The following is a 57,671-nucleotide window of genomic DNA, read 5'->3' as shown; positions in this document are numbered from 1 at the left end:
CGCTTCGTGTATACCAAAGCTCAAATACGAGACGTATTAGTTCATCCGTATAAATAAAAGAAAAGACAGCTAAGAACGGAAGACGGAGCACCATACCTGCAATCCAGGTGGCAGGAACACTGATGGTAAAGAGGCAGATGATTTCCAGCACAGTGCCGAAAACAGGGTCTCCTCCGGCGCGATAGCAGCTATTCATGATATAGTTGCAGGTACGGATAGTACCGGCAACAAGGAAGATCAAAATCATATATTTTGCATAAAACATTGCTTCTGTACCCAGTCCGAACAATCCGAGAAGCGGTTTGTTGAAAATGAACCCCACAGCACAAATGCAGAAGGTAATAGCCGGACACAGCATGGCAAAGCCTTTCATAGAGCGATAACCTTTCATATGATTCCCGGCACCGATTTCTTTTCCCACAACAACGGAGCTGGCATCCGCAAGTCCGCCGAAGAATGCGAAGACAAAGCCTTCTAGCACACGGAACGCAGCCATGGCAGCAATTGCTGTTTCTGATTGATGACCGATGACAATATTGATCAGCATCTGGCCGATTCCGTAGAACAGTTCATTGGTGATGATGGGCAGACATTTTTTCAGATAAATAGCGATAAAACCATCTCCCCAATCAAACATTTCACGAAGGCGAAGGCGGGCGGTTTTCTGATCCCGCAGGATAAAAATAAGAAGCAGGCTGAAATTTACAAGGCTGGAGGCCAATGTTCCAACAGCGGCACCGGCCGGACCTATCTTCGGCATACCGAAGCGCCCGTAGATCAAAGTCCAGTTCAGACAAAAATTTACAACCAGCCCAATAACTGAGCAGACCAGAGGCTTCTTAACCCGTTCCGTTGAGCGAAGCAGAAAGTTCATAAGCAGCACCAGTACGGTAACAGGGTAAGAAAATCCTACAATCCGAATGTAAGGAGTTCCCAACTGGATAATATTTTCTTTATCTGTATAAATCCGCAGTAAAAAGGCAGGATTCGTGACAGCCACTCCGCCGAAAGCGAGGGCAACCAGCAACATGCAAAGCAGCGAAATCCCAAATGTACGGTTGATGCCTTTGATATTTTTTGCACCCCAGTATTGTGAGAAGAACAGAAGCGCACCTCCGGCAAATCCAAAATAGCAGGAAAAGAACAGGGAAGTGATCTGGGAACAGATTCCAACAGCGGCAACTGCCAGTTCGCCTGCGCTTCCGATCATAATGGTGTCCACCATGCTTGCAGTGGTGGAAAGCAGATTTTGTAACGCAATGGGCAGAGCGATTGTGATTACGGCTTTGAAAAAAAGCTTCCATTCGAAATTTTGATTCTGTGTCATAACAGATGTCTCCGTAGATATCAGTATTTTTTGACTTAATCTCTATCCTATCATAGATTATGTTGCAAGGCTACTTCTTTTGGCGAATTTTAGAAAAAGGAAGATTCGGCACCTCGCCGAAGGCGAACTCGGGAGGCATTAACAAAAGTTTTTCAAATTTAATATTAAGGAATTGTCAGTCAGCAATTTTGAGGCTATAATATTTCTATTAAGTTTCTGGTGCCTATGGATTGCAAAAAGGACGGTTATCATACCTAGAGGATATATAATGACGCTGTATATTTGTATGTCAATTGCTGGCTCTATTCCTGTTATATTGTGCTTGATATTATGGGTAGTACAAAGAAATTCGTATAATTTTTACTTGGGAAAGAACCTTTTGTTGATTGGGATGATCTTTTATTTGAGTCCGTTCCAAGCTATAAAATTTATCTTACCGGAAGTGATTGTATCAACACTGAGCTTTACCGGAGATGAGAGTGTAGAGGGGACTTTTTATAATAGTGTGGCAGTGAAAAGTATTCTGAAGCCGGGAGATTCTATCTGGATACCTAAATGGGTGTCAGTATTATTGGCGGCATGGTTATGCTGCGTTATTACGTTTGCAATTTACCAGATTGTAAAGTACAGGATAGTTATTCGGAAGCTGTTGGCACAGTCGGAAAAGGTATGCGTAGATGTGAATGGAAAGACTGTGGAATTGTTGTTGAATAAGCACATTTATACGCCTTATACAGTCGGCTTTATCAAACAGTCTATCATCGTACCGGAGGGGAGTCTGGAACATCCTTGCTTTCCCATGGTTTATAAACATGAAGAACAGCACAAAATAAACCATGACAGTCTTATGAAATTGATCTGCATTATTATCATTTGTATTCATTGGATAAATCCGTTTGCAATACTGCTTTTTCTTCTCTATAAGATGACAGCCGAATACATATGTGATGCACAGGCTGTAAAGAATTGCACGGTCGAAGAGAAAAAGAGATATGCGAAGTTATTGGTCGAAGCATCCACGGCAGACGAGCCGTTGTCGATGATTTGGAGAAATAATTTGACTGGATTGCGGAAATTAATTAAAAGGAGGATAAATTATATGATGAAGGAAAAGAAAACAGGAATGCTGAAAAAGGGGATTGCTATTGCAGGAACTATAGTTACTATATTTGCCAGTGCGAGTACGATACTGGCGTATGAACCGTTACGGTCAACAAATGAAGATGCTGTAGAAATTACATATGAGGGTGAGTTTGCTACATTTTTAAATGAGAGCAACTCTGATGGCTATGATTTTAGTATTTCGGATTGTATATTTATATATGAAGATGGAACACAGGTTCCTGTTACGGACGAAGCTTCAACATATGCTTTATGTAATCATACTTTAGTAAATGGTTATTATAGTGTTCATATATCAAATAATACAGGTGGCTGCACAGTAAAAGAATATAAGGCAAAAAGATGTACGAAATGCGGCTATATTGAGGTTGGCAGTCTGTATGCGACCTATACGTATACAGTTTGTACACATAAATAAAATAGTAACATAAATGATAAGAGCTGGTGTTACAACTGGCTCTTTTATAACATACTGATATTTTCCGAGCAGACGTGGGTCCCGGGAAGGAGTTGTGTATATGGCGAAAAATTTTAATGTAACTGCTGACTGCAAGCCGAACGAGCATTATATGGTAAACTTAGATCAGAGATTGTCAGAAATAAAAAAGCTGATAGATGCCGGTAAGTATTTTACAATCAATAGAGCCCGACAGTATGGCAAAACAACAACACTGCGCGCATTAGGACGGTATTTGCAAAGCGATTACTATGTGGTTTCAATGGATTTCCAGACCTTTGGTGCGGGAGAGTTTCGGGATGAGAATACATTTACACTTTCGTTTGCAAGATCCTTTTTGCGACTGTTAAAAAGGAACCGTCTGTTATTGACGGAAGAACTAAAAAATGCGGTTGCCTGCCTTAATAAAATAGTGATGGATGAAAACCGCAACTTCAGACTGCAAAGACTTTTTGAGGTGCTAAGCGATATCTGCAGCGCTTCCGACAAGCAGATGGTTCTGATGATAGATGAGGTAGACAGCGCGGCAAATAATCAGGTATTTCTGGATTTCCTTGCACAGCTCCGTGCGTACTATATTGATCGTGATGTTCAGCCAACCTTCCAGTCTGTTATTCTGGCGGGGGTATATGACGTGAAAAATCTCAGAAGAAAGATACGCCCCAATGATAAGCATAAGGTAAATAGCCCATGGAATATTGCTGCGGATTTCAACATTGATATGAGCTTTTCAAAAGAAGAAATCGCAGCAATGCTTTTGGAATATGAGTCAGACTATCATACAGGTATGGATATCAGCAGGATATCTGAACTGCTTTACGATTATACCTCCGGATATCCGTTCCTTGTATCGAGATTGTGTAAGCTCATGGACGAGGAAATCAGCAAAGAGGATTATCTTGGATCAAAAAGCAGAGCATGGTCAAAGGAGGGATTTGACGAGGCGGTTAGGATGATTTTGGCTGAAAAAAATACACTGTTCGAATCCCTGATTGGAAAGCTGGACAGTTATCCTGAGTTGAATGCAATGCTTGAATCTTTGCTGTTCACGGGCAAAAGTATTGTGTATAATGCGGACAATTTGGCTATTGATAACGCTACGATGTTTGGCTTTATTAAAAATCAACATGGCGCAGTGGCAATTGCTAACCGAATTTTTGAGATGCGCCTTTACAACCTCTATCTTTCCAGTTCTGAGATGCAGAGCCAGGACATTTACAAAGCCTCGCTGCAGGATAGGGACCAGTTCATCGTTGATGGTCATTTGAATATGCGTAGGATTCTTGAGCGATTTGTAATCCATTTCAATGATCTGTATCAAGGCAGCGATGAGACGTTTGTGGAAGAGGCGGGAAGAAAATACTTCCTGCTGTACTTAAGACCGATTATAAACGGCACTGGAAATTATTATATTGAGTCAAGAACCAGAGAACTGCGGCGTACGGACGTAATCGTGGATTACCGGGGTGAACAGTATGTAATTGAAATGAAAATCTGGCATGGGGCTGAATACAACAACCGTGGTGAAAAACAGCTTGTCCAGTACTTGGAGGATTATCACCAGAACAAAGGGTATATGATTAGCTTTAATTTTAATAAGAAAAAGCAGAGCGGTGTTTACGAAATCATCGTAGGAGACAAAACTTTGATAGAGGCGGTTGTTTGAGCATAAGCCCAAATTGTATAAGAAAATGCGTATATATACTAAAAAACTATTACCGAATATGTTACTACTGCCAATTACGGCAATAAATGAGAACCATAATTTAGTAAACTAGTAGTACCATAAGTGGAGGTAATGGTATATGGAAGATCAACAAAAGATAGTGGCCAATCGAATAAATGAATTGTGCAAGAAACACGGGATCTCTTATTATGTATTGTCGTATAGGTCGGCTGTTCCGCTGACAACTCTGCTTCATATTGTAGACGGATCTACAAAAAATCCCGGCATCATAACCATCATTAAGATTTGTGAAGGATTAGGTATTTCGGTAAAAGACTTTTTTGATACGAAGGAGTTTGTCTACGTCCAGGATGAGGATGCAGAGGAATAATTCTGGATTATAAAGAAGCGGTTTTGTTTCAATAGGCGCGGTGCAGCGCCTGTATACGAGAGAAGGAATTCCCCATGGACAAGAGTAAAGATAAGGTGATCTCATGGCTGCAGATATCAGATTTACATATTTTTGAAAGCAGTGCAACGGCGATTTTTCATAGTGAGTTAAAGAAAATTTGTGGAGGTAAAACGGATTTTCTTCTAATCACGGGAGACCTGCATCAGTACGAAAAGAAGCCGAAATCAGGGATAGGACGCTATGAGAAAACAATCGAAGAGCTTGAAGAGGTAATGAAAAATCTCGGTCTGAGCAGTAAGAGAGATGTTTTTATGGTACCCGGAAACCATGACGCTGTAGACTTTCGTGGAAAGAAGAAATTGGTGGCGGAAATTGATGAGAAAGCCCAGCGTGATGGTAATTTTGACTGCTACAATGGAAAAGAAGCAAAGCTGGAAGCTTCATTTGAGGTATTTCAGGAATTCGTCCGGGAATTCTATGGGGCAGAGGATATTTATGGTGGAAAGGAAATTCATAATCATACCCAAATCTGGAATGATAAGATCGAAATTTTGCATTTGAATACAGCTTTTACCTGTAATGGCGATAATAAGCGAAAGGAAATCGTAAACCTGATAGAGCTTTCAAAGGTTAAGAGGCAGCGTCCGGATTTGCCGCTGATTACCATTGCCCATCACAGCTATTACAGAATCCATGAATGCCAGCGTCCGATCTTAAAAAGATTTTTAAGCGATTTAAATACAAAGGCTTATCTTTGCGGCGATGAGCACCGGGAGTCTAAGGAATCGCTGGAGCTGGAGGAGGGAAATGTTCCGGTTATTGTCTGCGGAAAGTCAGCAATAGACTCAGGGGATCATTGGTCAAATGTGGATGTTATTTTTTATCAATGGCATTATACAGAACCGCAGGGACCTGTGGAAGTTCAGTTATACCGATGGAATCCACTGCTGCCCGGACTGGAACCTTCCTATACATTGGGAACCAAAAAAGATGTAGAAAAAAGCATTCAGACAGGCGTTATTCGATGGCCGCGCTTTTACTTAAAAAAAGATGCAGCATTTGTCCAAATGTGCGGCGATGAAAGAAAAGAAGAAAAGCCATCCGGGAAAAGATTTAATTTGAAAAAGGCAGCACAGGATACCGCACAGCAGGTGAGAGAATCTCTTCTTTATCCGTGGCTAAAACGTGAGAGTGCATCGTTTTCCTTAATCTATGATAAATTGTATATGGAGCCTCAGATTAAGCATCTGAACCAGAATTGTACTATGCCGCTGAAAGACTTTTGGGGAATTTGTGAGAAGGAAAAAAACCAGAAAATTTGGGTACTGGGAGATGCTGGAGCAGGCAAGTCTGTTGTGCTGAAGAAATTGTTTCTGGATAAAATCAAGGCAGATGAGCAGACTTTTTTCTTAAATGCGCTGGAGCTTTTGGATGACAATAAGAATGATAAATCGAAGTATATTCAAAAGATTCTTGAAGGAAAAAGGAAATGTCCCAGGGATTTATGGCTGGTAATTGATGGAATTGATGAGGCCTTCGCCTCAGATGTAGGAGGGTTTCGGCTTTTTGTGAAGCAGGTGGAAAAGCTTCCGTGCAAGGTCTTTGTCGGATGTCGGTCCCAGTATTTTGAGGAGTTCGCAGAAGCCACCAGCTTTCATAGAATTGAGCTTCAGAAATGGTCAGAGACTCTTGCAAGTCATTATGTCGAAGAATATTTTGAGAAAATCGGGAAGAGTGAACTTGTTTCTGTTTATTCCGAATTATATAAAACGGAGGAGTATATTCGCTGTTTTGCCCAGAACCCCTTTCATCTGTCCTTGCTGCTTTATCTGATTGAAAATCCGGACAGTGATGGCATAAAACTGAATAATATTTATTCTCTTTATTCGGAATTTTTCAGGCAATGGATGTCCAGGGAACATAGTAGAAACACTGGGGCTAAGGACGAAGCGGAGACTATTTACAAAGAGCTATGGGGAATTGCCAGGAGGCTTTATGACCGCCAGGAAGTGGTAACGGAGGTATCAGATACTGCCATTCTTGGCTTATTGAATACCCAGCTTGTGGAGAATAACAGAAAATTAGTCCGTTCATTTTATCACAGAAGCTTTATGGAATTTCTTTTAGCACGAGCGGTGATTGAGGCAATGAAAAAATGTCCGGATGAGCTGGTACTGATTGCGAAAAGAAACAACCGTTCAGATGTGGATGCTTTTGTAAAAGCTGGTTTTGCTGTGGAATCCTATGTACAAAAGAATGCGATGGTCCAGAATATGATAGGAGCATACTGGAAATCCAAAAAGGAACCCGAAGCAATGACTGAGGATGAGCATTTTTATGTGGAGAATCAGATTGTCTATTATATGACAAGGATGAAAGGGATGAATGCAGAGCCTGTAGAAACGTTTATTAAAAGTATTTATAGTAATGAAAATCAGGCGATCATGCGTCAGGGCATTGCATATGGCGCGGCAAATTTAGGGATTTTTGATATTGCTCTGCAATTTGCAAGAGGTATGAACGCAGGAAGTGTGGAGGATCTTACAAACCGTTCCTGGACGCTCGTGTTCTATGGAGATATGCCAGATGAGGATCCGCTTCATTATGTTGATGACGGAACTGCACCCTGGAATCGCTCACGTGCCGCTCGTCTGCGAAGGCTGCAGGGTATCGGAAAGAAGGAGTGTGCGTTCCGTATGTTTGATTTACAGATCATGTACGGTTTCTTGGAGAGCAGGGGTTGGAAAGGGCTTTCTGAAGGTGAGCTTAAAATCATTGAAAGCTGTGAGACTGATATTGAGGGATATCCGGCTGAAGTGGTGGATTTTCTTGCTGGTGCAAAGGAAAAACTGGTAAGGGAATATAGAAGGCGATTGCACTATGTGTAGGAGGAAATGCAATGACGGAAGATAAGCTGAGAGAAGCGGTGTCGGATCAGACTGGAGGCTTCTTTTATGCCTGCACAGGCGTCAGCATAGCGGCGGTTATCATTTTGCTGGCAGCGCATGCCCTGAATATTTCGCTGGAGGGAATACCGGAGTTTTTATGGATCGCGCTGATTTATGTGAATCTGACACTGTTTTTGGGGCTGTTTGCAGCCGTTGTTTTTGGAAATGTAAAGAGGTCGGCAGCAGAGGGAACGGATTCCTGGATAAAATTTTTTGCGGGTCTTGCTGCTGCAGGGCTTTTTTGTCTCGCTGTTGCGGCTCTGGAGCCATTCGTATGGGAAGTGCACTTTGGAAAATGGAAGCGTTATCTTCTGTATTCCCTGTGTACGGTGTTCTGCATAGAATTTTGGGTCCTGACCAGAGCATGCCGGGGTTATGCCTATGACATGGAGTGGAATGACCGTGCCCTTTCAAAGGATGAATGCTATATCCCAAAGCTTTTGGATCGTTTTTATAAAGAAATGAATGAGGACACGGTGGTCTGCGAGCGGATTTGTCACGAACTGTATACCTATGCAGGAAGGGCGAGATTTTACAAGCGCAGTTACTATGTGGCTTCGGCGGTAACCATTGCATTTCCGGCAGTGGTGGTAGTTCTGAACAATCTGGAGGGCGACCAAAAGCTGGTGACCTCGGTGCTGTCTGCGGCCGTTACCATTGTTGCAGGTATGATGGGAACTATTAAGCTGAGAGAATCCTGGATACGCAACCGCGTAAGCTGCGAACACGTGAAAAGCGTTCTGTTTCAGTATATTACCAAAACAGGTACATACAGCAATGATAAGGATCCCATCCGGAAGGGGGCCTCGGACGATGAAAAACAGAAGATACGTACCAGTCTTCTGATTGAGAACCTGGAAAATATTTTTCAGACGGAATACGGGGAATGGAAAAGACTGCGGGAGCAGCAGAAGGAATAAAAAAGATAAATATGACCAACGTAGTTGGTGCGTGCTTTGTGGGTTTTTAACATAAATAATTGACAAATATACAATTGTATTGTACAATTTACATATCGGGTAAGCCACAGGGAGAACATAAAAGGTTACTTGGTTTACCTTAAACTATCTTAAGGAGGGTTTCTAATATGAAGAAAATGGCGGTATTAGGTCTTGCTGCGCTGATGGCATGCGGTATGGTTACGAGTGTATCCGCAGAAGAAGCGGTAAATTTGGATGTTATTGCTGCACAGTATGGCCAGAACACTGCAGACTGGTGGGCAAATTTTGTTGAGGAATTCAATGCTGACAACCCGGGCATCAACTTGAACGTGGAGGTTGTTTCCTGGAACGATATTTATACGGTAGTGAATACACGTATTGCCAATGGTCAGGCTCCTGACATTCTGAATATCGATGTATTTGCAGATTATCAGGCAGATGACCTGCTGCTTCCGGCACAGGATTACGTTTCCGAAGAAACCTATGCAAAGATGTATGAGTCTTTCCTGGAGCAGTCCGAGATCGATGGTACCGTATGGGCAATACCGGATCTGGCTTCCGCTCGTGCACTGTATTACAATGTTGACATTCTTGAGGCTGCAGGCGTAGAGGTTCCGACTACATGGGATGAACTGACTGCTGCATGCGAGGCGATCAAGGCTTATGATGACAGCATTTATCCGTGGGGCATTGATATGACCACAGACGAAGGACAGGCTGCTTTTGCATATTACACATGGAACAATGGCGGCGGTTTTGTAGATGAGAACGGCGACTGGGCGCTGAATTCTCCTGAGAACGTGGAAGCGATCGAGTATGCGATCGGTCTTGTAAACTCCGGCTATACCAATAGTGATCCGGCAAATGATACCCGTTATGACCTTCAGGATATGTTTGGCGCAGGACAGATCGCTATGGTTATTGCTCCGAACAGTCTTCCGACCTACGTTGCAGACGGTGGTTATGAAGTGAACTACGCTGTAGCATCCATCCCGTCCAATAATGGCGTTTCTGTATCCGCTGGCGTTATGGACCGCTTCATGTGCTTCGATAACGGCTATTCTGACGAGGAATTGGCAGCAGTTACCACATTCTTTGATTACTTCTATGATGATGCACGTTATTCTGATTGGGTACTGATGGAAGGCTTCCTGCCGGCAACTAAGGCAGGCGGCGAGGCTGTAGCAGCAGCTGACGAGAGCATGGCTGCATGGGTTGACATCGTAGGCTCCAGTAAATTCTATCCGACAGCTAAGGCTGAATGGGCAGATGTAAAACAGGGCGTTATCGATGCTGAGCAGCAGGCACTCCTTGGAGAAGATGTTCAGACACTTTTGGATGATCTGCAGGCAGAAATTGCAGGCTGATCCGGTAAAAACAGATTTGCCTATGCCCGCTGATTTCGCTGGGTAAATGTAAAAAAAATTGCGGGAGCAGGGTTCTAGTAGCTCTGCTCCTAATTCATACTGTTTGACATATTATTTTATTCCTCGGGGTGGTGAAGCAATGAAGAAGAAAAAGAAGAGAATTTTAAATTCCATCGAGCCATACATCTGGCTTCTGCCCAGTATGCTGCTTATGGCAGTTTTTATATTGATTCCAATTTTTGAGGTATTCAGAATCTCACTCAGCAAGGTTACCAGGGCAGGCATTATCAAAGAATTTGTAGGACTGGCTAATTTCCAGAAGGTTCTGGGTGGATCTGCTTTTGCGATGGTTCTGAAGAACACGTTGGTGTGGACGGTTGTGGTAGTGGGACTTTCTACCCTGATCGGTTTTATTCTTGCACTTGTGCTGAATAATCAGTTCCGGGGACGTAAGGTTGCCCGTGCGATCGTGGTGTTCCCGTGGGCGACATCCCTGATCATTCAGGCTGGTGTGTGGAAATTTATTATTGATACGGATTATGGTGCCCTGAATACGCTGCTCATGAGATTGGGTATCATTGATAAAGCGCTAAACCTGACACCAACCCCTGGTGCATATTTCGCATGGGAATGCTGGGTTGGTATTTTTGTTACTGTTCCGTTTGTTATGTTCTGTGTGCTTTCGGGATTGCAGAGTATTGACAATGCTTATTATGAGGCTGCAACGGTGGATGGAGCTACATATTGGCAGCGGCTGTTTAAGATTACGATTCCGCTGGTAAAGTCATCTCTGACGGTCAGCACAGTGCTGAATATTATTTATGTTTTTAACTCCTTCCCGATTATCTGGACAATTACAAAGGGTGATCCGGCAAACCGCACGGATACTCTTGTTACGTATCTGTATAAGCTGGCATTTTACAATGGAAAATCAGGTGAGGCTGCGGCTGTATCTGTGATAGGCTTCCTGATTCTCTGCGTGTGTGCCTCCGTTTATATGGTAGCATCACTGAGAAAGGAGGGCCGCGATGAGTAGACAGAAGGAAGAAATGATCATTAATAAGGCAAAGACACCGAAACAGAAGATATTAAGGGTCTGCCTGTATGTTTTTGTTATCCTCATGGCGCTGGTCATCCTCTATCCATATCTGGTTATGGTCAGCACTGCGCTGAAGAGCCGTGCAGAGATTTATGCGGCAAAGGGTACGGTCTTTCCTGTTACATGGCTGTGGAGCAATTTTACGGATATCTGGTCAAAGGCGCCGCTGCTGCGGTATTTTGTAAACTCTGTCATAGTTGCGGGAGGTTCTACGCTGATCGCGATTTTTTGCGGGATTCCGGCAGCTTACGCGCTGGCGCGTATGAAATTTAAAGGACAGAAATTCTTTCTGGGCTTAGTTATTGTCTCCCAGATGTTCTCACCGGTGGTCCTTCTGATCGGTATCTATCGTGTCATGTCTACGCTGCATATGACCGACAGTCTGCTGGGTTTGATCTTTATCAATGCTGCATTTAATCAGGCATTTGCCATCTGGCTTCTGCGGGGCACATTTGTCTCTATCTCTCCGGATATGGAACTGGCTGCCCGTATTGACGGATGCAACAAAGTGCAGGCTATGATCAAGGTGCTGCTGCCTATGACAGCTCCGGGAATCGTAACGACCCTGATCTTCATTTTTATCAATGCCTGGAACGAATACACCATAGCCCTTACCCTGATATCCACGGATTTGAACAAGCCGCTTACAGTGGGTATTACGATCTTTAATGGCTATAACATGATCGAGTGGCAGTATTTGTTTGTAGCATCGCTGTTTGCGACGATTCCTGTAGTCATCCTGTTTATGTGTATTGAGAAGCATCTTGTGAGCGGCCTGGCATCCGGCGGTGTGAAGGGTTAACAGGCACAATTGATTGGGAGCAGGCTGTGGAGCCTGAATGATAACATAAAAAAGTGTGCGCCAAGGCGCACACTTTTTTGCGTCATTTAATCCTACAAAAAGCGATGGACCATCTTATCGTAGGTTTTCCTGTACGGCTGGTACCGCATAGGCAGGTCCAGCCATGTCTTTTTATCCACAATACTTTTGTAGTGGGAAAAGGTACGGAAGCCTTCCCTGCCGTGATAAGAGCCCATGCCGCTTTCTCCGAAGCCGCCGAAGCCCATTTCACTGGTGGCAAGATGAATGATGGTATCGTTTATACATCCGCCGCCAAAGCCGCATTCGCTGGTTACCTTCTTTGCGGCAGATTTGTCATTGGTAAAAATATAAAGGGCAAGAGGATGGGCCATGGAGTTTAACTTTGCGATCACCTCATCCAGAGACTGATAGGTGAGGACGGGCATGACCGGGCCAAAAATCTCCTCCTGCATGATCGGATCATCAAAGGTTACATGATCCATAACGGTAGGCTCTATCTGTAAAGAATCGGCATTGCTTCCGCCGCCCCAGACAACCTTGTCCGGATCGATCAATCCGCAGATACGGCTGAAATGCTTCTGGTTAATGATTTTGCCGTAATTGGGATTGGTTAAGGGAGCTTTTCCGTACTGCTTTTTGATCTGCTTTTTAATCTGCTCGATCAGGGCATCCTTGATCTCACTGTCACAGTAAACATAATCGGGAGCAACACAGGTCTGACCGCAGTTTAAGTATTTCCCAAATACGATTCTCCTGGCAGCCAGCTTCAGGTCTGCGTTTTTGTCCACAATACAGGGACTTTTTCCGCCAAGTTCCAGAGTGACCGGAGTCAGATGCTTTGCTGCATGTCCCATCACCTCGCGGCCCACAGCCTGGCTTCCGGTAAAAAAGATATAGTCAAAATGTTCTTCCAAAAGGCAGGTATTCTCCTCGCGCCCGCCTGTAACGACGGCTGCAAATTCCTCCGGGAAGCATTCCCGTATGATCTCAGAGATGATCCGGCTGGTATTGGGGGAGTATGCGCTGGGTTTTAGCACCACTGTATTTCCCGCTGCAATGGCATCTACCACAGGGTCAAAGGAGAGCAGGAAGGGATAATTCCATGGACTCATCACCAGTACGACCCCGTAGGGCGAGGGCTTCACATAGCTTCTGGAGTGGAACTGCACCAGAGGCGTGCGTACGGTCTTTTCTTTGGAAAAAGCCTGAACGTGCTTCAGCATATAGGTGATCTCACTTAATACAAGACCTGTCTCACACATATAGCTTTCAAACGCGCTTTTACCCAGATCTGCCCGGAGGGCTTCCTGAATCTGTGCCTCATGGGACTGTATACAGCCCTCCAGCCGTTTCAGAGCCTTGATGCGGAAATCAACGTCAAGAGTGGTTCCTGTATAAAAGAATCTGCGCTGTTTTTCTACAAGCTGATTGATTGCTTCCTTATTCATAAAGAGTCTTCCTCCGTTTTTTCCATGAGCATATAATAAAACTGTTCCAGTTCTTCTGCATCCATGAGAACAGGTACGGGATACAGAGGGTTTGCTTCCTTGTCAGCATAGTGGGCAAGCTTGGGGATATCCTCCTCGCGAATTTCCGGGACTGTATCACCGATGCCAAAGCGTGCTTTCATATCCTTGATCGCCTGGATAAAGGACTGGGCGGCCTCCTCTACAGGAGTGTCTTTTTCGGCAACGCCGGCTTCCACGGCAAGTCTTGCCAGCTTTTTGTAAATGGTTTCTCCGTATGCCTCCAGTACAAAGGGCAGCAGGATGGCATTGGCAAGACCGTGGGGTACATTGTATTCACCGCCAAGGGAATGGGCGACTGCGTGAACATAGCCTACATAGGATTTGGTAAAAGCACAGCCTGCAAAATAAGAGGCACGCAGCATATTTTTTCTGGCTTCCTTGTTCGTTCCATCTGTGTAAGCCGTATCAAGATTTTCAAAAATCAGTCTGACAGCATCCAGGGCATTTTTGCGGGTTCCCGGGGTGGTGGAGTTTCCGATATAAGCCTCTACCGCATGGGTCAGTGCGTCCATACCTGTTGTAGCTGTGATAAAGGGAGGAAGGCTTAAGGTAACCTTTGGGTCCAGGACAGCGTATCTGGGGATCAGGGGAAAATCGTTGATCGCGTATTTATGCCGTGTCTCCGCGTCTGTGATAACAGCCGCCAGAGTGGTTTCGCTTCCCGTTCCGGCAGTGGTGGGAACGGCGATAAGCAGGGGAAGTTTTTTGTGCACCTTAAGGATGCCCTTCATTTTGGCAAGGGACTGGTGGGGCTTGGCGATTCTGGCGCCTACAGCCTTGGCGCAGTCCATACTGGAACCGCCGCCGAAGCCGATGATGGCCTGGCAGCCTTCGCTGTAATAAAGCTCCTCGGCCTCTGCTACGTTGGCAGTGGTGGGATTTGCTACGGTTTTATCGTAAATGGTGTAGGGAATTTCATTGTCCTGCAGGGCCTTTTCCAGGCGGGCAGTCAGACCAAGGCTTCGGATTCCTGCATCTGTAATGATCAGGACGTTTTCACATTTCTTTTTCTTTAGCACATCGGGAACAGACTTCAGGCTTCCGATGATTTCAGGGTTTCGGTAGGGCAGCAGCGGAAGAGCTGCTTTAAATGCTGTCTGAAAGACACGGCAATATATTTTTTTGAATTGATTCATGGCAGTGAGCCATCCTTTCCATAATAATTCCTGTATCTGTTCTACATTTTTCCAGATACGGACCACAATTATTATAATCACTGGAAAATGCAAAGTAAAGAAAAATATTTGATTTTAAAACTAAATTTCAGTCAGATACAGGAAGACCATTACGCAGAAGGATCTCACTGCCAAAAAGAACTGCTGTGTTTACAGGAATAAAACAGTCACATACAATGTAGCGGAAATTTCTTCCGACAGCGATGTGACTGTTTTTATATATGCAAATATGTCAGGGCATTTGGGACATCTCTGGATTTTCGATGTCCGCCTGTTCCGGATCGAATATGGTATATCCGTTTCGGCCTCTGCGTTTTGTCTGATACAATGCCTTGTCTGCAGATACATATAATTCGTTGTAGCTGTGACCATGCTGCGGTGAGATCGCTATACCGACGCTGATCGTAATATTATGGCAGGGAATGTCCGGGAAGTTGTGCTGGCGGACATGCTGGCACAGTCTTTCAGCCCGGTTAGCGGCAAAATACTCGGAGGTATTGTTTTTCGCCAGAATGCAGAATTCATCTCCGCCGATCCGTCCTACAATATCTGTTTCCCGGAATTCCCGGCGAAGCAGCAGGCCAAGCTCCCTGAGAATAACGTCACCGATCATATGTCCGTGTATATCGTTGATCTCCTTAAATTTGTCAATATCCAGCATGATAAATGTCTGAAATCCAACACACTGTTCATTGGAGAGCCATTCATTGATCTGATCCTCTGTACTCTGTTTGTTCAGGACATTGGTAAGAGCATCTGTTTGTCCGAATACAAGAAGCTCCTGCTGTTTTTTGCTGTTTGAGCGAAAAATCGTCAGCAAAAGAAGCAGCATCGCGATGAAAATGGAAGCAAAAAGGATAAATTCGTAATCTGAAATAAACTGGTAGGATTCCTGTGCAGCGGAAACCGGTACGACATAGCAGAGAAACCAGTTACTCAGATTCAGGGGCTGATAAGCCAGATAGCAGGTTACCTTGTCCTGGGTCAGCTTCATAACTCCTTTGTGGTGTGCCGCAAAATTATCGCGGAATTGGTTTGAGGAAGCTGATCCGATGAGCTTCGTGTTTTCGTAAAAATCGAGAAAGTTATCATAAGTTATAATGGGGGAATTACTGTCGGAAGTATCCCGGGAGATAATCTCACCGCTGGAACTTACGATCCAGGTGTATCCGGAGCCGTCATAAATGTCACTGAAAAGTAAATGGCTGAGCGAGGAAACATCGCAGGAACCGCCGAGTACACCTACCACCTCGTTGTTTCGAAAGACCGGAACGGCCAGAATAATGCGGGAAGCTCCGTCTACCTTGCTGATAACGGGATCGCTTATGGCACGGTGGCCGGCCATCGCTTCCTGAAAATATTTCCTGTTTGCCACGGAACGTTGTTGTCCATTACTGTATGTACTTGTCCCATCAGGGCTGATGATAGCGAGGATTTCCAGACTGCTTTTATCCGTAAAGGATTTCAGCAACTGCAAATTATCTTCAGAAAGGATATTTTGGTCTTCTGAAAAATATCTGGCAATGCCTTCAAGATACTCAAAATGGAGTGTAATAATATTTTCAAAATGCACACTTTGCCGTTCAACATTATTTATGATAATTGCTTCGGTGTTCCGCTCAACATCCTCTTGTACAAAATAAAAGAAGATCAGAAAACTGAATAAAGTAAAGGCCAGGAAGATACACAGGGATTTTAAATGGGTTTTCATACCTTCCTGATATGTCGATGTTTTTTTATTCATTGTCAAAACCTCAGTTTGAAAAGTTTTGTTCCTGTATACTTGCGTACAGTGTATGTTTATATTGTACCAAACCGCTAGCGCGGCGGCTAGCCCTAAGTACGTGAAATAACCACTTTTTTCATAAAAAAGTAACAGTTTTTGAATATATATTGTATTGTTGAGATACCCCTATCAAAAGCAATCAACTATACCAAAAACTGCTATGCTTAGTTTATCATGGATTTTTGCTTTCAACAACTACATATCTGAAAATTTTTATCGTCCGCCACTTACCGTGGAGATGGAAGTACGGAGGCTTTTGTAAGGATTGGGAACGAGTCAGTTGTCAAAGATTATAATAATGAGACTAAAAGTGAAGCTGAAAAATCCTAAGATAACACAGTCGGAGATAAAAGAAAAACTAAATCTCTCCAGAAGTAAAGTCCAGAGAACAATGAAAAAATTAGTAAATGAGGGAGTTATTGAGAATATAGGTTCTCATAGAAGCGGAAACTGGAAAGTGAATAAGCATCTGTAATTCTTTGATAACCGTGTAAGGAGTATATGGGAAGAAGTTTTCGCTTATCGACTAACGCCCCTTTCTGTGTTATGATAATAAAAGTATTATCATAAACAAAAGAAAGGGGCATTTTCGATGGGAGAGACATCAGAAAATAAACCAAATATATACAAAAAGCATATTTGCATCGGCATCCTCGCCCATGTAGATGCAGGAAAGACCACTCTCTCAGAGGGACTTTTATATCTCAGCGGAAAGATCCGAAAGCTGGGGCGTGTGGACCATAAGGATGCTTATTTAGATACATCGCCGCTGGAAAGAGAACGGGGAATTACGATTTTTTCCAAGCAGGCTATCATAAACCTGGGAGATACGGAAGTGACACTTCTGGATACGCCGGGACATGTGGACTTTTCCGCGGAGATGGAGCGGACACTTCAGGTATTGGATTACGCTATTCTGGTGATAAACGGGGCGGACGGCGTGCAGGGCCATACCATGACACTGTGGCGTCTGCTTGCCAGATATGAGATCCCGGTATTTTTGTTTGTAAATAAAATGGACCAGGATGGAACAGACCATGATGCGCTTCTGGCTGATCTGAAAAAAAGGCTGCATGAAAACTGTGTGGACTTCGATGAGAACCAGGAAGCCGGGGAATTTATGGAAAACCTGGCAATGTGTGATGAGGAGCTTCTGGAAAAATATCTGGAGACAGGAGAGCTGTCGGACGAGGAAATCACAAAACTGATTGCGGAGCGAAAGGTTTTTCCCTGCTATTTTGGCTCTGCCCTTAAGATGACCGGATTGGAAGAATTTATGAAAGGCGTCTCAGCTTACACCTGTTCGAAAAAGTACCCCGGACAGTTCGGCGCAAAGGTTTACAAAATAGCCAGAGATGACCAGGGAAACCGCCTGACCTACATGAAGATCACCGGAGGCACCCTGAGAGTAAAGGACATGCTTACCAATAAGAAGCCTGGTAAAAATGGTGAGATCCAAATGGGACATCCGGATGAGTTCTGGGAGGAAAAGGCAGACCAGCTTCGGGTCTATTCCGGGGCGAAATTTGAGCTTGTTAAGGAAGCAGTGGCGGGAACAGTCTGCGCGGTGACAGGTCTTACCAAAACCTATCCGGGAGAAGGGCTCGGGATCGAAACAGAATCGGAGCTTCCTGTTTTGGAGCCGGTTCTGAACTACCAGATTCAGCTTCCTCCTGACTGTGACGTGCACCAGATGCTGAAAAAATTAAAGGAGCTGGAGGAGGAAGAACCGCAGCTTCATATCGTATGGGATGAACAGCTTGGGGAAATCCATGCCATGCTGATGGGCGAGGTGCAGATTGAGATTCTGAAGCGCCTGATCTGGGAGCGCTTTCATGTGGCTGTTGAGTTCGGTACAGGAAATATTGTGTATAAGGAAACCATAGAGGCGCCTGTAGAAGGCGTGGGCCATTTTGAACCGCTGCGCCACTATGCGGAGGTGCATCTTCTGCTGGAACCGGGGGAGCGGGGAAGCGGGATGCAGTTTTTCACTGCCTGCAGCGAGGATGTTCTGGACCGGAACTGGCAGCGGCTGATCCTCACTCACCTGGAGGAAAAAGAGCACCGAGGCGTGCTCACCGGGTCGGCTGTCACGGATCTGCAGATCACACTGCTGACAGGCAGGGCACATTTGAAGCATACGGAGGGCGGTGATTTCCGGCAGGCGACTTACCGGGCTGTGCGCCAGGGATTAAAAAAGGCGAAAAGCATCCTGTTGGAGCCGTATTATGAATTTCGCCTTGAGGTTCCGTCAGACACAGTGGGACGCGCCATGGCAGATATCCAAAAAATGCAGGGAACCTTTTTGCCGCCGGAAATGGATGGAGAAATGACGATCCTGAAAGGTAGTGCGGCTGTGGCAGCTATGAGGGACTACCAGAATCAGGTGATTTCTTATACAAGAGGCCGAGGAAGGATGTTCTGTTCTCTGAAAGGCTATGAGCCGTGCAAAAACCAGGAGGAGGCTGTGGCAGCTATAGGATATGATTCAGAGCGGGATATGGAAAACCCGACTGGCTCCGTTTTCTGCCAGCATGGGGCAGGATTTGTGGTGCCATGGTATCAGGTGGAGGAATACATGCACATGGAAAGCGGCATGGACATCTCCGATGATCCGGAAGACGGGGAAGCGGAGGAGAGCATGGCTGCTTATAGAGACAGCAGCCGCCAGAGCTCCGTTTACGGAGGAAGCTATGAGGATGATAAGGAGCTTCAGGCGATCTTTGAGAGAACCTTCGGACCTGTGAAAAAGGAGAGAACTTCTTCTTATAAAAAGGTGATTTCCGCAGCGCCGGAAACCTCCCGGTACGTGCCGAAAAAAAAGACAGGGGAAGAATATCTTCTGGTAGATGGATATAATATCATCTTTGCATGGGAGGATCTGCGGGAGTTAGCGGAGGCAGATGTGAGAGCTGCACAGACAAAGCTGATGGATGTTTTAAGCAACTATCAGGGATATAAAGGCTGTACGCTGATTCTTGTGTTTGATGCCTATAAGGTGGAGGGGCACCGGGAAGAGGTATTTAAATATCACAATATTTACGTTGTATACACCAGAGAAGCGGAGACAGCAGATCAGTATATTGAGAAAACCGTACATAAAATCGGGCGGCAACACCAGGTGACGGTGGCCACCTCTGACGGGCTGGAGCAGATCATCATCATGGGGCAGGGTGCGAATCGTATTTCTGCTCTGGGCCTTAGAGAGGAAATCGAAGGAGCAAAAGTCCAGATTCGCCAGGTTTGGCATGAACGCCGGCAAAGCAGCAGGAATTATCTGTTCGACCATATTTCAGAGGAAATGGCGGATTATATGGAGGATATCCGGCTTGGAAAAAAGAAAACGGAAGACTGAAAATTTTCTGCCTGTCAGACATCCGTCAGATTGCACAATATTGATCCTATACGTCATTGCATAGTTTTCACAAAATTTTTGTAAAACCAAACATTTATTTTGAAAAGTTGTGCGAAAAGTGTTAAAATAGTTATAAGAATTACAGGTTGACGACTCCTTGTCCGGCACGTGATATCCGGCAAGGAGTTTTATAGTTGCTTTTTTGAGAAAGGATGTGGACGGGATGTTTGAAACCGGCGATTATGTTGTATACGGTCATACGGGAATATGCAGGGTGTTGGGAACTACTACGATGGATATGGATGGAGTTCCAAAGGATAGGTTATATTATGTGCTTCGCCCGGACGGTGAAACAGAGGGAAAGATTTTTATTCCTGTAGAGAATTGTAAGGTACAGATTCGTAAAACCATGTCCATGGAAGAAGTGGAGGAGCTGTTGGAGTCCATCCCGGAAATTGAAACGTTGGATATTGAGAACGATAAAATGCGGGAGGAAAAGTACAAGGAGTGCCTGAAAAGCTGTGAATGTAAAGAAATGATCCGGATCATCAAGACCATTTATCTGCGCAAGAAGGACAGGATTTCTAAGGGCAAAAAGGTTACAGCTACAGATGAGCGATATTTGAAAATGGCTGAGGAAAGCGTGTATTCCGAGCTTTCGATGCTGTTGGGTATACCAAAAGGAAAAATGGAAGGCTATATTTCCTCCAGGATTCGGGGACGGAAGTAAAAGTACCAATCAGAAATCATGCGGATCATGCCGGCATACTGGGATTTGACAAAAGGGAAGGCTTCTGCTATGGTATTGTACAGTATGATTAAGGAGATGTTCTGACATGAGAGAGAAGCTTACCAGAAAAGATGTGGAAAAGATAGAGCAGGAAATTGAGCACCGCAAGCTGGTGGTACGCAAGGAAGCGATCGAGGCGGTGAAGGAGGCAAGGGCGCAGGGCGATTTAAGCGAAAATTTCGAATACTATGCTGCCAAACGCCACAAAAACCAGAACGAGAGCCGTATCCGCTACCTGGAAAACATGCTGAAAACTGCAACCATTGTGTCCGAGAATTCCAAAACCGATGAGGTGGGAATGGACGACATTGTGGAGGTGTATTTTGAGGAAGAGGATGAGGTGGAAAAATACAAGCTTGTGACCTCCATCCGCGGAAACTCCATGGAAAACCGGATCAGCATCGAATCCCCCATAGGCAAGGCGCTGAAGGGTCATAAGGTGGGTGACCGTGTGGAAGTAAAGGTAAATGACAATTACAGCTATTTTCTTGTCATCCGTTCTATTGATAAGACTGGTTCTGAAGATGAGGATATCAGAGGATTTTAGAAAAGAATCCCGCGCTTGCGGGATTCTTTTTTTACACAAATTTTACATTCCCAGCCGCAAATTTTTACATAGCTAAACTAAAATAAGCTCATAATAATGCAAAGGAGAAAATCTATGGACTTTTTTAGCATACTTACCCTGGTGGGCGGCTTAGCTATGTTTTTATATGGAATGCAGGTCATGGGCGATGGCCTGGCAAAAGTTTCCGGCGGAAAGCTGGAAAAAATCCTGGAAAATCTTACCTCAAATCCGGTAAAGGCCGTGCTGCTGGGCGCTGGTGTCACTGCGGTGATCCAGTCGTCCTCAGCGACCACGGTTATGGTTGTGGGTTTTGTAAATTCCGGTATTATGAAGCTTTCCCAGGCAGTTGGGGTTATCATGGGCGCGAATATCGGTACCACAATTACCTCCTGGATCCTGAGCCTTTCAGGAATCGAAAGCAGTAATTTTTTTATCCAGTTGTTAAAGCCAACGTCGTTTTCGCCGGTACTGGCTCTGGTGGGTGTAGTTTTTATCCTGTTTCTGAAAGATTCGAAAAAGAAGGATATCGGCTCCATTCTCATAGGATTTGCGGTTCTGATGTACGGAATGGATACCATGAGTGCTGCGGTAAAGCCGTTGGCTGATGTTCCGGAGTTTACAAATATCCTGCTTAAATTTACAAATCCGGTTCTGGGAGTCCTGGCCGGACTGATCCTTACGGCTGTGATCCAGTCGTCCTCCGCCTCTGTGGGAATTCTGCAGGCCTTATGTATGACAGGGGCTGTGCGGTACAGTGCGGCACTGCCTATCATCATGGGACAAAACATCGGAACCTGCGTCACTGCGCTTATCTCCGCGGTAGGAGCCAGCAAAAATGCAAAGCGTGCCGCTATGGTCCATCTGTACTTTAATATTATCGGAACCGTGGTTTTTATGGCAGCCTTTTACCTGATTAATGCAGCCATCAATCTGCCGTTTATGAATGTGGCGGCAAATCCCGCGGGAATCGCTGTAATCCACAGTATTTTTAACATTACGGCAACACTGGTTCTGCTTCCTTTTTCCAAGGGGCTTGTAAAGCTTGCCTGTCTGACCATCCGGGACTCCGCAGAGGATTCGGCGGTATCGGAGGAAGATCAGGAATTTATGATCCTGGATCCACGTTTCCTGGAAAAACCGGGATTTGCCATGGAACAGAGCAGAAACGCAGCCAGAAAAATGGCGGAGGAGTCTCACAATGCCCTGGATATGGCATTCCGGCTGCTGGATGATTACAGCGATGAGGTGGCTGTGCGTGTGGAAGCGATTGAGGCAAAGGTGGACCGCTACGAGGATGAGCTTGGAACATATCTCATCAAGCTGAATCGCAAAGATCTGTCTGAAACAGACAGCCACAGCCTTTCGATCATGCTGCACTGTATCGGTGATTTTGAGCGGATATCCGATCATGCCCTGAGTATTATGAAGTCTGCCAGAGAGATGAACCAGAAAAAGGCTGTTTTTTCCGAAAAAGCAGTGGAAGAGCTTCATGTGCTGGAACAGGCGGTGGAGGATATTGTGGAAACTGCTTATCTGGTTTTTTCCAAGCAGGATGTTGCGCTTGCGGAAACCATTGAACCTCTGGAGGAGGTCATTGATGAATTGAGTAAGGAATTGAAACGGCGCCATGTAAAGCGTCTCCGTGCAGGTACCTGTACAATTGAGATGGGCTTTATTCTTTCTGATATTACGACAAGCCTGGAGAGGATCGCTGACCATTGCTCCAATATTGGCGTCTGTGTAACCCAGGTTCGTGAGGACCTGTATGATACCCACAGCCATCTGGATGATCTGAAAAATACACCGGATGAGAGATTTTATCATGACCTGGAAGCGGTGCGTACAAGATACGTTCTGCCGTAGAATGGCATACTTCAGGGCTTGTGAAAAAGAAAAAAACACAGTATACTGAGAAAAATACGGCAGTGTGGGAGATGAGACGATAGCCATGATTTATTGTGTTGAGGATGATAGAAATATCAGGGAGCTTCTTGTATATACGCTTGCAACCACAGGCTTTGAGGCAAGGGGACTTGCTGATGGAAAAGAACTGTGGGAGGCGCTGAAAAAAGAATTGCCGGATATGATCCTTCTGGATATTATGCTGCCAGGAGAAGACGGATATGCCATACTGGAAAAGATCAAACATTCCGCCGACACCAGAAACATTCCTGTTATTATGGTCACAGCGAAGGATGCGGAATATGACAAAGTAAAAGGACTTGAGAGCGGTGCGGATGACTATATTACCAAGCCCTTTGGAATGATGGAATTTGTGGCAAGAGTAAAAGCCGTTCTGCGCCGCAGCAGCTGCCAGAAGGAAGACCGGGAGATACATTGGGATAAACTGACCGTATCCGTGGGCAGACATGAAGTATTCTGGGAGGATACGCCTGTTGAGCTGACACGGAAGGAGTTTGAGCTTCTTTTATATCTGCTGGAAAACAAGGGACTGGTAATGACAAGACATCAGATCTTATGTCAGGTCTGGGGCTATGATTTTGACGGGGAGACAAGAACCGTTGACGTACATGTGAGAAGCCTGCGCCAGAAGCTTGGAGAGGGCGGCAATTTAATTGAAACCGTCCGGGGAGTAGGCTACCGGATCGGAAAGCAGAGGGGATGATATGAGGCATAAGATTCTGAACCATACAAGCTTTATGGTTGTGCTGACAGTGCTTTTAACCTTTGTTGCGGCAAGTCTGGTAATGTATAACAAATTTAACACATACATGAAACAGGGTGTCCGGGATGAAACGGAATACGTTCGGATCGGAGTGGAGGAATTTGGGGAAGGCTACCTGACGGAAAAGGTGGGAGACGCCACGGCCAGCCGTATCACTCTGACGGATGGAGAGGGAAATGTACTTTTTGACAGCAGCGCAGATGCTGACACGCTTTCCAACCACAGTGACCGCCCGGAATTCATTCAGGCAGTGAGAGAGGGATACGGGGAAAAGGTGAGATTTTCCGAAACACTTTCCAAGCAGACCTTTTACTATGCGGTGAAGCTGGAAAACGGAGATGTTCTCCGTGTGGCAAAGACAACGGACAGTGTGTTTCTTACTCTGATGTCAAGCTTTACTCTTTTAGGACTTTTGATGATCGTCATTCTTTTGTTGGAATTTGTGCTGGGGCAGCGCCAGACAGAAAAGCTGATCCAGCCTATCAATGACCTGGACCTGGAGCATCCCCTTGACAATATCTGTTATGAGGAGCTGCGGCCTTTGCTGAAAAGAGTGGATCAGCAGAACAGGCAGATTGCGCAGCAGGTGAAAGAGCTGAAGGCAGCAGAGTCTGCCCGACGGGAATTTACCGCCAATGTTTCCCATGAATTAAAGACACCCCTTATGTCAATTTCCGGATATGCAGAGCTGATGATGAATGGGATGGTGAAGCAGGAGGATATTTCCGATTTTTCCGGACGGATCTATCACGAGGCAAACCGCCTTACAAATCTTGTAGCAGATATCATCCAGCTTTCACGTATGGATGAAAACAGCGTTGATATGCCGTTTGAAGCGGTGGATATCTATGAGCTTGCAGAGGATGTGGTGAACAACCTGAAAAGCCATGCGGAAAAGAAGAAGGTGTTCTTGACGCTGTCAGGAGAAAGTGTCGTTGTACAGGGAGTGCGTCAGATCCTTTACGAAATGATCTATAACATTGCCGATAATGCGGTCCGGTATACGGAAGCCGGGGGAATGGTGAAAGTATCTGTAGGGAAAAGAGGCGGAAAGTCTTTTTACCGTGTGGAGGATACGGGGATCGGTATCCCGAAGGCTGAGCAGAATCGGATTTTTGAGAGGTTTTACCGTGTGGATAAAAGTCATTCGCGCCAGACAGGAGGTACAGGACTGGGCTTGTCTATTGTGAAGCATGGCGTACAGCTCCACAAGGCGAGAATATTCGTGGACAGTGAACCCGGAAAGGGAACAAGAATGGAAATATGGTTTTGAAAATAAAGCGGCGGCTCCATCAGGAGCCGCCTTTTGCAATTTGGATCAAAGTTCGGATAAAGCTTCCTCGTCTGCAATGATGACCACGTTTGGATGGAACTGCAGGATAGAAGCAGGGCACTGCGGGGTTACAGGACCGTTAATGGCTGCAGCCAACGCTTTTGCCTTGTTTTTGCCGTTTGCTACCAGAAGGATCATTTTTGCGCTCATGATGTTGCCGATACCCATGGAGTAAGCCTGTCTGGGCACGTCTGCCTCGCTTGCGAAAAATCTCTTATTTGCCTGGATGGTCTCATTTGTCAGATCTACACAATGGGTAAGCTGCTCAAAATGATCATCCGGCTCATTGAATCCGATGTGGCCGTTAGGTCCGATTCCAAGAAGCTGCAGGTCCACGGTTCCCATTTCTTTCAGAAGTGCGTTGTAGGCGTCGCAGCACTTTGCATTGTCAAGGTTGGTTCCGTCCGGCACATGAGTATTTGCCATGTCAATGTTTACCTTTTCAAAGAGATGATGGTTCATGAAATAGCGGTAGCTCTGGTCATTGCTTCCATCCAGGCCAACATACTCATCCAGATTTACGGATTTCACTTGGGAGAAATCAAGATCTCCCTTCTCATACATGGAAACCAGATTCTCATAAGTTCCCACCGGTGAGGAACCGGTAGCCAGTCCAAGAAGACAGTCCGGTTTCAGAGTGATCTGTGCAGCAATAATGTTCGCTGCTTTGCGGCTTAATTCGGCATAGTCTTTTGTTTTGATAAGTTTCATAATTTCCTCTCCTTTATATGTGAATTTTTGGTTCTACGGTTTGAAAGTGGTTTAAGGTTGGCGCTCTGAAAGTGCTTTAATGGAGGAAGCATATTCTGACGGCGTCATACCGGCAATCTTTTTAAACTGCCGGGAAAAATAATGGATCGAAGAATATCCCAGAAATTCGGAAATCTGTGTAAAGTTCATCTGGTTTTCCCGGATGAGCTGTTTGGAAAATTCAATCTTCATCTGGGAAAAAAGCTCAATGACTCCGCACCTGCTCTGTTCCCGAAAAAGCTTCTGGAGCTGGGAACGTCCGATGAGATTATCATGGCAGATATCCTCGATGGTAAGCGTTTCCCGAATATGTTCTTCCAGATAAAAAAGGATTTTATTGTAGGAAGCAGAATTTGTTTTTAGGTCCACAAATTTGCTGTTTGGCATGGAAAGCTGAGGCATCATATTTCTGCGGATCATATAAATAAGAATCTGCTCCAGATAAAGCCGGATGAGCTGCTGAGAACCGAAAAGACAGTCCTGGCGTTTTTCAAGTTTTTCCAGATAAGGGTCATCCAGGGGAGAAGCAATGCACCGTCTTGCCTCTGCGATCATCATCCCCATCAGATTACGCTCTGTATCGGATATATTTACAATACGGTTTTCAAAAAACTTCATACAAGGAGAATTACACGCGAATGACACCACCACAATATTGGGAGCAGTCTTTCCCACAGCTTTCAGGTCGTGAAATTCATTTGGCTTATGGAAAATAGCCTGTCCGCGGTTTAGAATATGGGAGCCGTTGTCCGTGCAGACTTCTGCCATTCCCTTGTCCACACACTGAAATTCCCAGAAATCGTGTCTTTCTCCAGGAAAATGAAAATCGTTGCGGTATTCAAAATAATGGACCGTGTAAATCGTCTCAATGCAGACATCCGTATCCAGATGGATACTAACGTAGGACATAGAGAAAATCTCCTTTCCTTTTGCATTCTTAATGCCTGGCTTAAGTATATCCTAATTTGAAGAAAAATTCCATAAGTTTACACATGATATTTCTATTTGTGCAAAAGAAATGAAGGATTGTGTAAATATTATTTATATGAAAATGCTAAAATTAATTGTATGAATACATATTGTAAAAAAGTAACAAATAGGTATCCTGTCAGGGTATCTCTTTTGTCATATTGTGCAAAAACGAGAAAGGGATGATGTATTATGAGCAAACCGGTTTTGGTGGTAATGGCGGCAGGTATGGGAAGCCGTTACGGTGGATTGAAGCAGATCGATCCAGTTGACAAGGAAGGTGAAATCATCATTGATTTTTCCATCTATGATGCTGTGAAGGCAGGATTTGAAAAAATCGTGTTCATTATTAAAAAAGAAAACGAAGGAGATTTCCGTGCTGCCATCGGAGACAGAATGGGAGACAAGGTGGAAGTGGTCTACGTATTCCAGGATTTGCACAATCTGCCGGAAGGATATGAGGTTCCGGAGGGACGTGTGAAGCCCTGGGGAACAGGACACGCGATCATGAGCTGCATCGGTGAGATCGATGGGCCTTTCGCTGTTATTAATGCGGATGATTATTATGGAAGAAATGCTTTTAAAATGGCATATGATTTTCTGTCAAACACTGATGATGAGGACGGTGTTTACCAGTACATGATGGTCGGCTATAAATTGGAAAATACCCTGACCGACAATGGACATGTGGCAAGAGGTGTCTGTGTGACAGATGAGGAAGGCTATCTGAAGGATATCAATGAGCGTACCCATATTGAAAAGAAAAACGGCGGAGCTGCTTATACGGAGGATGACGGAGAAACATGGGTAGAGCTTCCGGTGGACAGCACAGTTTCCATGAATATGTGGGGATTCGGCGCCAGCATTCTTGGTGAGCTGAAGGACAGATTTTCCCCATTCCTGGATGAAAACCTGGCAAAAAATCCATTGAAATGCGAGTATTTCCTGCCTTTTGTGGTAGATGAACTGCTGAAGGAAGAGAAAGCCACGGTAAAGGTTCTCAAATCCATGGACAAATGGTACGGTGTGACCTATAAGGAAGATAAACCTGTAGTGGTGGCCGCAATTCAGAAAATGAAGGACGAAGGACTGTATCCGCAGAAGCTATGGGAGGAAAAATAATTGGATAACAAGGAAGTTATGGAGGTTATCAGCAAATTTGATTTTCATGGGATTTTTGAGGAGTGCATTCCCTTTGGGAGCGGTCATATCAATGACACGTTCCGCCTGACTTTCCGCACGGATGCTGGAGTGAAACATTATATTCTCCAGAGAATGAATAAAAATGTCTTTACAAAGCCTGAGGAGCTGATGGAGAATGTCAGCAATGTTACGAAATGGCTGAAAAAGAAAATTTTGGAATATGGCGGGGATGTGGAGCGGGAGACGCTGAATCTGGTGAATGATAAGGACGGCAATCCCTATTATAAAGACCGCAGCGGAGAATACTGGAGAGTCTATCTCTTTATCGAAAATGCAACCTGCTTTGATCTGGTGGAAAGCGATAACGATTTTTATCAGAGCGCAGTAGCATTTGGACATTTCCAGAGACTGCTGGCAGACTATCCTGCGGAAACATTGCATGAGACTATCGTCGATTTTCACAATACCGTTGACCGCTTCCAAAAATTCCAGGAGGCTGTCAAAGCTGATGTGTGCGGACGCAGGGACAAGGTGCAGGAGGAGATTCAGTTTGTGCTGGACAGAGAAGGACTTGCCCATACTCTGTGTGATCTCCAGGCTGAAGGGAAGATTCCTCTGCGTGTTACCCACAATGATACAAAATTAAATAATATTATGATTGATGATCATACAGGTAAGGCTATTTGTGTGATCGATCTGGATACGGTTATGCCGGGCCTTTCCGTAAATGATTTCGGAGATTCTATCCGTTTTGGCGCAAGCACTGCCCAGGAGGATGAGCAGGACCTTTCCAAGGTTTCCTTAGACCTGCATCTTTACGAGACATATGTAAAGGGATTTATTGAGGGCTGCGGAGGCGCGCTTACAGACATAGAGCTGGAGATGCTGCCCATGGGCGCGATCCTCATGACCTTTGAGTGCGGAATTCGTTTCCTTACGGATTATCTGGAGGGCGATCACTATTTTAAGATCCACAGAGAAGATCATAATTTGGACCGGACACGTACACAGTTTAAACTGGTAAAGGAAATGGAAGAAAAACTTCCCCAGATGAAGGCTATTGTAGAAAAATACAAATAGTGATATGATGTGAGTGGTAATATCGATTGAGTATGTATATGATGTATAGGAGGAAGAAATTATGGCTATTTTAGTTACAGGCGGAGCTGGCTACATTGGAAGCCATACCGTAGTAGAGCTTCAGAATGCGGGATATGATGTTGTAGTTCTGGACAACTTAAGCAACGCCAGTGAAAAATCTCTGGACAGAGTATCTGCGATCACAGGCAAGCCGGTTAAATTTTATAAGGCTGACATTCTGGACAGAGAAGCCCTGAATGAGATCTTTGATAAAGAAGAAATTGATTCCTGTATCCATTTTGCCGGCTTAAAGGCAGTGGGAGAGTCCGTTGCAAAGCCATGGGAATACTATGAGAACAATATCGCAGGAACCCTGACACTTGTGGACGTTATGAGACAGCACGGTGTGAAGAATATTATCTTCTCCTCCTCTGCGACTGTATATGGTGATCCGGCACAGATCCCCATTACGGAGGAATGCCCGAAGGGACAGTGCACCAATCCGTATGGCTGGACCAAATCTATGCTGGAGCAGATCCTTTCCGACATCCAGAAGGCTGATCCGGAATGGAATGTAGTGCTGCTGCGTTACTTTAACCCCATCGGTGCCCATAAGAGCGGAACAATTGGAGAAAATCCAAATGGTATCCCGAACAATCTGATGCCGTACATCACCCAGGTCGCTGTAGGCAAGCTGAAAGAGCTGGGCGTATTCGGCAATGACTATGACACTCCGGACGGAACCGGTGTGAGAGATTATATCCATGTAGTAGACCTGGCAAAAGGACATGTAAAGGCACTTAAGAAAATTGAGGATAAGTCTGGTTTGAGCATTTACAACCTGGGAACAGGCAAAGGCTACAGTGTACTGGATATTGTTAAGAATTTCGAGGCCGCTACAGGCGTTAAGATTCCATATGTGATCAAGCCGCGCCGTCCAGGTGATATTGCAACCTGCTATTCTGATGCTGCAAAGGCTGAGAAAGAGCTTGGCTGGAAGGCTGAGAACGGAATCAAGGAAATGTGCGCAGATTCCTGGAGATGGCAGTCCAATAATCCGAATGGGTATGAGGATTGATTTATAATTGAAAAAGTCGCTTATCTTTTCCATAAGCGAAAGTTAAGAGGAGACGCTTTGTTTAAAAGCATCTCCTCTCAGTATTTTTGCGGATTTGAATCCATGCCCACTTTTTACTACCATTTATGGTACTAGTAGTACAGCTTATCCATATAACTTTTCTTTTGCTGCAGATTGCTGTGTACATAAATGTCCATTGTGATTTTAGCGGACGAATGTCCAAGAATTTCAGATAGAGCCTTGCTGTCAAAGCCAATCTCTGTACAGCGGGTTGCGAAAGCATGGCGCAGAGCATGTATATTGATTTTCGGAATATCGCATTGTTCCAAAAGAGTCTGAAACCGCCTTTGTATACATCGTGGCTCCATACATTTTGTGGTGCCGGTAAGCAGAAAATCTGCTGGGTGCGATTTCTGGCTTTCCAACCTTTCCAATAGGACCTCGGGAATAGGAATGCTTCTTATAGAAGATTGGGATTTTGGTGTACTGATCAGAAGGCGTGTCTTAGAAACCTCCTTTCCTTCCATGTACTCGAGATTCTTGACTCTCGAAATAGTACGCCGGATACTCATGATCTGTTTTTCAAAATCAAAATCTCCCCACTTTAGTCCGCTTAACTCTCCCACACGTATTCCCGTATATATACAAAGGAGAATTCCGCTGGAAAAAGGCGAGGAATCACAGGAAAGGGTGTCAATCAGTTTGTGGACATGAGCTTCTGATATGACTCGGAATCCCTGACTGGTAACTTTAGGATAGGTAAATTGAATGCTGCGCAGAGAGAGGTATCCCTTATTTTCCCCGTATTTTAGAATACTTTGAAGAAGAATGAGCAGGCTTTTTACTGTACGATTAGATAGTCCTGATTCCGTCTTGGAAATGGTAAAGCGCATGATCACATTCGTGTTAATCTGGGCTAATTTGCATTCCGAGAACCATGGTATGATATGTTTTTCAATAAGCGTATCATAACAGGCAAAGCTGCTCTCTTTTATGGTGTACCGTACCGCCATCTTCCATTCCGTGCAGAGGCTGTCCATTGTCATTCCAGGTGATATGGGTTCCGGAAGCTGCGCTTGCTGTAGTGCAAGTATTTTTTTCTTTTTCACCTCATCATATGTACGAGCGTAAACATATCCGTAGTGAATGCGCCCATTTTCCAGACGCCCTTTTTCATATCGTGCCTCCCAACGTCCATCGCTTCGCTTTCTAATATTTTCTCCTCTTTTTGCCATAATCTTTACACCTCTTTTTTAATTTATTATAATGAACGACCACATTTCTGACCACCAATAGTACGGAAAACGTAACGAATGACAATTTTAGCTTGCATAACTACAAGGTTTCGACTATAATAAGCCCATAGAGTTCTTCCGCAGAGGAGGACCATATGACAAAACGAAGAAAATTAAAAGAACTGACTATCAAGGACAATTTCATGTTTGGCGCCGTAATGATAGATGAGGCGCTTTGCAAAGAATTTCTGGAACTTGTGCTGGGATTTCCAATCGAAAAAGTGACGGTGGATAAGGAAAAGAGTATAATCTATCATCCCGAATACAAAGGGATCCGATTGGATATTACAGCGGCAGATGAAAAGCACACCCACTATAATATCGAGATGCAGGTAAAGAAAAAAAAGAATCTTGGAAAGAGAAGTCGGTATTATCACAGCCAGATTGATATGGAGCTTCTTCGTACTGGAAAAGATTATGGAGAACTGCCGGATTCGTATGTGATTTTTATCTGTGATTTCGACCCTTTTGGAAGAAAGAAGTATCGGTATACATACGAAACGATGTGTAAGGAAGATAAAGAAGCTTACCTGGATGAGGGAAGACATACGATATTTTTAAGTACCCAGGGAGAAAACGAAGAGGAAGTTCCGGAGGAACTGGTGAAGTTTCTGAGATATGTCAGATCAGGGTTGGATGGCAATACGGCTGATTTCGAAGATGATTTTGTGAAACGCCTTCAGGGGGCGGTAAGAAAAGTGAAGGAAAGCCGTGACATGGAGGAGCGTTATATGCTATTTGAAGAATTGATCAAAGAGGAGAGGGAAGAGGCAAAAGCAGAAGGAAAAGCAGAAGGAAAAGCAGAAGCCATTCTGGTGCTTTTATCAGAGCTTGGAGAAATTCCGGGGCAGATCCGGAAAAAAATCCTTGAGGAAAAGGATGTGTCTATTCTGGATGATTATTTGAAAAAAGCAGCCTGTGCGAAAGCCGTGGAAGAGTTTGAGCGGCTGATGGAGCAGGAATGAACTTTTTGTGATCCAACCATCTTAGTACCGGGTAGGGTTCTGCCTGTGTATCTTTTGGCATCACTAAGGTGCCAGTCTGTAAGAAAATAAGTATCTAAAAAATCCATGAAGAAAAAGCGGAGGAATTCTATGAATTCCAAAGATAAAAAATTTAGAATACAAAAGATAATCAATACTGACAGTTGAAATTTTATAAGAAACAATGTAAAGTAATGCTTAGATAAAGAGTTAGTGTATAAAATGACACTGATTAAATATGCGAAAGCATATAAAAAGGAAGAAGTCAAACGAGTGGCTTCTTCCTTTTCTTAATCGTTATTTTCCTATATATAATTCTCAGGCATTTTCCAAAGCCTGTGCCAGATCCGCGATGATATCATCTGCATTTTCGATTCCCACAGATAAACGAATCATTCCGGGAGAAACACCTGCCTCCAGAAGCTGTTCATCATTCATTTGGCGATGGGTGTGGCTTGCGGGATGCAGCACCATGGTAATGGAGGCTGCTACGTGAGTAGCGATCACAGCAAGCTTTAGGCTGTCCATAAAACGGACTGCGGCTTCGCGACCGCCGTTTAATTCAAAGGAAATCACGCCGCAGGTACCATTGGGCAGATACTTTTGTGCCAGAGAGTAATACTTGTCACCTTGCAGCCCTGCAAAATTGACGGAAGTAACTTTTTCATGCGAATTTAAAAATTCTGCCACCTTCTGGGCATTGTGACAATGGCGTTCCACACGGAGCGGAAGGGTTTCCAGGCCGAGATTTAAAAGGAAACAGTTCATCGGAGAAGGAATGGAGCCCAGATCGCGCATAAGCTGTGTGGTTGCTTTGGTAATGTAGGCTTTTTTTCCAAACTGTTTTGTATAGATTACGCCATGATAGGATTCATCAGGCTCCGTAAGACCATGGTATTTGTGACCGTAAGCATCCCAGTCAAAATTACCGCTGTCCACGATAGCACCGCCTACCTGTACGGCATGACCGTCCATGTATTTGGTGGTGGAATGGGTTACAATATCAGCGCCCCATTCAAAAGGACGACAGTTGATTGGCGTGGCAAAGGTATTATCCACGATCAGCGGAACACCGTGGGCATGGGCCACGGAAGCGAATTTTTCGATATCCAGAACAACCAGAGCCGGATTTGCAATGGTTTCTGCAAAAAGAACCTTGGTGTTGGGCTGGAAGGCGGCTGTGATTTCCTCAGCGCTGGCATCTGTATCCACAAAGGTGCAGTCGATGCCCAGTTTCTTCAGAGTAACGGAAAGAAGGTTAAAGGTTCCTCCATAAATTGTGGAAGCAGCAACCACATGATCACCTGCCTCGCAGATGTTAAATACAGCATAAAAGTTTGCAGCCTGTCCGGAAGAGGTGAGAACGGCAGCGACACCGCCTTCTAAATCTGCAATTTTGGCAGCAACAGCATCATTGGTAGGATTTTGGAGACGGGTATAGAAATATCCTTCTGCTTTTAAGTCAAAGAGAGCTCCCATTTCGTCAGTCGTATCATATTTAAATGTGGTACTCTGATAAATTGGAAGCGCACAGGGCTCACCCTTTGAGGGGGTGTAACCGGAATGAAGACATTTGGTTTCTGGTTTAAATTCGCTCATGGCTTTAGGTCCTTTCTTATAAAAATACCCAGGCATTCATTGACCGGCCTGGGGGAAATAGTATATCATTATAAATAATGCTTGGAGCATTCTGATATAATGCCTAGAGCCGGAATCGAACCAGCGACACGAGGATTTTCAGTCCTCTGCTCTACCAACTGAGCTATCTGGGCATAAATGACAAAATCTGTCACCTCAAAAATACTATCATATTTTCCGTTCTTTTGCAATAAAAAATCAAATAATTTCAGCTTGATTTTTACCTGATTTTTACTATATGCTTCTGCAATATTTTTGTGCTGCGGACAAATGTCTTTTGTGCGTTGACAGGTATAAGGAAATAGGTTATAATCAAAAAAGTCAGTCACGCATTTGCGTAATGATCAAAACTTTAGACAAACAAGGGAGGGTACGTAATGTATTCATTTGAAGAGATAGAAAAGGTTGATAAGGAGATTGCGGATCTGATCAAGGCCGAAGTGGCCCGTCAGAATTCGCACATTGAGCTGATCGCATCAGAAAACTGGGTGAGCAAGGCTGTAATGGCAGCCATGGGAAGCCCTCTTACGAATAAATATGCAGAGGGTTATCCGGGAAAAAGATTCTACGGCGGCTGCGTCTGCGTGGATGAGGTAGAAACCATTGCCATTGAGCGGGCAAAGAAGCTTTTCGGATGTGAATATGCCAATGTTCAGCCTCATTCCGGGGCACAGGCAAACATGGCAGTATTTTTTGCAATGCTGAAGCCTGGAGATACAGTGCTTGGAATGAACCTGAACCATGGCGGGCATCTCACACATGGAAGCCCCGCAAACCTGTCCGGCAGCTATTTCAATGCTGTTTCCTACGGAGTAAATGATGACGGTGTGATTGACTATGAGGAAGTTCTCCGCATCGCAAAAGAATGCAGACCAAAGCTTATCGTGGCAGGTGCCAGCGCATATGCCCGCACTATTGACTTCAAAAAATTCCGCGAAATCGCAGATGAGGTTGGCGCGTATTTGATGGTTGATATGGCTCACATCGCAGGTCTGGTGGCAACCGGACAGCATCCAAGTCCTATTCCCTATGCAGATGTAACGACGACCACCACTCACAAAACCCTTCGCGGACCGCGCGGCGGCCTGATTTTAAGCAGTGCAGAAACGGCAAAGAAATTTAACTTTAATAAAGCTGTTTTCCCGGGAATCCAGGGCGGCCCGTTGATGCATGTGATCGCATCCAAGGCAGTCTGCTTCAAAGAAGCGCTGGAGCCGGAATTCCAGGAATACGGACGCCTTATTGTTGAAAATGCAAAGGCGTTGTGCAATGGTCTGATGAGCAGGGGCGTAGATATTGTTTCCGGCGGAACTGACAATCACCTTATGCTGGTGGATCTGAGAAGCCTGAACATTACGGGAAAAGAGATGGAAAACCTTCTGGATGAGGTAAATATCACCTGTAATAAAAATGCCATTCCAAATGATCCGCAGTCACCGTTTGTAACAAGCGGCGTGCGTCTGGGAACTCCGGCGGTTACCTCCAGAGGTATGAAACCGGAAGATATGGATGTCATTGCCGAGGCAATCGCCATGACCTTAAAGAGCCGTGATAATCAGGAGCAGGCCAGGGCTCTTGTAAAAGGATTAACAGACAAATATCCTCTTTTAGGATAAGGATATACCCCAAAATAAAAGTTAAATGTGGAGGACCCAGCCTAACTTGTTTCGGCTGGGTCTTGTCATGCTCAAAACAAAGTGTTAAGATGAAATGTAAAAATAGCTGAGATAAAAAGATCTGAGAAAGCAGGTGAGAGCTTGGAAAAAATAATCATTGTAGGAGCCGGACCGGCCGGGATTTCGGCGGCTCTTTACGCTGCCAGGGCAAATATGGATCCGCTGGTAATTAACAATGGCGTGGGAGCACTGGAAAAGGCTGAGAAAATTGAAAACTACTATGGCCTCCCACATCCAATGTCAGGAAAGGAACTGTATGAAACGGGGCTTGCCCAGGCACGGGCACTCGGCGTGCGCATAATGGATGCCCAGGTGCTTGGAATGGGCGGTTTTGATACATTTGAGATAAAAACAACAGAAGGAACTCTTGAGGCGCAGTGTGTGATCCTGGCAACAGGCAGCAAGCGGAAGTCCCCGAAAATTCCGGGCATAAAGGAATTTGAGGGAAAGGGTGTGAGCTATTGTGCGGTATGTGACGCCTTTTTCTATCGCGGAAAGGAAGTGGCAGTTCTGGGAAACAGTGATTTTGCGCTTCATGAGGCCAGTGAGCTGTCCAACACCGCAGGCGCAGTAACCATATACACAAATGGAAAGGAACCGGAGTTTTCTAAAGAATCCCCCTATCCTGTCAACACAATGAAGATTCAGGCCATTGAAGGAGAAGAAAAGGTTGCCGGAATCCGCCTGGAAGCAGATGTGACCGCGCAGGAAGAAGGAAATGAGACAACCTCGTTTATGCCTGCAGACGGAGTGTTTGTGGCTCTGGGAACTGCCGGGAGCGCAGAGATGGCCAGACAGATGGGAGCGGAGTTGACTGAAAAAGGGCACATTAAGGTGGATGAATCCATGGAGAGCACCATACCGGGGCTTTTTGCAGCAGGCGACTGTACAGGCGGACTTTTGCAGGTGGCAAAGGCTGTCCACGACGGCGCGCAGGCGGGAATCAGTGCGATCCAGTATGTGCGGAAGCTGAATGGAGCTTCCTGAATCATGACCTTATGTATATAAATAGGAAATGATGCAAAAGATAACACTATAGTACAAATCGTTACACACTATGAAATGAAAAGGAGACAAACTTATGGCAAAAGTAATTACATCACAGAATTTTGAAGCAGAAGTATTAAAGTCCGATAAGCCGGTACTGGTAGATTTCTGGGCTACCTGGTGCGGACCATGCAGACGCCAGGCTCCGGTTATTGACGAGCTGGCAGAGGAAGGATATGCAGTAGGTAAGGTGGATGTAGACCAGGAGCCGGATCTGGCACAGCAGTATCAGGTTATGAGCATTCCGACTCTTCTGGTTTTCAAGGGAGGCAAGGAAGTAAACCGTATGGTAGGTCTGACACCGAAGAATACGTTAAAAGAACTTTTGGCTGAATGATCAAAGTGAATTATGAAGATATTGTTAGCGGCATGTAATGCCAAGTATATTCATTCCAATCTTGCGGTATACAGCCTGAGAGCCTATGCAGGGGAATATGCCCCAAATATTGTTCTGAAGGAATATACCATTAACCAGCAGAAGGACGATATCATGAAGGATATATATCTGGAAAAACCGGATGTGATATGCGTTTCCTGCTATATCTGGAACATTACGTTTGTTAAGGAACTGATGCAGGATTTGAGAAAAATCCTGCCGGGTGTTCCTATTTGGGCAGGGGGACCGGAGGTTTCCTTCGATGCGGAGGAGTTCCTCCGGGAAAATCCTGCCTTTACCGGCGTGATTGTGGGCGAAGGGGAGGAAACCTTCCTGGAGCTTGTGAAGTATTATGCAGACAAAGGACAGGCTGTAACGGAGTCAAAGAGTCCGTGCCACGATGCGGACGTATTTGAGAACATTCGCGGTCTTGCCTGGCGGAACGGTGGAGAAATCCGTCATAACGGCTGGCGGGAGGTGCTGGATTTGAGTTCGGTACCATTTGTCTACCAGGATCTGCAGGAGTTTAAAAACAGGATCATTTACTATGAGAGCAGCAGAGGATGCCCGTTTTCCTGTAGCTACTGCCTGTCTTCAGTTGATAAAAAGCTGCGGTTCCGGGATCTGGAGCTGGTAAAAAGGGAACTGCAGTTTTTCCTGGACAACAGGGTGCCACAGGTGAAATTTGTTGACAGAACCTTTAACTGCAGACATGACCACGCTATGGAAATCTGGAAATACATCGCGGAACATGACAATGGAGTTACCAATTTCCATTTTGAGATTTCCGCGGATCTTCTCCGGGAGGAGGAGCTTGCGCTGATGCAGACTATGCGTCCCGGCCTGATCCAGTTGGAGATTGGCGTACAGTCCACAAATCCGGACACGATCAGGGAAATCCGAAGGACCATGAATTTTGAACGGCTGAAAGAAATCGTGAACAGAATTCACAGCTTTGGCAATATCCATCAGCATCTGGATCTGATCGCCGGGCTTCCCTATGAGGATTACAACAGTTTCCGGAAATCCTTTGATGATGTTTACGCTCTGCGGCCGCAGCAGCTTCAACTGGGCTTTTTAAAGGTACTGAAAGGATCCTATATGAAAGAGATGGCCCCGGAATATGGAATCATACATAAGGAACAGGAACCATATGAGGTGCTGAGTACCCGATGGCTTTCCTACGAGGATGTCCTGAAGCTGAAAATGGTGGAAGACATGGTGGAGGTATATTATAACAGCGGGCAGTTTGAAAATACGTTGAAGTTGATGGAGCCGCTATTTGAGGATGCTTACGGAATGTATGAGGCATTGGGTCGATTTTACGAGAAAAGAGGTTATGATGTGATATCACATTCCAGAATGAGGCGGTATGAGATTCTTCTGGAATTTGTAAAGGAAAGTAAGCTTTGTGCGGAAGAGAATAAAGCCGAAAAATCCACCGGGGATTTCTGGGAAAAAGCAGCAGATTGTATGATTTACGACCTCTATCTGCGGGAAAACCTAAAGAGCCGCCCCGCGTTCGGGTTGGATCAAAAGCCTTGGGAAAAAGCTGTCTGGGAATACAGAAGGCGTGAAGGCGTCCCGAAAAACGCACGCATTGAAGTTTTCAGGGATGGGCGGGTTCTGCTTTTTGATTATGAAAACAGAGATCCTTTGACAAATAACGCAGCAGTAAAAGAAATATCGTTAAGATTGTTATATAAAATGTGAAAAGGAGAGAATAAGCTATGAATATGTTTGATCCGAGAAAAAGAAAACTGGTAACTGCTATTATTGCCATAATCCTTGTATTGGCAATGGTGGTGCCCACAGTTTTATCCTTGCTCCTGTAAAGGGGACATGGGATGAAGCTGGGACAAAAAGCAATGGAAGCACTTCAGGCTGAGATTACTGGAAGACTGCTTCCGGGAAATGAGCTGATTATGGTAAGCCCTGCAGCGCTCAAAGGAACTTCCGTGATTGCCGAAGAAAACGCTGAGAAATTAAAGGCGCATTTTTCGGAGGGTTTTCTCAGAGCTTCCAGGTCTCTTTACCGGGATTTTGGAGTGGGAGAGGAGCCGATGAAAAGCGCTGCATGGAAAATGGCGCAGGAGGCCGGGGCCACAGCGCTTTATGCAATAGGCGAGGGCGGTTTCCTGTGCGCACTTTGGAAAATGGCTGAGGCATCTCAGGTGGGGCTTGAGGCGGATTTTAGAAAAATTCCTATCCGGCAGGAAACCATTGAGATCTGTGAGGTTTTTGACCTGAATCCTTACCGTCTGCATGGCGGCGGGGCAATTCTTATGGGGATTTCCGCAGGGGAAGCTCTTGTTCAGGAATATAAAAGAATGGGGCTTATGGCTGCGGTCATCGGTCAGGCTAACAGCGGAAATGACCGTCTTCTTTACAGCGGGGAGAGCGCCAGGTATCTGGACCGGCCTGCGGAGGACGAGCTTTGGAAGGCAGTAACAAGATTTTAGGAGGAATTCTGACATGGTCAGATTAAACATTGTACTTCATGAGCCGGAAATTCCGGCCAATACGGGAAATATCGGACGCACCTGCGTGGCTACCGGAACCAGGCTGCATCTGATCGAACCGCTGGGCTTTTCCTTGAGCGAGAAGGCGCTGAAACGGGCAGGATTGGATTACTGGAAGGATTTGGATGTGACTACATATCTGGATTACGAGGAATTTTTGCAGAAGAATCCGGGTGCTAAAATCTATTATGCAACCACAAAAGCACCTCAGACATATGCGGATGTCCATTATGAGGAGGACTGCTATATCATGTTTGGAAAGGAAAGCGCCGGAATCCCGGAGGAGATTTTGCGGGATAACCAGGAGACATGTGTCAGGATTCCAATGATCGGAGATATCCGTTCCCTGAACCTGAGTAATTCTGCAGCCATCATCCTGTATGAGGCGCTGCGGCAGAATAACTTTGACCATATGAACCTGGAAGGGCATCTGCGCAAATATGACTGGAAGCCGAGGGCTTTTTAGAGCAAAAAGGTTTCTGGCGCACTTTGGCATAAGTGTGCGCCGGCAACCTCTTCGTAGTTCTATTTAGCCTTTTCTAATGTGAAGATAAACTCCGTACCGACCCCTTCTGTACTGATGACATTGATATTCTGATCATGAGCATTGATGATCTCTTTTACAATGGCAAGTCCTAACCCGGTGCCCTTGCGGTCTTTGCCGCGGGAGGCATCTGTCTTATAAAATCTTTCCCACACCTTGGATAAGCTTTCTTTGGGAATTCCGCAGCCTTTATCCTTTACGGACACAAACACCTTTCCATTTTTTTCCGTAGTTTCCAGAACAATGGAGGAAGCATCATCACTGAATTTGATGGCATTATCCAATAAATTGTACAGAACCTGCTGAATCTGCTCCAAATCTGCCATGACAAACAGCTCTCTGCCTGACAGGATCAGTTCCAGCCGGATTTTTCTGTCCGTACAGGTGCCCTCAAAGGTATTGGCGGTTGTTTTTATGGTTTCATTAATATCAAACCGCTCCATGTGCAGCAGCCTCTTTTTTACATCCAGTTCATTTAAGGTCAGAAGACTGTTAGTGAGCTTTTCAAGACGTTCTGATTCATAGGCAATGATTTTCAGGTATTTTTCCTGAAGCTCGGGCGGAATGGTTCCGTCCAGCATAGCCGTCACATATCCCTTAATAGAAGTAAGGGGGGATCGGAAATCGTGGGAAACATTGGAGATAAATTTCCTCTGGTATTCACCGTTCTGATTCATGATGCTTGTCATGTAATTTAATGTATTCGCCAGATATCCCAGCTCATTGTCCGCTTTCACAGGGATCCGGTAAGTAAGATTACCGTTGTCGTATTCCGAAGTGGCTTTGATAATGAGCTGAATGGGTTTATGGACTTTGTTTCTGTAAAAAAGCAGCAGCATAAAGGTCAGTGCATATACAAGGAAAAAAATGAAATGCATTACGGACAGGATCTGACTCCGCTGCTGATAAAGATTCTTCATCTGGTAATGAACAGCAATGTATCCTTTTGTGGTCATATCCGAGGTGATGGGGGCAATGACACTAAGCCTGGGAGTTTTGAAATATCCGTAAAAATCACCTGTCTGATAATAGCTGCCGCCCCATGCAGTCGGATCAAAGTTCTCAAGCAAAACAGGAGGAGCAGAGGCGTTTTTGTTTCCGGTATTCACAATAATTTCATTCTGGTTGTTGATAATCCAGATATCCGCATTCTGAAATGTGGATATTGCCATAAGCGTATCTTTTATGGCATCCAGATTGGAACTGGAGATATTGTGCTTCACCGTATTATAAGAAGCAATGCTGTTTGCCTCCTGATAAAGGGACTCACTGAGGGAATGCTCCAGCTTTTTTTCCACCAGATAGGAGCCGCCTGCCGTTACCAGAAAGAAGCAGACAACGCCGATCAGGAGATAGCAGATAAGAAGCTGCGAATAAATGGATTTTTTCATTCATTTTTCACCTCAAATTTATAACCGATGCCCCATACAGTGGCAATAGACCAGCGGGGGTGATCCTTGATCTTTTCACGGAGACGTTTGATATGTACGTCAACCGTGCGGGTGTCACCGATATATTCATAGCCCCAGATATGATCCAGAAGCTGTTCCCTTGTAAATACCTGATTGGGAGAGGCGGCTAAAAAGTATAAAAGCTCCAGCTCCTTGGGGGGCATGTCCACCTGCCGTCCCATATATGTGACAGAATAGTTTGTAAGATTTACGGTCAGATCCGGATAATTTACACACTTTTCATTGGGCTGGGCTGCAGGGGTTTTTACCTGGAAACGGCGGAGCACAGCGCGCACTCTGGCAACCAGCTCCTTGGAATCAAAGGGCTTGATGATATAATCGTCCGCGCCAAGCTCCAGGCCCAATACCTTATCAAAGGTTTCTCCTTTTGCGGAAAGCATAATGATGGGAACGTCCGAAGTGTGGCGGATTTCACGGCACACCTGGTAACCATCGATTCCCGGCAGCATCAGATCGAGAAGAAGCAGGTTGGGGCGGAAGGTTTGAAACTCCTTCAGCGCCTGTTCTCCGTCGTTTACGATTTTTGTTTCAAAGCATTCCTTCGTGAGATACAGGGAGATCAGCTCTGCAATGTTGTTGTCATCATCTACGATGAGAATTTTCTGTTTTGCAACCATAGATACCTCCTGCGCCGGTCAGCGGCGCCTGCTGTTTATTTTTTGAATTCCACAATGGTTACACCTGCATCGCCTTCGCCGAATTCTCCCAGTCGGAAAGAATCCACATGCTTCTGGCGTTTCAGATAATTATGCACACCCTTTCGGAGCGCACCGGTGCCCTTGCCGTGTACAATGCGTACACTCTTCAAATGGGCAATATAAGCGTCATCCAGATATTTGTCAAGCTCTGCGATCGCCTCATCCACGGTTTTTCCGAGGAGGTTGATCTCCGTGGAAACACTGGAGGATTTTGACATGCGGATTTTTCCTGCTCCGGTGCGTGAAAGACCGGGTGTATTGATGACAGGTTCGTCAATCAGCTCCAGATCGGAAATGTGGACCTTGGAGCGGATGATTCCCATCTGCACAAAGAGGAAGCCCTTGGAATCCGGGTGGCTGCTTACGGTACCCTTCAGGTTCATGCTTAGAACCTTGACAGTGTCTCCAAGAGAAAGGTCCTTTGCAGTCAGTTCTTTTTTGGGCTTTTTGGCAGCCGTATTCATGGACATGCTCTTTTCGGTCTGGTTCATGCGGGCGCGGAGCGCCTGGCGTTCTTTTTCCACGGCGGCCGTGTCTACATGGTCCTTTTGGAATTTGTGGAACAGTTTCATAGTCTGGTCAGCATATTCTTTTGTCTCTGCCAGAATGCGGTGCGCTTCTTCGTTTGCCTGACGGATAATGCGTTCCTTCCGTTCATCCAGCTTTTCCTGCTTTGATTCCAGACGGTTTTTAAGTGCTTCGATCTCACTTTTATAGCGTTCGATTTCCAGACGTTCATTTTCAATGGTAACGCGGCTGTTTTCCAGAGAGGTAAGAACATCCTCAAAGGATTCATCCTGCTCGCTGATCTGCTCTTTTGCCTTTTCGATGATAAAATCAGGAAGGCCTAGCTTGGAGGAGATGGCAAAGGCATTGCTTTTTCCAGGAACTCCGATCAGCAGACGGTAGGTGGGACGCAAGGTTTCTACGTTGAATTCGCAGCAGGCGTTTTCCACGCCAGGAGTGGAAAGAGCGTAAACCTTCAGCTCACTGTAATGGGTGGTAGCCATGGTGCGGATGCCCTGTTCATGGAGATAGGACAGGATGGAAATAGCCAGCGCCGCACCTTCGGTAGGGTCAGTTCCGGCGCCAAGCTCATCGAAAAGTACCAGGGAATTGCGGTCAGCGTCCTTTAAAAAGGACACCACATTTGTCATGTGTGAGGAGAAGGTACTTAAGGACTGCTCGATACTCTGTTCATCTCCGATATCTGCGTATACCTCGTGGAAGATAGAAAGCTCAGAGCGGTCAAAGGCAGGAATATGAAGGCCTGACTGCCCCATAAGGGTGAGAAGTCCCACTGTTTTGAGGGAAACGGTCTTACCTCCGGTATTGGGACCTGTCACGACTAAAAGGTCAAAGTCATCTCCAAGCCGTACATCGATGGGTACGGCTTTCTTTTTCGGAATAAGGGGATGGCGGGCCTGTTTCAGCCGGATCCGTCCCTCTTCATTCAATATAGGCTCGCTGCCGTTCATGTCCAAGGCAAGGGAGGCGCGGGCAAAAATGAAATCAAGCTGTACCATGATCTCAAGGTCTGTTCGGATGGCTTCCAGGTTCTCAGCTGTTTTCTGGCTTAAATCCGCGAGAATGGCCTCGATTTCCTTTTGCTCCTGAAGCTCCAGCTCACGGATATCGTTATTTAGCTTTACGATCGCCATAGGCTCAATGAAAAGTGTTGAGCCTGTGGAGGACTGGTCGTGGATCATGCCAGGAACCTGGCCTTTATATTCTGTTTTTACGGGGATACAGTAACGCCCGTTGCGCATGGTGATCACAGAGTCCTGAAGATAATTGCGGGCGCTTCCGTTTACCAGGGAGGCAAGCTGTGTGTGTATCCTATCGTTGGCAATCTTCATGCCGCGGCGTACACGCATCAGGCCGCTGCTGGCGTCATCGCTGATCTCATCCTGAGAGAGAATGCAGCGGCGGATCTCTGACGACAGTGGAGTCAGAGGCTCCAGGCTGGAAAACATGCCGTCCAGGGAATCGGGAAGGGAGTCGCCGCGCTCATTGCGGGAATATGCCTTGACCCGGTTGGTGTTTTCCAGAAGTCCTGCAACGGAAAGAAGCTCGGAAATGCCAAGAGAGCTTCCGATTTCCAGACGTTTCAGGGAACCGCGGATATCCTTAACGCTGCCGAATGAGATATTTCCCTTCTGGAACAGGCGGGTAAGGGCATCCTTGGTCTGTGTCTGCATGTGGCGGATTTCATAAATATCTGTGGATGGCAGCAGATTTCTGCACAACTCCTTTCCCATGGGGGAGGAGGCTTTTTCCACAAGCTGTTCAATGATTTTATAATATTCTAACGAGTTCAGTGCTTTCTGATTCATAATATCTCCTGACAAATACTCCGGGATCTGGCCGGAGCGTACTAAAAAAACTTGTTTGTACAGCTTCTATTGTACATGATAGAATCCGTATTGAAAAGGAAAAAGTGAAAGTTTATTCATAAAAAGTTCATAAGTTTTTGCTACAATACACACAAATTGTTGCGGCTCACACGGCCCTGCTCATCATAGGTCTGGACATTCATAACAATTCCGGGCTGATATACAGGCTGCGACAGGAGTTTCTAAAGGTTTACAGGTAATACACAGGAGAGCAGTACATTATGGGAAAGGACAGGGACAAAGGGCCGGATACGGGAGAAGATTATCAGTTCATGAAGGAGACGATCAAGAAAAAGCCGCTGGATACACGGCGGATTTTCTGTAAAGTGTTGGCAATCATCGGAGGAGGTCTGTTGTTTGGCATCAGTGCGGCAGTAGCTTTTTACGGGAGTTCAGTTCTTACGCTGCACTTTGGGGACAGAGAGGCGGGAAAAGAAGATATAAGGCTGATCACACCGGCGCCGGGAGAGTCTGATGTTTCCGGAGAAAGTACGTCCGGAACACATGAGCCGGAAGCCGCAGACAAAGAGGCGTCAGCAGAGAAAGAACCGTACACAGAATCTGATTCTTCAAAGGAGGAAAAGGAGGACACCTCCGGTACAGTTCCTGCTTCCGGGAAGCCCCTGGAAGAATATGAGGAAATTTACAAACAGGCACTGGAGGTTTCTAAGGAGCCGCGGAAAGCTCTGGTAACGGTCTCGGCTGTATCTGACCATCTGGATCTCCTGGACGATTCCATATTAAGTTATGGGGATACCGAGGGAATTATCTTTTGGGAGAGTGATTCTGATTTATATATTCTTACGGAGGGCGAAGAGATTGAGGATGCAGATAATCTGCAGGTTACCTTTTCTGATTACAATACTGCCCGCGGCATTTTGTGTAAGGCAGACAGCAGATTGGGGCTGGCTGTGGTCCGGGTACCGTTAGAAAGTGTGAGCAAAGAAACCAGAGAGTCTATTTCCATTGCCAAGCTGGGGAATTCCTACAGCCTGCAGCAGGCAAAGCCGGTAATTGCGATCGGAAGTCCCACCGGGGATAAGGACAGTGTTCTTTATGGTGTTGTGATCGCTGTTTCAAGAAAGCTTTCCGTGGCAGATGCGGAGTTTAATCTGATGACAACGGATATGCAGGGAAGCCCGCACGGAAGCGGTGTTCTTTTGGATATGGACGGAGCGGTGATCGGTGTGATCACAAAGCTGGGAGAGGGGGAGACAAATATTGTCCGCGCTCTTTCTGTAACACAGCTCAGGCCTCTCCTTGAATTAATGTCTAACGGAGGTGCCGTGAAGTATGTAGGAATTCAGGGCGTGAGTATTACGGAGGAGCAGGCAAAAGGCCTGGGAATCCCTCAGGGAATCTATGTGAATTATGTTGACAATGATTCTCCGGCTATGGAGGCCGGCATTCAGAACGGTGACATCATCACAGCCGTTGCCGGAAAAACAGTGAAAAATATGCAGTCCTATACCACCAGTCTCCAGCAGCAAAATGCCGGAGCGAAAGTAAAGCTTACCGTTGCCCGCCAAAATGGGGAGGATGGCTTTGCGGATATGGAATTTGAAGTAAAGATAGAAGAGAGATAGGAAGGAAAAAGAGAAATGCGTTTTTTAAATGAGCTACATGAGGGAGACAGGGTAAGCGGTATTTACCTTTGCAAACAGAAACAGGCTGCAGTGACAAAAAACGGAAAGCCTTATGAGAGCATTATCCTTCAGGACAAGACCGGAATGATGGACGGCAAAATATGGGACCCAAATTCATTGGGGATTGATGATTTTGACGCCCTGGATTATATTGAGATCATGGGGGATGTGACCAGCTTTGCGGGAGCCATGCAGTTAAATATCAAGCGGGTGCGTAAGGCAGCAGAGGATGAATACAACCCGGCGGATTATCTGCCCGTAAGCGAAAACAGCACGGATGATATGTACCGTCAGCTTTTGGCAATGATCAATAGTGTAAAGAATCCACATCTTTCAGGTCTGCTTAAGAAGCTGTTTGTGGAGGATAAGGAATTTTTGAAATCCTTTGAGGAGCATTCGGCAGCAAAAACCGTGCACCATGGCTTTATCGGAGGACTGATGGAACATACCTTAAGTGTAACACGTCTGTGTGACTACATGGCTGGCGCTTATCCGCTGCTGAAAAGGGATCTGCTGATCACGGCGGCCCTGCTTCACGACGTGGGAAAGACAAAAGAGCTTTCTCCTTTTCCATTAAATGATTATACAGATGCAGGACAGCTTCTGGGACATATTGTGATCGGAGCGCAGATGATTCATGATCTGGCAAAGGAAATTCCGGATTTCCCCCAGGATTTGGAGAATCAACTGGTGCATTGTATCCTGGCACATCACGGTGAGCTGGAGTATGGCTCTCCAAAGAAACCTGCGCTGGCTGAAGCTGTGGCACTGAATCTGGCGGACAATACAGATGCCAGGATGGAAACCCTTACGGAAATTTTTGCGGCAGACAAGGGCAAAAAGGAATGGTTGGGCTTTAACAGGATTTTTGAATCCAACTTAAGAAGGACAGGAGACATGTAATCTTTATGGAATATCGTAAAAATGATTTGGTTACGTTAGAGATTGAAGATTGCGGAACAGACGGTGAAGGTATCGGAAAGGCTGATGGCTTCACCGTTTTTGTGAAGGACGCAATTATTGGAGACAAGGTTCTGGCAAAAATTATAAAGGCGAAGAAAAACTATGGATACGGGCGGCTGATGGAGATTATTGAGCCTTCTCCCTTCAGAGTGGAGCCAGAATGCGCCTTTGCCAGACAGTGCGGCGGCTGTCAGCTTCAGGCGCTTTCCTATGAAAAGCAGCTTGAATTCAAAGAAAAGAAGGTGCGCGGTCATCTGGAACGGATCGGCGGCTTTACGGATCTGCCTATGGAGCCGATCATTGGGATGGAGAAGCCGTACCGCTACCGGAATAAGGCACAGTTTCCCGTAGGCCGCGGAAAAGATGGACGGATCATTACCGGATTTTATGCGGGAAGAACCCATTCCATTATAGAAAACAGGGACTGTGCGCTGGGAGTGCCGGAGAATAAAGAGGTTCTGGACCGGGTTATCGGACATATGGAAAAGTATGGGATTGAGCCATATGATGAAGCTGTCGGTAGGGGACTGGTGCGCCATGTGCTGATACGTTACGGATTTTTTACCGGGGAAGTGATGGTCTGTTTGATTCTTAATGGGAACAGGCTGCCAGAGGAGAGAGAGCTGGTAGAAGCGCTCAGGGAAATCCCGGGAATGACCAGCATTATGGTGAATGTAAATAAAAAGAGGAATAATGTGATCTTGGGTGAGGAAGTGCGGCTCTTGTGGGGGCAGCCCTATATTACGGACAGGATTGGGGATATTTCTTATCAGATCTCACCGTTGTCTTTCTTTCAGGTGAATCCTTTGCAGACGGGAAAATTATATGCAAAGGCTCTGGAGTATGCAGACCTGCATGGCGAGGAGACGGTGTGGGATCTGTACTGCGGCATTGGTACCATATCGCTGTTCCTGGCGCAAAGGGCGAAGTTTGTCCGGGGAGTGGAAATCATACCTGCGGCCATTGAAAATGCAAAAGAAAATGCGCGTATCAATGGAATTGAAAATGTGGAGTTTTTTGTGGGAAAGGCGGAGGAGGTTCTGCCGAGAGAATATCAAAAGACCGGCGTTTATGCGGACGTGATCGTGGTGGACCCGCCGCGCAAGGGCTGCGATGAAGTGCTGCTGGCCACGATTGTGGAGATGCAGCCGAAGCGGGTGGTTTATGTTAGCTGCGACAGTGCGACGTTGGCGCGGGATCTTCGGTATCTTTGTGATCGGGGGTATGAGCTGGAGAGGGTTTGTCCGGTGGATCAGTTTGGGAATACGGTGCATGTGGAGACTGTCGTTCTTTTGTCCCAACAAAAACCAAATGACACGATAGAGATCGATTTGGACTTAGATGAACTGGATGCTACCAGTGCTGAGTTGAAAGCGACTTATCAGGAAATCAAGGATTATGTGCTGAAAGAATTTGGCTTGAAGGTTTCAAGTTTATATATTTCTCAAATCAAAAGGAAATGTGGAATTGAAGTAGGAGAGAACTACAATCTGCCAAAGACAGAGAATTCAAAAGTGCCACAGTGTCCGAAAGGGAAAGAAGATGCTATCAAGGCTGCCCTGAAATATTTTGCGATGATCTAAGATAAGACATCGCCGATTTCAAGGAGGAATAGCACATGAAAAGCACATTTGAAAAGATGGGTGGAACCTACACATTGGGATCAGACGGAATTTATTATCCAAATCTCGTCAGTACAGATGAAGAACCGCATTATGGGAAATATGGAATGCTACGAAGAACATATCTGAAAGAGCATCGTCCGGCAATGTATTCGCTGTATATGTTGGAAGACAGGCTGACTGCACATTTGAATGCAGTGGATGATGAAGCAAAGGAGAGGATGGAAGTTTTGTTGCTACAGATGATGGAAAAACAGGGAATTACCGAAGAGTTGAAGGCTCATGACCAAATGGCATGGTTTGGTGTGATAAATAATATCCGGAATGCTGCGGAAGAGATGGTGTTGGAAGAATTGATTTACAGATAACAAAAGAAGCTGAACAGGTACAGATATTTACTGGCTTGTTCAGCTTTGGTATTTTACATTTTTAAAGTTCAAAATCTCGATTTTTCTTTTGTGGTTTACGAGATTGATGATGCCTTCGATCCTGCTCCCAGGCTTTCTGCCGGGCACGTTCCCGGAAAACATAGGGATCTTCCCGTATACAGCCATCAATGTAATCAGAGGCATCGTTCAGTCTGTCGTACTCAAATTTCTTTCCAAAAACGTCACACAGTCTGGAAACAATTCGATCACGGACAATGTCACGGAAAGAAACTCTGGCATCTAGCAATTCTTCGGATTTTTCGGAGGCTACAGAAAATTTCAGGTTTATGAATTTTTTGAGGTTTTTTCCAAGTTGTTCATTCAGTGACTGGCGTTGTGCAGCCAGTTTTTCCAGAAAGGCAGACTGTTGTTTTAGAGCGGATTCTGCATTTTTCATATCTGTGTCATTATGGCAGTAGATTTCTCCCATAAGGAAATTCTCTTTTGACTTGAGTTCTTCGATATCCTCGGTTAATGTGGTAATCTGCTGATTCAGCTGATAATGCTGTAAAGGATTTAAGATGCTAAGTTTTTGCTTCTTCGTTTTCAATATTTTCCGTTCTTCCTGCTTTTTGTGGATTTCCAGTTTGGTGGCTTTGTATTTTTCTATTACGGGTTTTGTCATTTTTATCCAATCTTTAGCGGAAGCAGTCTGCATTTCGTTATGGAGCATCTGGTATTGGAAGATGATCATGGTACCACGGATATTTTCCAGTACTTCTGCGATTGCAGGGATACTCTCTTTAATTGATTTTGTCAGCTTTGCGACCTGCTTTTTCAATTCTCTAAGCAGACTGTTATCTGAACGAATCTGCCGATTCAGTTCGCATCTGTCAGATATCAAACCTTTCTTTTCCATATCTCTTGCAATATAGCCTTCGTGGATTGTCGGCTGTTCAGTAATGCCCTGATCGGATAAACTGCGATGGTCAATCCGTGTATCAATCTGACGGCATTCCAACTCTCGATTGACGGTATCTGCCCAGTTTGCTCTCCAGAGGCAGAGCTGTTTATCACTGTTCCATTGCCCGGAAATAGGATTTTGCCTGCCATATCGAGTACTTTTGGGATGCTTGTCAACACGTTCATAGCCTTTTTCCTGTGCTGCGGATGGAGCCAGATAGATTTTCTTTTTTCCTGCCTTATAGCGGTATTGCTTTTCCCAGCCTTCTTTTTGTGCTTCTCTAAATTCAGAAGCAGTAAATCCTTTTTCTTCTCCGTTCTTTATGCAGAGGTATTCTTTTTCTGTTTTGTACTGCCATGTACCGTCTTCATTCAGAGGCCGGACAGTCAGGAGAATGTGTGCATGGGGATTGTGTCCATCGGTATCGTGAATGGCAAAATCAGCACACATTCCCATATCTACAAAGTTCTTTTGAATAAAATTCTGAAGTAGAGAGATATTGTTGCTGTTATCCAGTTCTATAGGGAGAGCAACAACGAATTCTCTTGCCAGCCGGCTGTCTTTTGTTTTCTCTGCATCTTCCACGGCATTCCAAAGCTGTTCCCTGTCTTTCCATTCAGCTGGAGCCATCGGCGGAAGCATCACCTCCTGATAGACCAGACCATGTTTCCGGGTATAGTCATGCTGGATTCCGTCATAATCATTGTACATCCGGCTGCAGCTCATATAGGCGGAAGCCGCAACCGCAGAGCGTCCTGTTCCACGGCTGATGACCTTGGCCTCCATGTGGAAAATTGCCATAGGCATGTGCCTCCTTTCTGTGAAGTGTAATTTATAAATGGTATTTTGGGTAATCTTTTGTTTTATCCAAAACTGAATAAAAGCTGCCGGGGGCAGGTTTTTTCAGGCAGCCATATCCGGTAAAAGGTTTCTTTGCTGAAGTGTTTCGGAAAAGTCCGAAGCACATACAATCGGTGTGTATCCGATTGTTAATGGCTGCATAGCCGGTGTTGCCTGCAACAGCGGATAGCCCTCGGCAGAGCGCACGTGCCTGACCAACGGGAAGGATACTACCGCCTAAGGGGCCCCCGCAAAGCCTGCTTTGTGGGGAGAGGAGGAGCAAGGGAGTGTCCGTAGTTTTCGCTAATAGCGGAAACGAAGGTAAGCGGACTTTGCGACGACGAGGTGGTGAGTAAGTGCGCCCTTTGGGAGTAGAACTTGTGCGTTTACATTCCCCCTAGCCGGATCATCAGCTCCCGTTTTAGGGAATCTAAATCCATTTCTTTAATATGGGGAACAATACTTTCAAGAATTGCTCCTTCCTGGACTAATCGGTGTGTTCTGGCATCACGTTCTTTTTTTCGGTTTCTTGCTTCGGCTTCTTCCTGACGGTGTTTTGCCTGTAACAGTGCTTTTTCTTCTGGTGTCATGATTCTTTTATCTGCCATATCTGGCACCTCCTTTTTATGCCCGTATCCGGGCAGTATTGGTTTTAAAATCTTATGGTTTGGTACTATAGTTTTAGATAACTGACAGCAGCATGTCTCTGGTGATAAATAAGAAAAGAAAGTAGTACGACTGTCAGTGAAAAATAGTTATTGTGCGATACTGCTTTGTTTCAACTCTGGTTTGAAGTGTGATTATCTAACAGGATTTTTTTCGCTTTTTTTAAATTAGCTGTTGCATTGTCCTGACGGATATTTTGGTTATTGATACGGATGGGAACACATCTCTCCAGAATCCGATCATAAATTCGTTTGTGTGCAATATCAGTAGCATTATTCAGCTCTGATAAAGTGAGATTGGTTGTTATGATTAGGGGCTTTTTACTGCGGTAACGGCTGTCAATCACATTGAAAACCTGTTCCAGTGCAAAGTCAGAGTTTCGCTCAATTCCGAGGTCATCAATGATCAGAAGACTGTAGCGGTTTATGCTGTGGATGAACTGGTTCCTGTCTTCAAAATGCATTCCGGTAAGGGTATTCAGAATCCGGGAAAAGTTGGTCATTAGTACAGGGACGCCTTTTGCCAGAAGGGCATTGGCAATGCAGCCTGCAAAAAAAGATTTTCCAGTACCGACATCGCCCCAGATGAGAAGTCCGGAAGCGTTTGCTTTCATCTCTTCCCAGCTACTTACATAATTGTGAGCCAGTTTCATTTCTGGATTGATGCCGTTATCGTTGGCAAAAGTGTAGTCATAGAGTGCTTTGTCCTGTAAGCCACTGGTTTTGAGATGCTCAATTTCCATTTGTCTTTCATGGAGTTTTCTTTGGGTTTCCTCCTGTTCGAAAATTTCCTGCTGGCACTTGCAGCGGATGGAAGGAATAAGAACCTTTCCCTGTAATTCATGCCTGCATTGCCTTGGCGTATTGCATTTGGAACAGTAGATCAGGTGGTCTGTTTCGTTAAAATATTCATCAGACTGAAGTTCTCTGTCTGGTGTGATAGCTGTTGGTTTTTCTGTAAATTTTGTCATAATGTTTCGTATTCCTCACTTTCGTAAATTCGGTGCTGGGAAGCAGGATGATCCTGTCTTGCCCAACTGATGATGGTAGCTGCATGGTTCTGATATTGCTTTCCGGTAGAAGCCATATAACCGGATAAGCGTTCAATATAATCCTTCCAGTCAGGGATTGTCTGCCGGATATCTTCCAGCTCCTTCTCTGACAGAAAAACATTTTGAAATTTTCCATAGGGTGAGCGTGGCTCTTTACTCTCTCTCATTGTTAAATTGTTCTTTTTTATCTCTTTCTTATTACCGGACAGTTTTCTGTCTGTATCAGGGAAAGAATCCTGTCTGTCAATAGGACAGTTTTCTGTCTGTCTTAGGGAAAGAAAGCTGTCTGTATACCGGATGGTTTCTTTCGGGATTTTTACATAAATCCGATTGGGTTGTCCGGGTCCCTGCCGTTTTCGGAAGATAAGCTCCTGCTTTTCCAGTACTGCTAGGGCAGTTTTAACCGTCATCTGGCTTTTGTGAAGAACTTCTGCCAGTGCTTCAATCGTAAAGTAGAGGAACACATGACCATCTGTATCTGACCAGCCCTCGTTTTTCTGGGAAAGCCTTGCACGGTCGAGCAGGATCATGTAAAGCATTTTGGCAGTTTCGTTTATTTCCATGTCCAGAAGAAAACGGGGAAACATCATATAAGATGGAAGGTTTGTGTCTGCTGTGAGAAAGTCTGTCATGTGTTCACCTCCAATCACAATGGCTTATTCTCCAAGAAAATCCCAGTCTACATCACTATCTGGCTGTGCATTTTCAGGTGCTGGAAAGGACGCCCTGATTTGGGGCTCCCTTTGTATCATGCCTGTAGTCAGTCCGGAAAGAAAAAGCGGCAATGACTGTTTCAGGCTGTGTTCTACTGCGTCTACAATCTGTTTCACAAAAAGTTCTTCCCGTTCTCGTGTTTCCAGATAGGGATCAGCCTGTGTACGGTAGTAGCGGTCAAAATAATCTACCAGTGCAAGGGAGATTACCTGACTGTAAGATTTAAAATTTTGTCTATCCATCGTCTGTAAATATTCCCAGGCTTTCCGTTGCTGATCTTTGTCGAGATTAAATCGCAGGTTCGTGTTGCGGATATGGTTCTGCATGGTTTATCTCCTCCTTTTCAGGCTCATATAAGCCAAGAGATTCATAACCTTTGGCAGTGGCACAGATATTGCCGTAGCCGTGATCTACAGCAATGATTTTTGTGTTTCTGAGTTCTCGCATAAAAAATACCTCCATTTTCGTATTGATTGATTCAGCAGGCTGTACCGATGTGGTACTGCATTGCTGTGAGATAAGCATACGAAAATTGGAGGAAAAAGACATTGAGCGGAAATTGAGTTGGAATTGAAAAATAGGGGATAATGAAAATGTTTTTCAATTTAGTTATATAACTATTTTTATTGAGTGTATTAAAATGAAATGCTATAATATGGAAAAATGCTTTATTATGAAAAAACAGATGTTGCATATACCATAATGGAGTATATGGCTCTATCATATAAGATTGGGTGACTCTGCCACCATATAATACTCAGTAGATGGATATTATTTTAAAGGAGTGTAATTTTATGTCAAATAAAATATTAGTCGTTGATGATGAAATGGAAATTGCTGATTTAATCGAAGTGTATTTGAAGAACGAAAATTATATCGTATATAAATTTTACAATGGTCAAGATGCTTTAAAATGTATGGAAGAAACATCTATCGATCTTGCAATCTTAGATATTATGCTTCCAGACATAGATGGATTTACATTATGTAAAAAAATTAGAGAACATCATACATATCCGATTATTATGTTAACTGCTAAGGATGCAGAGATTGATAAAATTACAGGTCTTACGCTTGGGGCGGATGATTATATTACGAAACCATTTCGTCCACTCGAAATGATTGCTCGTGTAAAATCGCAACTTCGTCGGTGTCAAAAATACAATCCGGTTCATGTGGGAAACGTTGAAACCTCTAATGGTGAGTCAGATGATCAGTTAGCTTGTGGATTGTTGACTATGAATATAAAGGCACATACATGCTTTTTAGGAGAACAACCAGTAGTATTAACTCCTACAGAATTTTCTATCTTACGTATTTTGATTGAAAATGCTGGAAATATCGTGAGCTCAGAAGAGTTATTTCATCAAATATGGAAGGATGAGTATTATAGTAAAGCAAATAATACAATTACAGTTCATGTTCGGCATTTACGAGAAAAGTTAGGGGATAGTCTTGATCATCCTAGATTTATTAAAACAATATGGGGGGTAGGATATAAAATTGAAAAATGATCAAAAAGATGAATACTTTGCTTTTCAAGAAAAATTAATTCGAAGAGTATGGATTAATGTTGCTACATCCATTGCCATTGTTGTAGGTTTGTATCTTCTTATTTGGAAACAACGTGTAGGAGATTGGATTGTATGGCTTTTAGAGAATGTATTTCAAATCAATCATGAAGATGCATTTCTCTATTATCATGTTTATTTTAGGGGAAATAAAGAAATCTTTTTCACAATTTCAGTTCTTGTGATCGTAATTATATTGATGGTGAGGATTTTCCGATGGGTAACGGGTTACTTTAGAGAAATCAATCAAGGAATTGAATCTTTATTAACGGATGATGAGAATAAAATTATATTGTCACCGGAAATGCAGCCATTTGAGAGAAAGCTAAACTCAGTCAAGAGAACATTAGAAAAACGAAAAAGGGAAGCTTCTCTAGCAGAACAGCGAAAAGATGAGTTGGTGATGTACTTAGCCCATGATATTCGAACACCGCTTACCTCTATCATAGGTTATCTAAATTTGTTGGATGAAGAGCCGAATATGCCTGTTGAGCCGAGAAAAAAGCGTGTTCATATAGCATTGGAAAAGGCTTATCGATTAGAAACAATGATCAATGAATTTTTTGAGATTACGAAATATAAGTCCCAAAAAATTAAATTGTCTAAGGAAACTATAGATCTTTATTATATGTTGATTCAGTTATCAGATGAATTGTTTCCAGTCTTAGATGCTCGCGGAAATACGGTTTCATTACAACTTGATGAGAATTTGACTGTGAATGCAGATCCAGAAAAACTAGCAAGGGTATTTAATAATATTCTGAAAAACGCGGCATCATACAGTGACCCTAATTCTGAAATTTTAATTTCTGCAGAAAAAACAGAGCAAGAAGTTATCATTAGATTTCAGAACAGGGGAGAAAACATTTCAGATGAGGCAATCCATTCTCTGTTTGATAAATTTTATCGAGCAGATAAATCAAGATCCTCAGATACGGGTGGTACAGGTCTTGGATTAGCAATTGCAAAAGAAATTGTAATACTACATGGCGGACAGATTCGTGTATCCAGTAAAAACCATATAGTTACCTTTTCTGTTTCCTTGCCGTTGGCAAATTAATTCTTTATCCGTTTTATCTTAGGATTTTCTTAGTAATTAAACAACTTCATATTAAAGTCTGAGGCGTCTCTGTTCAGTAGAATAAATACTAACAGGGGCGTTTTTATTTTCCCTAACACAAAAAGGAGGATAATTGAATGAATGAAAATATGAAAACAGATTCTAAAAGAAAACAGAATATAAGACGACAACAACGAAGAATTTTCCCATGGAAATTGGTAGTAATCATGATGTTATTAATCGTAGTTTGTGTGGCTACAATCATTTTGTTTACAGGAACGAGAACGAAGATGGAAGTGACTTCAAACCATATACAAAGTGTACAAGAGACTGAAAGTCAGGCTATTGATGAAAGTACCATGAATAGCATGGATTGGAATTTAGTGCTAGTAAATAATGAAAATGCAATTCCAGATAATTATGAACCGAAATTGGTAGAGGTGTCAGGCGGTGAGAAAGTAGATGAGCGAATTTACGAGCCTTTAATGGAAATGTTGGAGGATGCAAAGAAAGCAAACTTGGATCAACTTCCAATGGTAGTGTCAGGATACCGCACCCAAGAAAAACAAAAGAAAATAGTGGATGACAAAATAGCAGAATTTCGCAGAGAAGGGAATTCTAAAAGCGAGGCGGAAGAATTGGCAAAAAAATGGGTGGCAAAACCGGGATATAGTGAACATCAAATAGGATTAGCGGTGGATATTAACGGAGCTACATATGATCTGTATTTTTGGCTTCAAGAAAACTGCTATAAGTATGGGTTCATCTTCCGATATCCTGGAGATAAGACGGATATCACAGGAGTAACAGAAGAGGTGTGGCATTATCGCTACGTAGGAGTAGAGGCTGCTACGGAAATCCACGAGAGAGGCATCTGTCTGGAAGAATATTTGGAAGAAAAGCGGATGAAACAATAAAGGAGATTTTGTAATAAATAAGGCTAATGAATGGATAGAGTTATTTGATTAATCAGCAGAAGGTACGGGAAAATTCTCGTATCTTCTGCTGCAACTATTATTTATTAAAAATATGATGGTCTTGTTTAGTGCTTGGTGAGAAGGATACTTTTTGCCAGAGCGGTAGTGTAAAATAGTTTGTGTTTCTGGTAAAAAATAACTCTTTTTTGGTAAGAATTCAGATATGACAATTCTTATC

The 57,671-nt window shown here is 44.6% G+C and carries 49 protein-coding genes, 1 tRNA gene and 1 pseudogene (1 of these 51 running past the window's edge); 32 read left to right on the top strand and 19 right to left on the bottom strand.

Going from position 1 to position 57,671, the window contains the following annotated elements; translation table 11 throughout:
* Positions 1-1,327: the 5' portion of an MATE family efflux transporter gene (locus ACESZH_RS14230; RefSeq protein ID WP_373217269.1), read on the bottom strand. It extends 77 nt beyond the left edge of the window; the window shows 1,327 of its 1,404 coding nt (coding positions 1-1,327); its start codon is at positions 1,325-1,327; its stop codon lies beyond the left edge, outside the window.
* A gap of 268 nt (positions 1,328-1,595) precedes the next feature.
* Between ACESZH_RS14230 and ACESZH_RS14225 the strand changes: the two genes are divergently transcribed.
* The 8 genes from ACESZH_RS14225 (at position 1,596) to ACESZH_RS14190 (ending at position 12,141) form a co-directional block, all read left to right on the top strand.
* Positions 1,596-2,867, top strand: coding sequence for a M56 family metallopeptidase (locus tag ACESZH_RS14225; RefSeq protein ID WP_373217267.1), 1,272 nt, complete (start codon positions 1,596-1,598; stop codon positions 2,865-2,867).
* Between the two features lie 100 nt (positions 2,868-2,967).
* Positions 2,968-4,572: an AAA-like domain-containing protein gene (locus ACESZH_RS14220; RefSeq protein WP_373217265.1), complete on the top strand. Its 1,605-nt coding sequence runs from the start codon at positions 2,968-2,970 to the stop codon at positions 4,570-4,572.
* Between the two features lie 139 nt (positions 4,573-4,711).
* Positions 4,712-4,963, top strand: a complete 252-nt coding sequence (locus ACESZH_RS14215) for a helix-turn-helix domain-containing protein (RefSeq protein ID WP_373217263.1) — start codon at positions 4,712-4,714, stop codon at positions 4,961-4,963.
* Between the two features lie 74 nt (positions 4,964-5,037).
* Positions 5,038-7,872: a metallophosphoesterase gene (locus ACESZH_RS14210; protein ID WP_373217261.1), complete on the top strand. Its 2,835-nt coding sequence runs from the start codon at positions 5,038-5,040 to the stop codon at positions 7,870-7,872.
* Between the two features lie 11 nt (positions 7,873-7,883).
* A complete protein-coding gene (locus ACESZH_RS14205; RefSeq protein ID WP_373217259.1) occupies positions 7,884-8,852 on the top strand; it encodes a DUF4231 domain-containing protein in 969 nt (322 codons plus the stop codon).
* Positions 8,853-9,019: 167 nt separating this feature from the next.
* On the top strand, positions 9,020-10,240 hold the full coding sequence (locus tag ACESZH_RS14200; protein ID WP_373217257.1) for an ABC transporter substrate-binding protein: 1,221 nt from the start codon (positions 9,020-9,022) through the stop codon (positions 10,238-10,240).
* A 139-nt stretch (positions 10,241-10,379) separates the two neighbouring features.
* Complete coding sequence (locus ACESZH_RS14195; RefSeq protein ID WP_373217255.1) at positions 10,380-11,276, top strand: carbohydrate ABC transporter permease; 897 nt, start codon at positions 10,380-10,382, stop codon at positions 11,274-11,276.
* On the top strand, positions 11,269-12,141 hold the full coding sequence (locus tag ACESZH_RS14190; RefSeq protein ID WP_373217253.1) for a carbohydrate ABC transporter permease: 873 nt from the start codon (positions 11,269-11,271) through the stop codon (positions 12,139-12,141). The genes ACESZH_RS14195 and ACESZH_RS14190 overlap by 8 nt, the downstream gene beginning before the upstream one ends.
* A 92-nt stretch (positions 12,142-12,233) precedes the next feature.
* Here the strand turns inward: ACESZH_RS14190 and ACESZH_RS14185 are convergent, their stop codons facing one another.
* The 3 genes from ACESZH_RS14185 to ACESZH_RS14175 all read right to left on the bottom strand — a co-directional run bounded on the left by ACESZH_RS14185 (position 12,234) and on the right by ACESZH_RS14175 (position 16,610).
* Positions 12,234-13,610, bottom strand: coding sequence for an aldehyde dehydrogenase (locus ACESZH_RS14185; RefSeq protein ID WP_373217251.1), 1,377 nt, complete (start codon positions 13,608-13,610; stop codon positions 12,234-12,236).
* On the bottom strand, positions 13,607-14,827 hold the full coding sequence (locus ACESZH_RS14180; protein ID WP_373217249.1) for an iron-containing alcohol dehydrogenase: 1,221 nt from the start codon (positions 14,825-14,827) through the stop codon (positions 13,607-13,609). Before ACESZH_RS14180 ends, ACESZH_RS14185 begins: the two co-directional genes overlap by 4 nt.
* 271 nt (positions 14,828-15,098) lie before the next feature.
* Positions 15,099-16,610 (bottom strand): diguanylate cyclase, encoded by a 1,512-nt coding sequence (locus ACESZH_RS14175; RefSeq protein ID WP_373217247.1) that lies wholly within the window; start codon positions 16,608-16,610, stop codon positions 15,099-15,101.
* A gap of 340 nt (positions 16,611-16,950) precedes the next feature.
* Here ACESZH_RS14175 and ACESZH_RS14170 point away from each other — a divergent pair, with 340 nt between their 5' ends.
* The 7 genes from ACESZH_RS14170 to ACESZH_RS14140 all read left to right on the top strand — a co-directional run bounded on the left by ACESZH_RS14170 (position 16,951) and on the right by ACESZH_RS14140 (position 25,324).
* A complete protein-coding gene (locus ACESZH_RS14170) occupies positions 16,951-17,127 on the top strand; it encodes a winged helix-turn-helix transcriptional regulator (RefSeq protein WP_373217341.1) in 177 nt (58 codons plus the stop codon).
* 117 nt (positions 17,128-17,244) lie between these two features.
* Positions 17,245-20,007, top strand: a complete 2,763-nt coding sequence (locus ACESZH_RS14165; RefSeq protein WP_373217245.1) for an NYN domain-containing protein — start codon at positions 17,245-17,247, stop codon at positions 20,005-20,007.
* 223 nt (positions 20,008-20,230) lie between these two features.
* A complete protein-coding gene (locus ACESZH_RS14160) occupies positions 20,231-20,737 on the top strand; it encodes a CarD family transcriptional regulator (protein ID WP_373217243.1) in 507 nt (168 codons plus the stop codon).
* A gap of 106 nt (positions 20,738-20,843) precedes the next feature.
* The gene (gene greA / locus ACESZH_RS14155; protein ID WP_373217242.1) at positions 20,844-21,344 is read left to right on the top strand and encodes a transcription elongation factor GreA; all 501 of its coding nucleotides are present in this window, start codon (positions 20,844-20,846) and stop codon (positions 21,342-21,344) included.
* A 114-nt stretch (positions 21,345-21,458) separates the two neighbouring features.
* Positions 21,459-23,228 carry a Na/Pi cotransporter family protein gene (locus ACESZH_RS14150; RefSeq protein ID WP_373217240.1) on the top strand — a complete coding sequence of 590 codons (1,770 nt, stop codon included), beginning with the start codon at positions 21,459-21,461 and terminating at the stop codon, positions 23,226-23,228.
* A gap of 85 nt (positions 23,229-23,313) precedes the next feature.
* Positions 23,314-23,991, top strand: coding sequence for a response regulator transcription factor (locus ACESZH_RS14145; RefSeq protein WP_373217238.1), 678 nt, complete (start codon positions 23,314-23,316; stop codon positions 23,989-23,991).
* A 1-nt stretch (position 23,992) separates the two neighbouring features.
* Positions 23,993-25,324 (top strand): ATP-binding protein, encoded by a 1,332-nt coding sequence (locus ACESZH_RS14140; RefSeq protein WP_373217236.1) that lies wholly within the window; start codon positions 23,993-23,995, stop codon positions 25,322-25,324.
* 45 nt (positions 25,325-25,369) lie between these two features.
* Here the strand turns inward: ACESZH_RS14140 and nagB are convergent, their stop codons facing one another.
* Together nagB and ACESZH_RS14130 are read right to left on the bottom strand one after the other, a co-directional pair.
* Positions 25,370-26,095 carry a glucosamine-6-phosphate deaminase gene (gene nagB / locus ACESZH_RS14135; RefSeq protein WP_373217234.1) on the bottom strand — a complete coding sequence of 242 codons (726 nt, stop codon included), beginning with the start codon at positions 26,093-26,095 and terminating at the stop codon, positions 25,370-25,372.
* A gap of 51 nt (positions 26,096-26,146) precedes the next feature.
* Positions 26,147-27,043, bottom strand: coding sequence for a helix-turn-helix domain-containing protein (locus ACESZH_RS14130; protein ID WP_373217232.1), 897 nt, complete (start codon positions 27,041-27,043; stop codon positions 26,147-26,149).
* Positions 27,044-27,295: 252 nt separating this feature from the next.
* On the opposite strand from ACESZH_RS14130, the gene ACESZH_RS14125 reads away from it, so the two are divergent.
* The 3 genes from ACESZH_RS14125 (at position 27,296) to galE (ending at position 30,404) form a co-directional block, all read left to right on the top strand.
* On the top strand, positions 27,296-28,225 hold the full coding sequence (locus ACESZH_RS14125) for a sugar phosphate nucleotidyltransferase (RefSeq protein WP_373217230.1): 930 nt from the start codon (positions 27,296-27,298) through the stop codon (positions 28,223-28,225).
* An 18-nt stretch (positions 28,226-28,243) separates the two neighbouring features.
* The gene (locus ACESZH_RS14120; RefSeq protein WP_373217340.1) at positions 28,244-29,326 is read left to right on the top strand and encodes a phosphotransferase enzyme family protein; all 1,083 of its coding nucleotides are present in this window, start codon (positions 28,244-28,246) and stop codon (positions 29,324-29,326) included.
* Between the two features lie 61 nt (positions 29,327-29,387).
* Positions 29,388-30,404, top strand: a complete 1,017-nt coding sequence (galE, locus tag ACESZH_RS14115; protein WP_373217228.1) for a UDP-glucose 4-epimerase GalE — start codon at positions 29,388-29,390, stop codon at positions 30,402-30,404.
* Positions 30,405-30,535: 131 nt separating this feature from the next.
* Here the strand turns inward: galE and ACESZH_RS14110 are convergent, their stop codons facing one another.
* Positions 30,536-31,639 (bottom strand): site-specific integrase, encoded by a 1,104-nt coding sequence (locus ACESZH_RS14110; RefSeq protein WP_373217226.1) that lies wholly within the window; start codon positions 31,637-31,639, stop codon positions 30,536-30,538.
* Positions 31,640-31,794: 155 nt separating this feature from the next.
* On the opposite strand from ACESZH_RS14110, the gene ACESZH_RS14105 reads away from it, so the two are divergent.
* Positions 31,795-32,664 carry an Rpn family recombination-promoting nuclease/putative transposase gene (locus ACESZH_RS14105; RefSeq protein WP_373217224.1) on the top strand — a complete coding sequence of 290 codons (870 nt, stop codon included), beginning with the start codon at positions 31,795-31,797 and terminating at the stop codon, positions 32,662-32,664.
* A 336-nt stretch (positions 32,665-33,000) separates the two neighbouring features.
* Here the strand turns inward: ACESZH_RS14105 and ACESZH_RS14100 are convergent, their stop codons facing one another.
* Together ACESZH_RS14100 and ACESZH_RS14095 are read right to left on the bottom strand one after the other, a co-directional pair.
* Complete coding sequence (locus ACESZH_RS14100) at positions 33,001-34,281, bottom strand: O-acetylhomoserine aminocarboxypropyltransferase/cysteine synthase family protein (RefSeq protein WP_373217222.1); 1,281 nt, start codon at positions 34,279-34,281, stop codon at positions 33,001-33,003.
* 100 nt (positions 34,282-34,381) lie between these two features.
* Positions 34,382-34,454: transfer RNA gene (locus tag ACESZH_RS14095), tRNA-Phe, on the bottom strand.
* A 243-nt stretch (positions 34,455-34,697) separates the two neighbouring features.
* Here ACESZH_RS14095 and glyA point away from each other — a divergent pair.
* The 6 genes from glyA (at position 34,698) to ACESZH_RS14065 (ending at position 40,407) form a co-directional block, all read left to right on the top strand.
* Positions 34,698-35,936 carry a serine hydroxymethyltransferase gene (glyA, locus tag ACESZH_RS14090; RefSeq protein ID WP_373217220.1) on the top strand — a complete coding sequence of 413 codons (1,239 nt, stop codon included), beginning with the start codon at positions 34,698-34,700 and terminating at the stop codon, positions 35,934-35,936.
* A 141-nt stretch (positions 35,937-36,077) separates the two neighbouring features.
* Positions 36,078-36,983, top strand: coding sequence for an NAD(P)/FAD-dependent oxidoreductase (locus tag ACESZH_RS14085; protein ID WP_373217218.1), 906 nt, complete (start codon positions 36,078-36,080; stop codon positions 36,981-36,983).
* 94 nt (positions 36,984-37,077) lie between these two features.
* Positions 37,078-37,380: a thioredoxin gene (trxA, locus tag ACESZH_RS14080; RefSeq protein WP_373217216.1), complete on the top strand. Its 303-nt coding sequence runs from the start codon at positions 37,078-37,080 to the stop codon at positions 37,378-37,380.
* 12 nt (positions 37,381-37,392) lie between these two features.
* Positions 37,393-39,132 carry a B12-binding domain-containing radical SAM protein gene (locus tag ACESZH_RS14075; protein WP_373217214.1) on the top strand — a complete coding sequence of 580 codons (1,740 nt, stop codon included), beginning with the start codon at positions 37,393-37,395 and terminating at the stop codon, positions 39,130-39,132.
* 134 nt (positions 39,133-39,266) lie between these two features.
* On the top strand, positions 39,267-39,881 hold the full coding sequence (locus tag ACESZH_RS14070; RefSeq protein WP_373217212.1) for an AIR synthase-related protein: 615 nt from the start codon (positions 39,267-39,269) through the stop codon (positions 39,879-39,881).
* 13 nt (positions 39,882-39,894) lie between these two features.
* Complete coding sequence (locus tag ACESZH_RS14065) at positions 39,895-40,407, top strand: tRNA (cytidine(34)-2'-O)-methyltransferase (RefSeq protein ID WP_373217210.1); 513 nt, start codon at positions 39,895-39,897, stop codon at positions 40,405-40,407.
* Between the two features lie 59 nt (positions 40,408-40,466).
* On the opposite strand, the gene ACESZH_RS14060 is transcribed toward ACESZH_RS14065, so the two are convergent.
* Genes ACESZH_RS14060 through ACESZH_RS14050 form a run of 3 tightly spaced genes read right to left on the bottom strand, consistent with a single transcriptional unit; the run spans position 40,467 to position 44,991 of the window.
* A complete protein-coding gene (locus ACESZH_RS14060; protein ID WP_373217208.1) occupies positions 40,467-41,876 on the bottom strand; it encodes an ATP-binding protein in 1,410 nt (469 codons plus the stop codon).
* Positions 41,873-42,574 (bottom strand): response regulator, encoded by a 702-nt coding sequence (locus tag ACESZH_RS14055; RefSeq protein ID WP_373217206.1) that lies wholly within the window; start codon positions 42,572-42,574, stop codon positions 41,873-41,875. The genes ACESZH_RS14060 and ACESZH_RS14055 overlap by 4 nt, the downstream gene beginning before the upstream one ends.
* Positions 42,575-42,609: 35 nt before the next feature.
* Positions 42,610-44,991, bottom strand: coding sequence for an endonuclease MutS2 (locus ACESZH_RS14050; protein WP_373219918.1), 2,382 nt, complete (start codon positions 44,989-44,991; stop codon positions 42,610-42,612).
* A gap of 281 nt (positions 44,992-45,272) precedes the next feature.
* Here ACESZH_RS14050 and ACESZH_RS14045 point away from each other — a divergent pair, with 281 nt between their 5' ends.
* From ACESZH_RS14045 to ACESZH_RS14030, 4 genes are read left to right on the top strand one after another with little or no spacing between them, the layout of a single operon-like run.
* Positions 45,273-46,637, top strand: coding sequence for a S1C family serine protease (locus ACESZH_RS14045; protein ID WP_373217202.1), 1,365 nt, complete (start codon positions 45,273-45,275; stop codon positions 46,635-46,637).
* 15 nt (positions 46,638-46,652) lie between these two features.
* Entirely contained in the window at positions 46,653-47,600 is a 948-nt protein-coding gene (locus tag ACESZH_RS14040; protein ID WP_373217200.1) for a 3'-5' exoribonuclease YhaM family protein, read from the top strand.
* A 5-nt stretch (positions 47,601-47,605) separates the two neighbouring features.
* A complete protein-coding gene (gene rlmD / locus ACESZH_RS14035) occupies positions 47,606-49,243 on the top strand; it encodes a 23S rRNA (uracil(1939)-C(5))-methyltransferase RlmD (protein ID WP_373217198.1) in 1,638 nt (545 codons plus the stop codon).
* A 35-nt stretch (positions 49,244-49,278) separates the two neighbouring features.
* Entirely contained in the window at positions 49,279-49,650 is a 372-nt protein-coding gene (locus tag ACESZH_RS14030) for a TnpV protein (protein ID WP_373217196.1), read from the top strand.
* A gap of 61 nt (positions 49,651-49,711) precedes the next feature.
* On the opposite strand, the gene mobQ is transcribed toward ACESZH_RS14030, so the two are convergent.
* From mobQ to ACESZH_RS14000, 6 genes are all read right to left on the bottom strand, one after another.
* Positions 49,712-51,415 carry a MobQ family relaxase gene (gene mobQ / locus ACESZH_RS14025; RefSeq protein WP_373217194.1) on the bottom strand — a complete coding sequence of 568 codons (1,704 nt, stop codon included), beginning with the start codon at positions 51,413-51,415 and terminating at the stop codon, positions 49,712-49,714.
* A gap of 425 nt (positions 51,416-51,840) precedes the next feature.
* Positions 51,841-52,062, bottom strand: a complete 222-nt coding sequence (locus tag ACESZH_RS14020) for a DUF3847 domain-containing protein (protein ID WP_373217192.1) — start codon at positions 52,060-52,062, stop codon at positions 51,841-51,843.
* Positions 52,063-52,232: 170 nt separating this feature from the next.
* Entirely contained in the window at positions 52,233-53,090 is an 858-nt protein-coding gene (locus ACESZH_RS14015; protein ID WP_373217190.1) for an ATP-binding protein, read from the bottom strand.
* On the bottom strand, positions 53,087-53,803 hold the full coding sequence (locus ACESZH_RS14010) for a replication initiator protein A (RefSeq protein ID WP_373217189.1): 717 nt from the start codon (positions 53,801-53,803) through the stop codon (positions 53,087-53,089). Before ACESZH_RS14010 ends, ACESZH_RS14015 begins: the two co-directional genes overlap by 4 nt.
* A 24-nt stretch (positions 53,804-53,827) precedes the next feature.
* A complete protein-coding gene (locus ACESZH_RS14005; RefSeq protein WP_373217187.1) occupies positions 53,828-54,211 on the bottom strand; it encodes an adenylate cyclase in 384 nt (127 codons plus the stop codon).
* A complete protein-coding gene (locus ACESZH_RS14000) occupies positions 54,174-54,332 on the bottom strand; it encodes a hypothetical protein (protein ID WP_373217185.1) in 159 nt (52 codons plus the stop codon). The genes ACESZH_RS14005 and ACESZH_RS14000 overlap by 38 nt, the downstream gene beginning before the upstream one ends.
* Positions 54,333-54,679: 347 nt before the next feature.
* Here ACESZH_RS14000 and vanR point away from each other — a divergent pair, with 347 nt between their 5' ends.
* The 3 genes and pseudogenes from vanR to ACESZH_RS13985 form a co-directional block, all read left to right on the top strand.
* A complete protein-coding gene (gene vanR, locus ACESZH_RS13995) occupies positions 54,680-55,399 on the top strand; it encodes a VanR-ABDEGLN family response regulator transcription factor (protein WP_373217183.1) in 720 nt (239 codons plus the stop codon).
* Positions 55,383-56,516 (top strand): sensor histidine kinase, encoded by a 1,134-nt coding sequence (locus tag ACESZH_RS13990; protein ID WP_373217339.1) that lies wholly within the window; start codon positions 55,383-55,385, stop codon positions 56,514-56,516. Before vanR ends, ACESZH_RS13990 begins: the two co-directional genes overlap by 17 nt.
* A gap of 374 nt (positions 56,517-56,890) precedes the next feature.
* Positions 56,891-57,433: pseudogene (locus ACESZH_RS13985) on the top strand (M15 family metallopeptidase); the annotation flags it as partial.
* A gap of 48 nt (positions 57,434-57,481) precedes the next feature.
* Here the strand turns inward: ACESZH_RS13985 and ACESZH_RS13980 are convergent.
* Positions 57,482-57,671, bottom strand: a 190-nt coding sequence (locus ACESZH_RS13980) for a hypothetical protein (protein ID WP_373217181.1), incomplete at its 5' end; no start/stop codon positions are given.

The sequence above is a fragment of the Ruminococcus sp. 5_1_39BFAA genome (assembly GCF_964240875.1).
Classification (GTDB): Bacteria; Bacillota; Clostridia; order Lachnospirales; family Lachnospiraceae; genus Blautia_A.
This window is presented reverse-complemented; position numbering and strand designations above follow the sequence as displayed.

Coding starts and splice junctions, on each gene's coding strand:
- trxA (WP_373217216.1), top strand. CDS start 37,078: ATGGCAAAAGTAATTACATCACAGAATTTTGAAGCAGAAGTATTAAAG.
- ACESZH_RS14105 (WP_373217224.1), top strand. CDS start 31,795: ATGACAAAACGAAGAAAATTAAAAGAACTGACTATCAAGGACAATTTC.
- ACESZH_RS14185 (WP_373217251.1), bottom strand. CDS start 13,610: ATGAATAAGGAAGCAATCAATCAGCTTGTAGAAAAACAGCGCAGATTC.
- greA (WP_373217242.1), top strand. CDS start 20,844: ATGAGAGAGAAGCTTACCAGAAAAGATGTGGAAAAGATAGAGCAGGAA.
- ACESZH_RS14050 (WP_373219918.1), bottom strand. CDS start 44,991: ATGAATCAGAAAGCACTGAACTCGTTAGAATATTATAAAATCATTGAA.
- ACESZH_RS14060 (WP_373217208.1), bottom strand. CDS start 41,876: ATGAAAAAATCCATTTATTCGCAGCTTCTTATCTGCTATCTCCTGATC.
- ACESZH_RS14160 (WP_373217243.1), top strand. CDS start 20,231: ATGTTTGAAACCGGCGATTATGTTGTATACGGTCATACGGGAATATGC.
- ACESZH_RS14205 (WP_373217259.1), top strand. CDS start 7,884: ATGACGGAAGATAAGCTGAGAGAAGCGGTGTCGGATCAGACTGGAGGC.
- ACESZH_RS14145 (WP_373217238.1), top strand. CDS start 23,314: ATGATTTATTGTGTTGAGGATGATAGAAATATCAGGGAGCTTCTTGTA.
- ACESZH_RS14015 (WP_373217190.1), bottom strand. CDS start 53,090: ATGACAAAATTTACAGAAAAACCAACAGCTATCACACCAGACAGAGAA.
- ACESZH_RS14180 (WP_373217249.1), bottom strand. CDS start 14,827: ATGAATCAATTCAAAAAAATATATTGCCGTGTCTTTCAGACAGCATTT.
- ACESZH_RS14055 (WP_373217206.1), bottom strand. CDS start 42,574: ATGGTTGCAAAACAGAAAATTCTCATCGTAGATGATGACAACAACATT.
- ACESZH_RS14120 (WP_373217340.1), top strand. CDS start 28,244: ATGGAGGTTATCAGCAAATTTGATTTTCATGGGATTTTTGAGGAGTGC.
- rlmD (WP_373217198.1), top strand. CDS start 47,606: ATGGAATATCGTAAAAATGATTTGGTTACGTTAGAGATTGAAGATTGC.
- ACESZH_RS14065 (WP_373217210.1), top strand. CDS start 39,895: ATGGTCAGATTAAACATTGTACTTCATGAGCCGGAAATTCCGGCCAAT.
- ACESZH_RS14140 (WP_373217236.1), top strand. CDS start 23,993: ATGAGGCATAAGATTCTGAACCATACAAGCTTTATGGTTGTGCTGACA.
- glyA (WP_373217220.1), top strand. CDS start 34,698: ATGTATTCATTTGAAGAGATAGAAAAGGTTGATAAGGAGATTGCGGAT.
- ACESZH_RS14130 (WP_373217232.1), bottom strand. CDS start 27,043: ATGTCCTACGTTAGTATCCATCTGGATACGGATGTCTGCATTGAGACG.
- ACESZH_RS14210 (WP_373217261.1), top strand. CDS start 5,038: ATGGACAAGAGTAAAGATAAGGTGATCTCATGGCTGCAGATATCAGAT.
- ACESZH_RS14170 (WP_373217341.1), top strand. CDS start 16,951: ATGAGACTAAAAGTGAAGCTGAAAAATCCTAAGATAACACAGTCGGAG.
- ACESZH_RS14020 (WP_373217192.1), bottom strand. CDS start 52,062: ATGGCAGATAAAAGAATCATGACACCAGAAGAAAAAGCACTGTTACAG.
- ACESZH_RS14190 (WP_373217253.1), top strand. CDS start 11,269: ATGAGTAGACAGAAGGAAGAAATGATCATTAATAAGGCAAAGACACCG.
- ACESZH_RS14225 (WP_373217267.1), top strand. CDS start 1,596: ATGACGCTGTATATTTGTATGTCAATTGCTGGCTCTATTCCTGTTATA.
- ACESZH_RS14100 (WP_373217222.1), bottom strand. CDS start 34,281: ATGAGCGAATTTAAACCAGAAACCAAATGTCTTCATTCCGGTTACACC.
- ACESZH_RS14195 (WP_373217255.1), top strand. CDS start 10,380: ATGAAGAAGAAAAAGAAGAGAATTTTAAATTCCATCGAGCCATACATC.
- ACESZH_RS14005 (WP_373217187.1), bottom strand. CDS start 54,211: ATGCAGAACCATATCCGCAACACGAACCTGCGATTTAATCTCGACAAA.
- ACESZH_RS14220 (WP_373217265.1), top strand. CDS start 2,968: ATGGCGAAAAATTTTAATGTAACTGCTGACTGCAAGCCGAACGAGCAT.
- ACESZH_RS14150 (WP_373217240.1), top strand. CDS start 21,459: ATGGACTTTTTTAGCATACTTACCCTGGTGGGCGGCTTAGCTATGTTT.
- vanR (WP_373217183.1), top strand. CDS start 54,680: ATGTCAAATAAAATATTAGTCGTTGATGATGAAATGGAAATTGCTGAT.
- ACESZH_RS14010 (WP_373217189.1), bottom strand. CDS start 53,803: ATGACAGACTTTCTCACAGCAGACACAAACCTTCCATCTTATATGATG.
- galE (WP_373217228.1), top strand. CDS start 29,388: ATGGCTATTTTAGTTACAGGCGGAGCTGGCTACATTGGAAGCCATACC.
- ACESZH_RS14070 (WP_373217212.1), top strand. CDS start 39,267: ATGAAGCTGGGACAAAAAGCAATGGAAGCACTTCAGGCTGAGATTACT.
- ACESZH_RS14125 (WP_373217230.1), top strand. CDS start 27,296: ATGAGCAAACCGGTTTTGGTGGTAATGGCGGCAGGTATGGGAAGCCGT.
- ACESZH_RS14110 (WP_373217226.1), bottom strand. CDS start 31,639: ATGGCAAAAAGAGGAGAAAATATTAGAAAGCGAAGCGATGGACGTTGG.
- ACESZH_RS14075 (WP_373217214.1), top strand. CDS start 37,393: ATGAAGATATTGTTAGCGGCATGTAATGCCAAGTATATTCATTCCAAT.
- ACESZH_RS14165 (WP_373217245.1), top strand. CDS start 17,245: ATGGGAGAGACATCAGAAAATAAACCAAATATATACAAAAAGCATATT.
- nagB (WP_373217234.1), bottom strand. CDS start 26,095: ATGAAACTTATCAAAACAAAAGACTATGCCGAATTAAGCCGCAAAGCA.
- mobQ (WP_373217194.1), bottom strand. CDS start 51,415: ATGGCAATTTTCCACATGGAGGCCAAGGTCATCAGCCGTGGAACAGGA.
- ACESZH_RS14200 (WP_373217257.1), top strand. CDS start 9,020: ATGAAGAAAATGGCGGTATTAGGTCTTGCTGCGCTGATGGCATGCGGT.
- ACESZH_RS14215 (WP_373217263.1), top strand. CDS start 4,712: ATGGAAGATCAACAAAAGATAGTGGCCAATCGAATAAATGAATTGTGC.
- ACESZH_RS14000 (WP_373217185.1), bottom strand. CDS start 54,332: ATGCGAGAACTCAGAAACACAAAAATCATTGCTGTAGATCACGGCTAC.
- ACESZH_RS14045 (WP_373217202.1), top strand. CDS start 45,273: ATGGGAAAGGACAGGGACAAAGGGCCGGATACGGGAGAAGATTATCAG.
- ACESZH_RS14030 (WP_373217196.1), top strand. CDS start 49,279: ATGAAAAGCACATTTGAAAAGATGGGTGGAACCTACACATTGGGATCA.
- ACESZH_RS14040 (WP_373217200.1), top strand. CDS start 46,653: ATGCGTTTTTTAAATGAGCTACATGAGGGAGACAGGGTAAGCGGTATT.
- ACESZH_RS14175 (WP_373217247.1), bottom strand. CDS start 16,610: ATGAATAAAAAAACATCGACATATCAGGAAGGTATGAAAACCCATTTA.